Consider the following 57,671-nt stretch of genomic DNA (forward strand, 5'->3'; position numbering starts at 1 on the left):
TTCTTACCAGATTTTCCAAATTAGTTGCAGATACGTCATCAACCATTTTACTGATCGTAGCATCTTTTACAATCACTTGCTGTGCATTTACCGCAGCCGAATTAAGAAAAAAGAGTAAGGTAAACCAGAGCAATCTGTTTATTATCATAACAAAGGGTGTAAATATTCTGAGGAAGATACGATTCAAAAATAAATCTTCAATAAATATTTTGAAAACTAAATAATTAGTTTTAACTTTATACTAAGTTTTTAGTTATACAAATATTGCGCAGTATACATATAGCTAAAATCACACTAAACACTAAACTAATAATTCATGGAAATTAAAGATTTAACAAAAGCAGAAGAACAGATTATGCAAATTTTATGGCAGATAGAGAAAGGGTTCGTTAAAGACGTAATGGATTTCCTGCCAGAGCCTAAACCGGCTTACAATACTGTTTCTACAATCATCCGCATTCTGGAGGTAAAAGGATTCATTGATCACGAAGCCTTTGGCAAAGCCCATAAGTATTTCCCTTTAATTAGCAAGGAGGAATACAAACGTCATGCTACAGAGAAACTACTGGGCAACTACTTTGAAAACTCAGTGGAAAGCATGTTCTCTTTCTTTGTTAAAGAAGAGAAACTTGACCTGAGTGATGTTGATGAAATTCTTAAAATGATTAACAAAATTAAAAACAGACCAAGATGACCTGGGCACATTACATCCTTCAAGTCAATATTTACCTAGTTGTATTTTATGGCTTTTATAAGTTATTGTTAGACAAGGAAACTTATTTTTTATTGAATAGATTTTATCTGGTCGCTGCCGGAATATTATCTCTTGCAATACCCTTTTTAAGATTTGAATGGTTTACAACACAACCTGCTACTCAACCGGTATATACTGGGGTTGTTCAAATCAATGACTTTATTACCCAAATGGCAATCGTAAAAGACGATGCTAACAGCTTTAATCTAGGCGATACGCTGGTGTTTATTTATCTTACTGGTATTTTATTCTTTATTGTCAGATTTATCTTTCAGCTTATTTCTGTGCAGATCTTACTAAAAAGAAAAAAAAGCGGATCAGCATTCTCCTTTTTTAAGAAAAAAGTTGTCGACCAAAACCTACCTCAAGTTCAAACCATTCAAAGACATGAGGAAATTCACATCCGACAATGGCACACACTTGACGTACTCTTTTTCGAAGTAGTGGGAATAATTACATGGTTTAATCCTGTAATCTATTTTTATAAAACAACGGTTAAACACATCCATGAATATCTGGCCGATGAAGAAGCCGCAAGCTATCAAGGAGATAAAGAACAATATGCATTATTGCTATTGAGCAGTGCATTTGGAATTCCTGCAAATACACTAACAAACAGCTTTTTTAATAAATCATTAATTAAAAAAAGAATCTATATGCTACATAAACAAAGATCCAGAAAAACTGCAATGCTAAAATACGGGATGTTTGTTCCTCTATTTGCAGTAACCCTGATTATGTCTTCGGCAACAATCAGAAATAATGAAAAAATAAAAAAGATTGCTGAAGAAATTCCTTTGGAGGAACCTTTAAACGTAGTTAAAGAAGCCATAACAGATGTGATAAAAGATCCGGCTAAAGCAGGTTCAAATAAAAGTACAGATGAAGTTCTCCAAAAAGCTGTTATAACAAACAAACCTTCAAACACAAAGGCTGATATTGACTGGACAGATTTTTACACCCATCTTAAAAGAACCATCAGATATCCTGCAGCTGCATACGAATCAAAAGTACAAGGTAATAGCCAGATCAAATTCATCGTTAAAAATGGGGAAGCAGAAGAAGTAAGCGCAGCAACAAGTCTAGGCTCAGGTTGTGACACAGAAGTAATGAGAGCCATTCTCTCCTATCCAAAATTTAAAAGTATTCCTGACGGTAAATATACTTTTAATACCCAATTTAAACTGATTGATGATGCTACCCAACAAACTCATACAGAAGTTAAAAATCAAGATCTTGCTGTTTTAAAAGATTACATTGCATTACCTCAAATAGTAATCGGAGGGTATTCAAAGAAATCGTCATCAAATAACGACAATCCAAAAGTATACGATTTTGTATCATTAGATAAACAACCATCTTTTCCTGGAGGAATGGAGAAATTTTACGAATACCTAAAGAAAACTGTTAAATATCCACAAGAAGCACAAAAAAACAATATACAAGGTAAAGTATTTCTAAGCTTTATAGTTGAGACAGATGGTGAATTGACTGATATTAAGGTAGACCGATCAGTTGGATCTGGACTTGACGAAGAGGCTGTTAGAGTTATCGAAGAATCTCCAAAGTGGATACCTGGAATGAAGGGCGGGCAAAACGTTAGAGTAAAATACAACATCCCTATAAGCTTTTCATTAAGTGAGCCTAAATCTGTTGTTACCCAAGGAAAAGTACAAGGGATACAAATTAAAGATAATAAGTTAACCATTGGTGGCAGCGATACAAAACCACTATATGTTATCGATGGAGAAAAACAAGATGCATCTAAATTATTAAATCTAAACCCTAATGACATCGAGTCCGTTGAAGTATTAAAAGATAAATCAGCAACAGCACTGTACGGTGACGCTGGTAAAGATGGAGTAATAAAAGTTACTACTAAAACCAAACAGGCCGCCGATCTAAAGAAGAAAGAAGCCAAAGAAAAGAAGAATTAATCCGCTCTCAGCGCTCTATTACACACAAAACCCCAGCTAAAATAGCCGGGGTTTTGTGTGTAATACCCTTGTCTCGTTAGATAAATCTATTAAATAGATTCCTCAGATACAAATTTTGCTGAATAAAAATCTCTATTCATACGTGCGATATTCTCTAATGATATTCCTTTAGGGCACTCTGCTTCGCATGCACCGGTATTGGTACAGTTACCAAAACCTTCAGCATCCATCTGAGCAACCATACTTTGAACCCTGCGATAACGTTCTGGCTGTCCCTGAGGCAATTGCGCCAACTGTGATATTTTTGCAGATACAAATAGCATTGCGGAAGCATTTTTACAAGTAGCAACACAAGCACCACAACCGATACAAGCTGCAGCCTCAAAAGCTGAATCTGCCTGAACTTTAGGAATAGGAAGATTGTTCGCATCCTGAGCATTGCCCGTATTTACTGATATAAAGCCTCCAGAAGCAATGATTCTGTCGAATGCAGTACGATCTACCATCAAATCTTTTATCACTGGAAAAGCCTTTGCACGCCATGGCTCAACAACAATGGTATCACCATCTTTAAATGAACGCATGTGCAGCTGGCAGGTAGTGATACCTTCTTTTGGTCCGTGCGGTCTTCCGTTGATGAACATAGAACATGCCCCACAAATTCCTTCCCTGCAGTCATGATCAAAAACAACCGGTTCTTCACCTTTAGCAACCAGGTCTTCGTTCAGTACGTCGAACATTTCTAAGAAAGACATATCAGGAGATACTTCTGATATCTTGTAATCTACCAAACTGCCTTTGGCTTTGTTATTCTTTTGACGCCAGATCTTAAGCGTTAAATTCATATTTCCTGTACTCATAATATTGAGATTTTAGTACTTAGCTATTTATAACTTCTTTGTGCAACTTTGATATTTTCAAACTTCAATTCTTCTTTATGAAGTTCAAAAGTTACATCACCTTTATATTCCCATGCAGCAACATAAGCATAGTTTTCATCATCACGTAATGCCTCTCCCTCTTCAGTTTGATACTCTTCTCTGAAGTGACCACCACATGATTCATTTCTATTCAATGCATCCATACACATCAACTCACCTAGTTCAATAAAGTCGGCCACACGACCAGCTTTTTCAAGCTCTGGGTTCATTTCATCTGCACTGCCAGGTACACGTAAATCGCTCCAAAACTCTTTACGAAGTTGCTGAATTTCAGCGATACCTTCTTTCAGACCTTTTTCATTACGCGCCATACCACATTTCTCCCACATGATCTTTCCTAATTTTTTATGGAAATAATCTACAGATTTGGTTCCTTTAATAGACAAGAACTTGTCAAGAATCGCCTTGGCACTTGCCTCAGCTTCTACAAATGCCGGGTGATCTTGTGGAATTGGTTTAGTAGCCAGTTCTTTTGAAAGATAAGCACCAATAGTATATGGGATAACAAAATATCCATCAGCCAAACCTTGCATTAAAGCCGAAGCTCCTAAACGGTTCGCTCCGTGATCTGAGAAATTCGCCTCACCTAAAGCATATAAGCCCGGTACAGTAGTCATTAAGTTATAATCTACCCATAAGCCACCCATCGTATAGTGAACAGCAGGATAAATACGCATTGGCAATTCATAAGGATCTTCTCCGGTGATTTGCGCGTACATATCAAACAGGTTACCATATTTTTCTTTGATTACCTCACGACCTAATTTCATACAGGTTTCTTTATCCGGATTGTGGATATTGTGCTTACTAGCCTCAATTCGGCCGTAACGCTCTGTATTTGCTTTAAAGTCAAGATAAACGGCAAGCTTAGAATTACCCACTCCGTAACCGGCATCACAACGCTCTTTAGCTGCACGAGATGCAACATCACGAGGAACAAGGTTACCGAAAGCAGGGTATCTGCGCTCTAAATAATAATCTCTTTCATCTTCAGGAATTTCTGAAGCCTTACGAGGATCGTCTTTTTTCTTAGGAACCCAAATACGTCCATCGTTACGTAACGACTCAGACATCAGGGTTAGTTTAGACTGATGATCTCCCGAAACCGGGATACAAGTAGGGTGAATTTGAGTGTAACATGGGTTACCAAAGAAAGCTCCCTTTTTGTGCGCTTTCCAGGCTGCAGTTACGTTACTGCCCATTGCATTTGTAGACAAGTAGAATACGTTTCCGTAACCACCACTACACAATAATACAGCATGGCCTGAATGACGCTCAAGCTCACCGGTAAGTAAGTTACGCGCTATAATCCCTCTTGCTTTGCCTTCCACTACAACAACTTCGAGCATTTCATGACGGGTAAACATTTCAACTTTACCCATACCTACCTGACGCTCTAAAGCGCTATATGCTCCTAAAAGCAATTGCTGACCGGTTTGTCCGGCAGCATAAAATGTTCTTTGAACTTGTGTACCACCAAAAGAACGGTTGTCTAATAAACCACCATATTCTCTTGCCAACGGCACACCTTGTGCCACACACTGATCTATAATATTAGCACTTACCTCAGCCAAACGGTGTACGTTAGCCTCTCTGGCACGGTAATCACCACCTTTTATCGTATCATAAAACAAGCGATAAGTACTATCACCATCATTCTGATAATTTTTTGCCGCATTGATACCACCTTGAGCTGCAATAGAGTGCGCTCTTCTTGGTGAATCCTGAAAACAAAAACACTTAACCTTATAACCCATTTCTGCAAGGGTTGCTGCCGCAGAGGCGCCAGCAAGTCCGGAACCTACTACAATTATTTCGATGCTTCTTTTATTGGCCGGATTAACCAATGGCATAGAAGAACGTAATTTAGTCCATTTATCGGTTAATTCTCCTTCGGGTATATGAGCATTTAATTCTGCCATGTTATTTAAACTTAAGATCAAAAATTAATTAATATAGCCCAGATACATCACAATGGGCATCAATGCAAAAATCAAAGGGATAATGATTGAAAACCAAAAACCGAATCCTTTGATGAGCGGAGTATATTTCTTGTGGTTCCAGCCCAATGTCTGAAATGCAGAAGAAAAACCATGTAATAGGTGATAAGCTAATGAAACCATTGCCAGTACATAAAGTAACACCAACCACGGATTTTTAAACGTTTCTACCATTACAGCAAATAGGTCGTGGTTTCCGTTCGCATCTACTGTAGGAATTCCTGTAAAACGAGACATTACCCAGAATTTAGAAATATGAACAATCAGGAATATCAACAATAATGTTCCCAATAAACCCATAGAGCGGGAGTACCATTTACTATTAGCGGCACCATTGTTCACTGCATACCTTTCAGGTCTTGCAGCACGGTTTTGAAAAACAAGCCTAAATCCTTGAACAATGTGAGCAAGCAAGCCTGCAAACAACACAACTTCCATTGCGCGGATTATCCAGTTGGTGCCCATAAAATGTGCGCCCATATTAAAGGTTAAGCCACCGTCATTAACAATAATCAGTGAATTGATGAAACAATGCACGACAAGGAATGAGATAAGGAACAGGCCGGTGATACCCATTATTAATTTTTTTCCTATAGATGAGGAAAAAGCGTTTCCGAAACTAGCCATTAGAATTATATTTTAGTTCTGTTGTGCAAAAGTATTTAATAAAAGAATTAATATGTTAATTTCAGATACAAATCGACTATTTAGAAACATTCTAATATTACAATATTATGATAAATAAAAAACGGAGAACAACTTTCGTTATCCCCCGTTCCAATTATAGAAAAATGAGCTTAGAAACTGAATGTGTAATTCCCATTCGGTCCAACACCTGAAATGGTAGTCATTCCATTTTTTGATGATGGCAATGCGTCTTCTACATCTTTAATACTGTTCACGGGTTTACCGTTTACTGTTGTAATTAACATTCCTTTAGGAATATCTATAGAATCAAACACCTTACCTTCTTGTATGTCAGTAACAACCACTCCGTTTTTAACGCCATACTTAGCTTTTAGCGCCGCTGGGGCTGGGGCAAAAGAAGCACCAAGTTTCCCAATGCTGGCTCCGGTAGCTTTTCCTGTCGAAGCAGTTTTAGTTGAAACGCCACCTGTATTATCTCCTTTCAAAGTAATGGTAGCATTTTTCTCTGAACCATCTCTTAGATAGGTAAGCTGAACTTTATCACCAGGACTTAAACGTCCAATTTTTTCTTGCAAATCTGGTGAATCATAAATTACAGCACCTTCAACCTTTTTAATGATGTCTCCTTTTTGCAAACCTGCAGCTGCTGCTCCGCTACTAGGCACTACATCAGTAACATAAAGTCCGGTATTTTCCTTAATCTGGAATTTCTCAGCCTGATCCGCATCTAATGGAGCAAACATTACACCAATATAGCCACGCTTAACTGTACCAAATTTTCTGAAATCATCAAGAATCTTTTTAGCCAAATTGATTGGAATAGCAAAGCCGTAACCCACGTTTGTACCAGTTTGAGATGCTATAGCTGCATTAATACCAATTAACTCACCATTTGCATTTACCAACGCACCCCCGCTGTTTCCAGGGTTAATAGCCGCATCTGTCTGAATGAAAGATTCAATACTGCTGTTTGTACGTGTAGGCAATTTACCTGTTCTTTGGTATTCATCATACTCTTGCTGAGTTGGCTGATCCTGAGTTCTGGCCAAAATACCTATGCTACGTGCTTTTGCACTTACAATACCGGCTGTAACAGTTGTTTGTAAATCAAGCGGGAAACCTACAGCCAATACCCACTCACCAATCTGAACATTATCAGAATTTCCCATTTTTACAACTGGCAAATCAGTTGCATCTACTTTTATAAGAGCCAAATCTGTATTTGGATCTTTACCGATCACTTTAGCACTCACCTTGCGTCTGTCAGACAACACCACCTCAATTTTATCAGCATTTTCTACCACGTGATTATTGGTAACGATATAACCGTCTGGAGTCAATATTACTCCAGAGCCGGAGGCTGCTCTTGGTGCACGTTGCATTCTTCTGCCCCCTCCACCAAAAAACTCATCGAACATATCCATTGGAGATGACTCGCCACTAGCGCCTGAATATGACGTTCTGATATGCACTACCGCAGGCGAAACTGCAGCCGCCGCTTCAACAAAATCAACCGCCCCAGCCGAAGAGATCTTAGAATTACTTGCAAAAAGTACTTTTTGCTGATCCTGAAACGATAATTGAGCAGTTTTTGGTTCTAACAATTTGTAGCCACCAATTGCAGCTGCACCACCTATAAATGCAGCCAACACTATTAATCCTATTCTTTTCATTTATATATTATTTATTTATTTCCTTTTGTAAACTCATACAAGTCTCATATTTGCTTACAATTGCTTTTCTTTTCATTGATTTAGTCAAATTTAATACCATATCAACGATATTTGCATCTGAAATAAGTCACGAATACTGTTAAAAAATGTTAAATGAACACCACGCATTAAAGATGAACATTCACTTCTTCAAATACCAGGGAGCTGGCAACGATTTTATTCTGATTGATAATCGCGATCTTTCCTTTAAATATACGGATAATAATGCTGTTTTACAACTCTGTAACAGGCGTTTTGGCATTGGTGCAGACGGTTTAATGCTTTTACAAAACCATGCAGATTACGATTTTGAAATGCTTTATTTTAATTCAGATGGTAACCTGGGCAGTATGTGTGGAAACGGGGGAAGATGTATAGTAGCGTTTGCCAAACACCTGGGTGTAATTGATCAAGAGACTGATTTTTTGGCAGTTGACGGGCCGCATTATGCCAAGATTTCAGAAGAAGGCAATTGGGTAGACCTCCAGATGATCGACATCGACACCATTAATAAAGATGGCGACGCGTATATTCTAAATACAGGATCCCCTCATTATGTAGCAGAAATGCAAAACTTAAAGGATTACGATGTTTATCAAAACGGCAAGGCGATAAGAAACAACGAAACTTATAAAAAAGAAGGAATCAATGTAAACTTCGTAGAAGATAAAGGCGATTACCTGTTTGTCCGCACTTTTGAAAGAGGTGTAGAAGATGAAACCTATGCCTGTGGAACCGGTGTAACTGCTGTTGCGCTATCAATGGCTCAGCACAATCATCAAATTGGACATATAGAAACTCCAATTAAAGTTCTTGGCGGAGATCTGAAAATCCAATTTGATTACGATGGAAAACAGTTTACCAATGTATTCTTGTGTGGTCCGGCCGAACAAGTTTTTGAAGGGGAGATTAGTATTTAACAATACTATCTCTCTGCAAGATGAGCTGCTACACCTATCTTAATTTCCCCGAAAGAATAATCCCGTCCAAGGTAGTCTCTAATGGGATTCATCTGCAGAGTTTTCAACTCTGTTATTGCATCCAGTATTTTATCCAGTTTTTTCGATCCAATAATATCTTTAGCCGAGACCTCTTGCCTGGCAACATAATGTGCAAGGTGCCCTTCAATAGTCCCTATTACCATTTTGCGTTCGGCTGCAATTTCAGCAATCGTTTTTCCCTCCTTTAATAATACAAGCGACAGCTCTTTGGTATCAACTTTAGGTGCCTTTTCTATCTTGGCTTTACCAACACCCGATTTCGGCTTAGAGGTCTTAGATTTCTTTTCTGTAAAATCAAGCTTACCCGGCATAGCAAATACTTTTTCCATCTGAGACGCTCTCTTTGCCTGATCAATGAGCTCACTAACATCCTTCTTGGTAAATTCAACACCATTTATGGTTGCCTTTAATAATGCCGTTGCTTTACTGATTTTCTTTACCTGCTCATAAAACAACCCTTCCATCTCTAATAACTCTGTTAAAAAAGCCACTACTTGCTTATCCTGCTTTACCAATTCCATTCGTTCAAAGATCCTCTTTGAAAATCCGGACAGTAAAGGATTAAAATAATTCTCAGCTGCAACAGTTCTATCGAATAATGCAGACAACCCTTCTTCTGTTTTAACTTGCGACAGTCGTTGTATTTGTCCTAGAAATTTATTTGCATGTGCCTTCAGCTCACTTAGATCCTTTAACAGCTGTGCAGCCCATTTATGGTGTTTTTGCTTTGCAGATTTATTGATATCCTTGGTATAAGAATGCACGTGGTCGTAAACGTAATTATCAAGCGGATTCAGATCAAAACACTGCAATAGATAAGAACGCAAAAACGCGTCACTTTCTTCCTTTATCTGCGCTTCCAGCCGGGCTGGTTCCTGCTTATTTCTCGAAAAGAAAGACACATTCTGATCTTGTCGTATACCCGATCCTGAGATAAGAGAGGTAAGAATCAGACCATCTAATGAACGGAGACGAGAAAGCGCCACATATATCTGTCCGGGCGCAAATGCATTCCCAATATCAATAATCGCCTTTTCAAAAGTTAAACCCTGACTTTTGTGTACTGTAATTGCCCAGGCCAGTTTAAGGGGATATTGTGTAAAAGTACCTGCCAAGTCCTCATGAATTTCGCCTGTAACCTTATCAGTAGTATACTTTATATTCTTCCAGGTATATTTTTCCAGAATGATCTTTTCGTTACTGCCTTCTGCCTGCACTTCAATCAGGTCGGTTTTTAACGCAGTAACGACGGCTATCTTACCATTAAAGAAGCGTTGCTCACCAGTTGGGTCATTTTTAATAAACATTACCTGCGCCCCAACCTTTAACTCTAAAATATGTTCTGCAGGATATGAATACTCACTAAAATCATCTTCAATTTTTGCCACATATAAATACGAAGCAGCCTTTAGCTCTTCAAGACTTTGCTTATTCAGCGTATCGGCCTTATTATTATGTGTAGTTAAGGTAATGTATTTGTCGTTTATCGAGGGCTTAAAATCTGCCTTGTAATACTTTTCAAGCAAAGCTACATCCTGCGCAGTTACCGTATTATTACGTAAATTATTAAGCAGGTTTATAAAAACTTCATCGGCCTGCCTATAAATTTTTTCAAGCTCGATATATATCGGCGGATTGTTTTGCAGAGCAAGTGCATCAAAGAAATAAGCGCTTTTATAAAATTGCCCAAGTAAATTCCACTCAGTCGATTTTACAACCGGGGGTAACTGATGCAGGTCGCCAATAAACAATACCTGAACTCCACCAAAACTTACCGAATTGTTTCTTCTGATATAACGTAAAATCATGTCTATTGCATCCAGCAAATCTGCACGCAACATACTCACCTCATCAATAATCAGCAATTCCATATCAATAATAACCTTACGTTTTGCTGCGGTCATGTTTAAATGCCTTACAATAGATTTCGGTGTATTATATTGCTGATTGTAGTGATCTCCATCCGCATCCGGCTGTTTTGGCAAATAGGTTCCAAAAGGCAGCTGAAACAAAGAATGTATGGTAACGCCTGCTGCATTTATAGCAGCAATACCTGTAGGAGCAGCAATAACAGCTTTCTTGTGCGTAAGCTCAATTAACCTTCTTAGAAATGTTGTTTTACCCGTTCCTGCTTTTCCCGTAAGGAATATATGCTTAGAAGTATAATTCACAAACCTTGCAGCAAGTTCCGCAGGATTAGCACTTTCAGAATTCGACATGCTACAAAGTTAATAAGAACTTACTACTTAAACCTAATCGGTAAAAAATGCGTTACAATCTGCGTTTTAACATTCTTTAACAAACTTTAACAATTCCCTAATTTCATTACTAAACTTTTAGTTATATCTTGTACCCAACAAAACTCCTAATATGAAATTAACCTCTCTAACACTCCTGCTGGTGTTCAGTTCGATGTTATTGTTTGCTCAGAACCAATATTCGATCAAGGGGGCTGTAGTAGATACTGCTGCCACCTATAAGATGGTAAACACAACAATAACGGTATTAAATCAAAAAGATTCCACACTTGTAAAGTACACACGGGCCACCCCCGAAGGCACATTTGCTTTAAACAACCTAAAAGCTGGAAAATTCATCCTCATGGTAACCTACCCTGGTTATGCCGATTATATTGAAGATTTCGCTCTGGACTCTGCCAAATCAACTAAAGACTTTGGCAACATTAGCGTAATCCTTAAAGCTACCCTACTTGAAGGGGTAATTATACAAGGAAAAGCCGCAGCAATTAAAATTAAGGGAGACACAACCGAGTTTAATGCCGCCAGCTTTACCATACAACCCAACGATAAAGTAGAGGACCTGCTTAAACAACTTCCCGGCATACAGGTCGATAAGGACGGAAAAATTACTGCGCAGGGTCAAACCGTACCAAAGGTATTGGTAGATGGCGAGGAATTTTTTGGTGATGACCCAACTCTGGTAACCAAAAACCTTCGTGCCGATATGGTTGATAAAGTACAGCTCTATGACAAGAAAAGCGACCAGGCAACATTTACAGGAATTGACGATGGAGAAAAGACAAAAACCATTAATATAAAATTGAAGGAGGACAAGAAAAACGGTTACTTCGGAAAAGTTGAAGGCGGCTTAGGCACAGATAAATTCTATAAAAGCCAGGCCATGTTTAACGCGTTTAAGGGGAAACAAAAGTTCTCTGCTTATGGCATATCAGGAAATACCGGCCAAACCGGATTAGGCTGGGGAGATAGAGATAAATACGGAGGCTCATCCAATAATATGGAGTTTAGCGATGATGGTGGAATATATTTCTATGGGAACAACGACGATTTTGACTCTTTCGACGGACAATACAATGGGCAAGGTATTCCATCAGCTCATAGCGGTGGGCTGCATTATGAAAACAAATGGGATAGTGATAAACATGCCATCAACTCAAACTACAAAATAGGCTCAATTGGTGTTGAGGGAACAAGGGATAACCTCACTCAAAACAACCTGTCTAACGGCGTTACAAACAGCAGTTCGCATCAAAAGTTTGACAACCTGATGTTCAGGCAAAAAGCAGACTTTACGTATACCATAAAGCTAGACACAACATCAACATTAAAAATAATGGTTGATGGAACATTAAAAAACAGTAAAACAAGAGATAATTTTATCTCATCAACCTTAAGGGGAGACAATTCGTTACAAAACTCGACCGACAGAGAGCTAAGTAATGATGGCGACCAGAAACTATTCAACGCAAGCGCCTTATGGACTAAAAAGTTAAAAAAGAAAGGAAGAACCCTCTCAATAAATGTTAAACAAGCAGTAAATGAAAACCAAACTGAAGGATACCTTAATTCAACAAGCGAATTCTTTAATGAACTTGGCGATAAAACCCAAACAGAATCAGTAAACCAATTCAAAACCAACAACACACACAACCAAACATTTAACTCTAACATTACTTACACCGAGCCATTATCCAAAACAATAACACTTGCATTAAGCTATGGCCTGGGTGTTAACAACAGCAATTCCGATCGTAAATCATTTAACCAAACCGCATCAGGAGCGTATGACGAATTGGATAGAGAGTTCAGTAATAACTTTGACCTGGATCAGCTTTCGAACCAGGGAGGAATAACATTCAATTACAAGAAAAATAAATCGACAATAAATATTGGCACCAAGGTAAGTGATGTAAAGTTTCAACAATTCGATGCATATACCGATAAAACCTTTAAAAGAAACTTTACAAACTGGAACCCTCAATTTACTTATCAATACAGGTTCTCTCAACAAAAATCTCTGTATTTCGGGTACTATGGCAATACCAACCAGCCTAGCATTGATCAGATTCAGCCAATTAGGGTAAATACAGATCCATTAAATGAAACCATTGGTAATCCCGATCTAAAACCGTCTTTCAGAAGCGGCCTTAACTTGTATTACAACTCTTACAAAATACTGAGCGACCAATATGTATACTTTAGCAGTAGCTACTCTTTTACCACTAATCCGATAGTAAACCACACTACAACAGATCGTCTTGGGAAAAACTTTTATCAGTCTATTAATCTAAGCGACAAAAGTCCGTACAACTATTATTTCAATTTCGGAACAAGCAGAAAGATCAAATCTATAGATATGAGTGTGGGCCTAAACCTTAGTTCAAACGGAAATGTAAATTACACAAGAGTAACAGACACGGTAAGAACAGAGCTAAACACTACCAAATCGTATGGTTATTCAGGAAGCTTGAACATATCCAAATACAAAGAGAAAAAGTTTGATTTCCGGATTTCCGGAGGACCAAGCTACAACGTTATCAGCTCTTCTTCAAGAAACAGCACCAACAACAAGGGCTGGGGATTTCAGGGAAATGCAAACTTTAACATATACCTACCCGGCAAAATACAAATTGGCTCTGATGGTAATTACCAATTCACCGGAAAGACACAAACCTTTAACGAGGATCTGGAACGCTTTATATGGAATGCAAGCATCACCAAAAAGTTCTTTAAACAAGAAAACCTAAGGGTTTCACTATCCGGAAACGATTTACTTAACCAAAACGTAGGCTTCAGCAGATATGCCAGCGGCAACATGGTTAATCAAAACAGCTATACAACTATACAAAGATATTTTATGTGCACAATTAGCTGGGATTTCAGCAAAATGGGCGGATCAGCACCTACTAAAAAATAAGAATATGAAACACAAACTAATTATACTCAGCTTCTGCTTCTTATTAAATGTAAGCAGCCTGTTTGCACAAAATGTAAGGTTTGCTACAGATGGCGTAATAGAATTCGAAAAGAGCTCTAACATGTTCGCTATAATGAAAAGACAAATGGAAAAAAGCTCCAGCGGATTTATGCAACAAGCGTACGAAGCATACAAAAGAAACCAGCCACAATTCAAGGTATTAAAAAGCACATTAGCCTTTTCTAAAGATAAAACCCTTTATACACCCATAGCCGATGAAAATAATTCAAGAAATTATTTCTTTAGCGATCCATCAACGGGGCAAAGCAATACCATATATACAGATCTTGCCTCAGGGTTGTTTACCACGCAGAAAGTAGTATACGAAGAAACGTTTTTAGTAAAAGATACCACAAGAAAAATAAATTGGAAAATTACCAGCGAACTAAGAACTATAGCAGGCTACGAATGTCGCAGAGCAAATGCCGTTATTTTAGATTCTATTTATGTAGTAGCCTTTTATACCGATAAGATTCCTGTATCCGGGGGGCCAGAATCATTTACCGGCCTGCCGGGAATGATCCTTGGTGTTGCACTTCCTCATGAAAACATAACATGGTTTGCAAAAACAGTAACAGACAAGCCTGTTACCCCAAATGAACTAAAGGTACCTACCAAGGGTAAACCAGTAAACAATAAAACCTTAAGAGAAACTATAAATTCGGCTTTAAAGGATTGGGGAGACTATGCCCAATCAGCCTTAAAGGCTTTCCTGCTTTAATTTACAAGCAGCTTATACCCCTTGCCATGAACATTAAGAATCTCTACCTTAGGGTCTTCCCTAAGGTATTTTCTTAGTTTACTTAAAAACACATCCATACTACGACCGTTAAAGTAGTTGTCGTCATGCCAGATACTCAACAGCGCTTCCTCTCTGGTAAGAACAGCATTCTTCTTTAAGCATAACAGCTGAAGCAATTCGGCCTCCTTTGTCGACAGCTTTTGCTGTTGTCCTTTATAATCTATAAGTTGGGTTGTATAGTCAAAGCTATAGTCGCCAATTTGAAACAGTGTCTGAGCTGCTCCTGATTCTGGTGTTTCCTTTACCGCTACCCGCTTTAACAGCGCATTTATTCTTAAAAGCAACTCTTCAATTCTAAATGGCTTTGTGATGTAATCATCTCCACCCAGGTCATATGCCGATGCTTTATCTTCCATCATGGCCTTGGCTGTTGCAAAAATAATAGGCACATCCTGATTGATCTTTCTAATCTCTTTACCTAACGTAAATCCATCCTTTTTAGGCATCATTACATCAAGTATGCACAGATCAAAATCCTGCTTTGTAAAAGCCCTTAACCCTTCGTCACCATCAACACACAGTACAACATCAAATTTGCCTTTAAGCTGTAGGTAATCCTGTAAGAGAAGCCCTAAATTCGGATCATCTTCTACCAATAAAATTCTTTTCATGTGTGTGTCGTTAATTATGGTTTAATGGTAAGCTTATTTCAAACACAGTTCCTTTATCCTTTTCACTATGCACCTTTATTGTTCCACCCATCTGATTAATGATGTCCTGCACATAGTTCAGTCCTAAACCAAAGCCTTTTACGTCATGTAAGTTACCTGTTGGCACCCTATAAAACTGGTCAAAAATACGCTTGGTCTGATCTTTAGTCATCCCTATTCCTTCGTCCGCAACTTCAATAATCAGGTGCTTACCTGTATTTCTTGTACTTATATTTATTTTAGGGATCTCTCCGCTATACTTATTTGCATTATCGACCAGGTTGTAAATTACATTAGAGAGATGTAGTTCATCACCATAAATGATAGATTTTCCAGCATTCAGGTTTAGGTTAATTGCAGCATTTCTTTTTTGTAACTGAAGCTCCATACTATCTACAACTGCAGCAACAACATCATTAACATCAACTTCACTCTGCTCCAGCTTTAACTCCTTTTTCTCTAATCTTGCAATACTTAAAACCCGCTCTATATGATTCCCCAGACGAACATTCTCGTCATATATAATACCGGCTAATCTACTGATGCGGTTTTTATCTTCAACAATCTCCGGATCTTTGAGTGCCTCGCTGGCAATCATAATTGTAGCCACCGGAGTCTTAAATTCATGAGTCATGTTATTAATGAAATCCGTTTTCATTTCCGAGATCTTTTTTTGTTTCATTATTGCATAAATGGTATAGGCAAAAATAAAGATCAGCACAAATAACAAGGCCGCAGACGAGGCCATAGTAGCCCACATATTGCTAAGGATTAAAGAATTTTTGTCGGGAAAACTGATGTAAAGCATTCCCGGATCTCTAATGATATAACTATAAAGAGTAGCCTTGAATGTATTTTTAGGCAACACATTATCAATATTGGTCGAAGCTTTTACATATACTAGCGAGTCCTTTTCTGCAAGGCTAACCCAGAAATCATAGTTCAGTGTTATATTTCTATTTAAAAGTTCCTTTTGAATTAATGTATCCAGGCTTTCCTTTGATATCATCTTGCTGAGCGGGACATTCGCTTCTCTCATCTCCTGCGCTACATCTTTAACCTGAGTTAGAATATCAGAATCACTTTTTAAGGGAATTGTATCAGACATCAGCCTATTCAATCCATCATCATACCTTCTTTTGGCAAGGTTATTTTCAAATTGAAATTTACGTGATAGCTCATTGCTTACTGTGGGTACACTAATGAGCACGCTTTTTCCTGTTGCCGGGTTAACGGCATGGTATCTGATTGTATCGGGCAACTGATTAGAAGCAATGATGAATGATTTTGTTTCCTGCGGCACAAAGGTTGATCTGAATTGCCCGTTGATCAGGTTCCCGTAGGCATCTAAACCTACATTCACATCAACGTGCACTGGCGACTGCAGTGGGTTATTCAAATCAGATGCCGCAAGGTATTCGGCTTCGGTAATCAGTATTGGGTTGGCATAAGACTTTTTAATCTCTAAATCATTCTGATTTAAATCGGCAACAATTAATTTACGCTGCTCAAGTAATCGTTTTTGTTCCTGATCTTTAAAGCGTTCCTTATATTCTACCAGCTGTTGTGCCTGATTGCGAACTTCTGCTTCGCGATCACGTTCCAACTGCTGGTCTCTTTTAGTAATGTAAAGTGCTGCATTACGTTTTTGCACTTTATTAACTACGCTATTAAGTGCCTGATTTACATCCTGTTCAAAAAGCTGTGATTTAAGACTATATGCCTCCCTTATATAATACAATTGCATTACAAACACCCCAAGCAAAGCTATGGTCATAAGGCCGGTGATTAACCAAAGGCTTCTTTTTTTCATATCGGATATTCAAAATTAACGAAGCATTAACACAAAAGCTTTAATTTAACAAATTTTAACAGTCAAATCAGGCAATATCTGCCTTCATGTCTATGAACCTTTCAAAGTTTACTCACCATGATTCGCTATTTGATATGTTTAAACAGGCACTTCGGCTTGGACAGAATCAAGGCAGAATAAGGACTGGAAGCACATTTCTTCGGAAAACAGGTACCTTTTCCCGAAGAAGTCTCGAACCAGCCTTAACGCAGGCCTAAGTTTGATCCTACCAATGTGGCTAGGAGCCGCGGTCTGTGCAAAAAAAAAGTGCCGCCCTGAATCAGGACGGCACGGTGGTCAATTTGTTTATTTAAAAAAGATCTTTTAAAAAGGAAGATCATCTTCCTCGCCCGGTGCGCTGTTTAAATCAGCTGGCGGAGCATATTCTGGAGTAGATGCCGCTGCACTGTTTGTTAATGCATTAATACGCCATACTACTAAACTGTTAAAATAAGATGTTTTTCCGGTTTTATCAGTCCACGGACGACCACGTAAATTAAATGCTACTTCTACATCATCGCCTGGTTTTAAGCTATCAAACAAAGCTGTTTTATCTTGTAAAGCCTCAAACCTGATGTATTCAGGATAAGTAGGGTTTTCTGCATATTCTATGATAAGGTCGCGTTTCTTAAAAGTCTCACTCACCTGCTGTAATGCACCAATTTCATGCACTTTTCCTTTTAATTCCATAACAAATACTATTTTATTCTACTACGAAGTTCAAATCTCTATATTTTTATTGATAACTTCGTACAATTAATTATGCAAGTTTTCCACACAAAAAGTAAGGTTATCATAACCTGCAACAAGCGTCTGTCGCCGTATTTACTAGAAGAAGTTAAAGCCCTTGGCTATGACATAGTAAGAGATTTCTCTACAGGCTTAGAATTAGACATCACTTTGTCTGAATGTATTCGATTAAATTTGAATTTAAGGTGCGCCAGCCAGATTTTATACTGCTTAAAGAGTTTTAAAGCAGCAAATCCGGAAGAGCTTTACCGCGAAATGGTGGAGATGCCATGGGAAGAGTTAATTGATTTTTCAGGTTATTTTTCTGTTACCTCAAATGTTGATAACCCAACTATTACCACTCCTCTTTTTGCCAACTTAAAGGTAAAAGATGCAATAGTTGACCGCATTAAAGACAAGAAAGGTATCCGTCCGAATTCAGGTTCTGATGCCAATAAAGCTGTAATTCATCTATACTGGAAAGATAATGATGCCGACGTATTTATTGATACTTCGGGCGAAACACTTGCTAAACACGGATACCGTAAAATTCCGGGAAAAGCCCCAATGCTGGAAGCACTTGCTGCAGCAACAGTATTAAGCACTAAATGGGATCAGAAGTCTCCTTTTGTAAACCCAATGTGTGGTTCCGGAACATTGGCTATAGAAGCCGCTCTTATTGCAACCAATCGCAGACCAGGTTTATTTAGAATGAACTATGGCTTTATGCACATTATTGGCTACGATGAACAAGTATTTTTTGCTGAAAGAAGAATCCTGAAAGATCAGGTGGTAAAAAATGCTGATCTTCAGATCATCGCTACCGATATTTCTGAAGACGCTGTAGATGTAAGTCGTAGAAATGCTAAAACAGCAGGTGTGGATACATTGATCACCTTCGAGGTATGTGATTTTGCTGAAACACAAGTTCCCGAAGGAGGCAAGGGTGTAGTAGTATTTAATCCGGAATATGGCGAGCGCCTAGGTGTACATTCTAAACTGGAATCAACCTACAAACGTATGGGTGATTTTATGAAGCAGGAATGCAAAGGATATTTTGGATATATCTTTACAGGAAATCCTGATCTTGCCAAAAAAATCGGATTAAAAGCCACACGTAAAATAGAATTCTACAATGGAAAACTAGACTGTCGTATGCTCGAATACGAGTTGTACGATGGCACAAGAAGACCTGAAGGCGAAAGGCTCATTAAGGAATAGGCCAATGGATCCAATAATCAAAAAAACTATTCAATTTGTTAAGGAAACGCTTGCAGATGCAGAAGCAGGCCACGATTGGTTCCATATAGAACGTGTCTACAAAACAGCTTTAACCATTAATGCGCAAGAAAAAGGCGACGAATTAATTGTTGCACTGGCAGCCTTGTTGCACGATATTGCAGATCCTAAATTTAATGACGGCGATGAGGAAATCGGCCCACGTATAGCAGGTGAATTCCTTGAAAGTATTAACGTTGATCCATCAATCATTGAACATGTAAAACAGATCATCATCAACCTAAGCTACAAAGCCAGCTTAGGCATTGTGACATTTCATTCAAAGGAACTTGACATTGTGCAGGATGCAGACAGATTGGATGCTATTGGCGCCATCGGAATTGCCCGTGCATTTACTTACGGAGGTTATAAAAACCGGGTGCTTTACGATCCGGAGATTAAGCCCAACCTGAGTATGAGTAAGGAAGAATATAAAAATAGTACCGGCCCTACCATTAACCATTTCTACGAAAAACTCTTTTTACTTAAAGATTTAATGAAAACTCCGGCAGGAAAAAACATAGCTCAAAAACGTCATAATTTTATGCAAGAATATCTTGATCAGTTTTATGACGAGTGGGCAGGAATGAAATAAAATAATTGTAAATTGCCTGCACCCTGTAAGCGCTCTATCTTACAGTTAATTTGAGTAAAAGAATGAAATTAAGTGTATTAGTTTTAATTGCAGCATTAGCAGTTGGTATTTCGATAGGTCTTGTAAATTTCTACTTTCAGCATAGCTGGTATTTTATGCTGATGTCATTTGGCGTGTCGTTTTTAACATGCTTTATTGTTTTCTACTACCTGCTCGAAAAATACATTTACTCTAAAATAGTTCTTATATATAAGCTTATCCACAATTTAAAATTGGGAAAGGACCTTAAAGATGCGCTTGGCGAATATGTGAGCTCTGATCCAATTAATGACGTTGAACAAGAAGTAAAAGAATGGGCAGGGGCAAAAAAACGTGAAATTGATGTTTTAAAGAAACAGGAACAATTCAGAAGGGAATTCCTGTCTAACGTTTCGCATGAGTTTAAAACGCCTCTTTTTGCCATACAGGGCTACATAGACACCTTACAGGATTGCCTTGTGGATGATCCGGAAATGGCTGCTAAATTTTTAACAAAGGCAGGTAAGAATGTTGAAAGGTTAAGCTATTTAATAAATGACCTTGACTCTATCTCCAAATTAGAAACAGGTGAGATTCCAATTAACTATGAGAAATTTGACTTTGTGCTGCTTGCAAAAGAGGTAATGGAAGGTCTGGAAGACAAGGCAAAACTCAGAGAGATTACACTGTCATTTAAAGAAAAATATACACACCCTGCTTTTGTAAACGCAGATAGAGAAAAGATCAGACAGGTAATGATTAACCTGATCCAGAATTCACTAAAATACGGCAGAGAACATGGTGGTTCAACTGCCATAAAGATCTTTGAACTTCACGATCAGTATCTGATCGAGGTAACTGATGATGGCATAGGCATCGACGAAAAACACCTGCCTCGCCTATTTGAGCGCTTTTATAGAATTGACTCGCACAGATCAAGAGAAGAAGGTGGTACCGGACTTGGGTTGGCTATTGTAAAACACATACTTGAAGCCCATCAGCAAATCATATCTGTAAGGAGTACTTTACAGATCGGAACAACATTTGCCTTTACACTTGAAAAGGTTGGCTAATCATAATCCGCTTAGTTAAAAAAACTTAACACTTAACATTAACTTAACATTGTACTCATACTTTTGTATCATATTTTATAAAAGATGAATAGTATTTTTAAGTTCTTCACCCCTAAAGACAAAAAGTTCCAACCGCTATTTGAACAGGCTGGAAGTAACGTATTGAAAATTTCTGAAGCTCTATTGCTTGCATTAAGTGCAACTGATACAGAAAAAAGAAAAGAATACATTAAGGAAGTTGAACGTTTAGAGCACGTAGGTGATGACATTACCCATTCGATTTTCCTTGAACTTAGCAAGAACTTCATCACTCCTTTTGACAGGGAGGATATCCATGCGCTCGCCAGTGCAGTTGATGATATTGCAGATTACATCCATGCTTCGGCTAGTAACATTGAATTATACAATGTTAAAAATGTAGGTGATGCAATGATCAAACTTGCTGAATTATTGGTAGAGATGTGTACCGATTTGGATAAAGCAATTAAAGAATTAAGAAGTTTTAAAAATATTCGTGTTATCGCTGATGCCTGTGTAAGGATTAACAGCGGCGAAAATCAGGCTGACTACGTTTGTAATTTGGCAATAGCCCGTTTGTTTGAATTTGAAACCAACGCAATTGAATTGATCAAACAAAAAGAGGTTCTTCAAACTCTTGAAATGGCTACTGATAAATGTGAAGATGCGGCTAATGTGCTGGAATCTATTTTGGTAAAGAACGCTTAAACCTTCAAAAAATGGTAACTACCTTATTGGTTGTTGTAATCGTCCTCGCAATAGGATTCGATTATATAAATGGCTTTCACGATGCGGCAAATTCAATTGCTACTATCGTTTCTACAAAAGTGCTTTCTCCTTTTCAGGCAGTGCTATGGGCAGCAGTATTTAACTTTGCTGCTTATTTTTACTTTACAGACCATAAAGTGGCTAATACTATAGCCAAAACTGTAGTAGAGAATTTTATAACGCTTGAAGTTATCCTGGCTGGTCTTATCGCCGCCATTACCTGGAATCTTTTTACATGGTGGTTTGGTATCCCTTCAAGCTCCTCGCACACCCTGATTGGTGGTTTTGCTGGTGCTGGTATGGCTAAAGCGGCTACGGTAGGCGCAAGCGTAATGTCGGCAATTAACCTTGCCCCCATTTTAAAAGTGGTTGCGTTTATTGTTCTGGCACCCGTAATTGGTATGGTGATCTCGGTTATTATATCCATTATCATTTTACATATATCTAAAAATGCCCGGCCTTCTGTAGCTGAGAAATGGTTTAAAAGATTACAGCTGATCTCTTCTGCTGCATTAAGCTTTACACATGGTGGTAACGATGCTCAAAAAGTAATGGGCATCATCTATGTTTCTATGGTTGCGGCAAATGTACTACACACCGGAGATGCAATGCCTGAATGGATTCCTATTTCATGTTATGCTGCAATTGCATTAGGTACCATGAGCGGTGGCTGGAAAATTGTAAAAACTATGGGCTCTAAAATTACTAAAGTAAATGCTTTTGAGGGTGTAGCTGCAGAATCTGCAGGTGCAGTAACCTTAGGTATTACGGAACACTTTGGTATCCCGGTTTCTACAACCCACACTATTACAGGTTCAATTGTAGGTGTTGGTTTGTTAAAAAGAGTATCGGCAGTACGCTGGGGAGTTACCGTTAGCTTACTTTGGGCATGGGTATTAACCATTCCGGTTTCTGCAACGCTAGCAGCAATTGTTTACGGAATTATACATTTGTTTTTTTAGAACTCAATTGTAAGAAATACGATTGGATGTGCAGTGTCCTGCACATCCCAATCTGGCCCTGTCTGTATAAGGCGAATCACTTCCTCATCGAATCTTTCTGAAAAGCCGCGTATCACGGCAACATTTATAGGTCTGAGATCTTTGATTTCAAATCTGAATTCAACAGACTGCCCTTTCTTCGCATCTGTTATATAGCTATTTTTTTCAGTAAGGTAACCGTTGAACTTTGGCCACCCAATTACAGGATGGGTAGTTTCAGACTTTGAATCTTTAGCTACACTCTGCAGTAACTGGTTTTGACGGGCAACTGGAATATCATTAATATCTTTGCTATTGATTGTGAACCTCACGGCATAGGTATCATCAAATTCTTTTTGAGGGGTTGCAAGCCCTCTAATTCTTACGGTACCTTTTACTCCAGGTGCACCTAAGGCTTGCTTAGCAGTTTTTTTCCCATAAGCAGCAACAACAACTTCATTTAATGCAGCACTTGAATCATCTGATACCCTTGCTGCTGATGCTGGAGCTGCTGCTAAAGTTGCCTCAGCAATCGGCGTTGGTTCAGTACTGTTTGCAATGGATTTTGATTTAGGCTTTGAATTGGCAGCATAACTGTTAGTTTTGGCTGCTTTTATTGCTTTATCAATTTCAGAAGAAGCTTTATCTGTACTTTCTGTTTTAAGTGTGGCTACGGCATCTGCATTTTCGATCACACTATCGCTGCTCGGCTTTGGAGCTATGTTTACATCAATCTTTTTAGGTCTTTTGGATGCCATCTCCTGATAATTCACCTGTTTCATCCAGAAAATAATTCCAACAGATATAAATATCACAGCAGCAGCCGCGGCAATACTTAGGCGTTGCCAAGTTATTACTGTTGCTTTTTTAGCAGAATGATGCTCTGCAACACGTTCATGCAATTGCTTTTGAAGCAAAGAAAGGGATTCAAGAGATCGCTTAGGCGACATGCTTAAGCCAGCCAGCGCTTCGGCTACGAAAGGATCCTCGAGCGCTTCACGCTCTACCCTGTTCATAGTCTTTGCATCAAGCTTACCATCAAGATAATCTTCTAAAACTGCTATATCTAACCAATCGTTATTCACCACTATTCTTTTCTATACAAATTTTTAAGTTCCTTTTACCGTTCTGGATATAGCTCTTAACTTTTAGCATATCGTAGCCGGTAATATCCGCTACTTCTTTATAACATTTCTCTTGCAGATAGAACAAGTCTACACTTACGCGCTGTTCTTCGGGAAGTGTTTCCATACACTTTTCCATAACGGTAAGTTTAGTCTCTTTTGTATCATCAATATCAAGATGCACAAAATCTGTGTTTTCCACAAAAGTATCTTCTAATGAAACGGTTGTATTTTTTGAATTCTTACGAAGGGCCATTAAGCAATGGTTACGAGATAATACATGCAACCAGCTTTTAAAGTTCTGTACTTCGTGAATTTTGAGCTTAACCACAAGTTCTTCGAAAATCTGCATTACTGCATCTTTACTTTGCTCCTCGTCTTTTAAATAGTTTAAACACACACCAAATACAAGGTGCATATACTTGTTATAAAGTATACCCAATGGTTCCAGATCACCGCTTTGCCTATAGCGCGTAATTAAAGCAGTGTCGTCCTGCTCCTGGATTTTGGCGTTATTCTTTATGAACTTCAAAGGGTCTTTCAGGTATAATTTTCTCAAGTATAAAAATATTTTTCGACACTGGTGTGGAATTTCTGCAAAGCTTACATCATTTAGAAAAACAGACGATTATGAAAAAGCTATTGTTACCAATATTTATTGTTTTACTGTTTACCGCATTCAAAGCTCCCAGAAATTCGGTTAGGACCATTAGGGGTATAGTAACTGACAGAAATGACAAAACACCTCTCGCGGGCGTTGATGTGTTTTCACATGACAAAAGGATTAGTGCATCAACTAATAAAAATGGGTTTTATACCATTTCAGTTCCGGAAAACGAACAAACTTTAACATTTGAATACATTGGCTATAAACCTTTGACGTTAAAAATTAACGGTACTGTTTTAAATGTTAAATTGGAAAAAGAGAGCATTTCTCTGAAAGAAGAAGTTATAGTTGGTTATGGCCAAAAGGCAATGGCAGCTCCGGGATTAAGAGGAGCGGTTCATATAAGAGGCATCAGCCAATCGACCGTTGTAATGAACTCGCTTCCAGTTACTGAATCATCAGAATCTTATGCTTCTATTAACGAAAATCGATTCAGGGATGCCATAAAAAACCCGCTTTCAACATTTTCTATTGATGTAGACGCCGCATCTTACACTAATATACGCAGGTTCATTAACAACGGAGCCCTGCCTCCTGCTGATGCTGTGAGAATAGAAGAAATGGTGAATTACTTTGATTATGACTATCCGCAGCCTAAAGGTAAAGATCCGATTAATATTGTAACCGAGATAGCTGATGCTCCCTGGAACACAATGCATAAACTGGTAAAGATAGGCTTACAGGGTCGTAAAATTTCTACTGAGAAGTTACCTGCCTCAAATTTGGTATTCCTCATCGACGTGTCTGGATCAATGGCTCAGGTAAATAAACTTCCCTTACTCGTGTCGTCATTTAAGTTATTAGCTGAGCAGCTCAGGTCTTCAGATAAGGTTGCTATTGTAGTTTATGCTGGTAACGCGGGTTTGGTGTTGCCATCTACCCCGGGTAATCAAAAGATCAAAATCAAGGATGCATTGGATAAATTAAGTGCAGGGGGATCTACAGCAGGCGGACAAGGTATTGAGCTGGCTTACAAAGTGGCTTCAGAAAATTTCATAAAAGGCGGAAATAACAGGGTGATTTTAGCTACCGATGGCGATTTTAATGTTGGCGCCTCAAGCGATGATGATATGGAAAAGCTCATTGAGAAAAAACGCAAAAGCGGAATCTTTTTAACTACACTGGGTTACGGAATGGGAAATTATAAGGATAGTAAAATGGAGGTCCTTGCAAACAAAGGAAATGGAAACTATGCCTACATAGACAATATCACCGAAGCAAGGAAAGTTTTAGTAAATGAATTTGGTGGAACATTGTTTACTATTGCTAAAGATGTAAAACTGCAAATAGAATTTAATCCGTCCAAAGTACAATCCTATAGATTAATTGGCTACGAAAACCGCATGCTGAAAGCCAAAGACTTTAATGATGATCAGAAGGATGCTGGAGAATTGGGCTCGGGCCATACGGTAACAGCATTATATGAAGTTATACCCGTTGGGATAAAAAGTACTTTTTCGGGCAGTATCGATGACTTGAAATACCAAAGTAATAACAAGCCTGTTGTTTTGGGAAATAGTAAAGAACTGTTAACAGTTAAGCTTCGCTATAAACAACCGGACGGGAATGTAAGCAAGTTGATTGAGCAACCGGTAATTGACAATAGAATTGCTTTCGACAAAACCACTAACAACTTTAGATTTAGCGCTGCGGTTGCTGAATTTGGGATGTTGTTAAGGCAATCCGATTTCCGCCAGAACTCAAGCTTTGACCAGGTAATTCGTAATGCACAAAAAGCGATGGGAAATGATAATGAAGGCTATCGGTCTGAATTCATCAAATTAGCTAAATCAGCCAAATTATTGGCTAAAGATTTGCTAAGTTTGGAGGATAAGACAGCATTAAATGAAAAAAACTAAAATTTATCTGCTCGCATTAGTAGCCGCAACATTAAGCAGTTGTGACGTACAGAGCCAGGCTCAAATTGGAAAGATATTAAATCAGGTTCAAACAGGTGGCACCCCAACAACAAGTGAAATGGGCTTAGGGATTAAACAAGCTTTGGAGTTGGGCACATCGCATGGAGCAGATCTGCTCTCGGCAAAGGATGGTTTTTTAGGCAATATGGCCGTTAAGATCCTCTTTCCTCCTGAGGCACAAAAGGTAGAGAAAACGCTTCGCAGTGTTGGGTTAGGTTCTCTTGCAGATAATGTAATTACCAGTTTAAACCGTGCAGCAGAGGACGCAGCCAAAGAAGCTAAACCAATATTTGTATCTGCAATAAAACAAATGACTATTGCTGATGCCACCAACATACTTTTTGGAAGCAAAGATGCTGCAACTAATTATTTTAAAAGAGTAACAACAGCTCAACTGATGGAAAAATTTAAGCCTGTTATTACAACAAGTTTGAATAAGGTTGGCGCTACAAAATATTGGGGCGATGCCGCCAATCAGTATAATAAGATTCCGTTGGTAAAACCAGTATCTACAGACCTTTCAGACTATGTAGCACAAAAAGCTATCGACGGAATGTTTATACAGGTAGCCCAGGAAGAACTGAAAATCAGAGACAATATAGGTGCCAGATCTACACCTTTGTTACAGAAAGTATTTGGCTACGCTGATAAGAAAAAGTAGCACTAATATCTTTGCCAAATTGTACGGATGCTTTTATATAAACCTGAAAATGATATATTTGCATCCGTACAAATTTTAAATTCTTAAACTATGGCAAGGAAGAAGGATAGAACAACCATCATCTTTGTAAACAACAATCAGAACTCAAATAAGCCAATACAGGTTCCAAGCAGTTATATATTACATTGGAAAAAATATGTATTTGGATTACTAGGTACTTTTGTTTTTTTACTTGGAATGATAATCTATCTGTCATACAATATGACATTAGTTGAATCATCAAAAGAACTCTTGAGCAAGCAATTGCGGGAGAATAAAAAAGAAGCTACAGTTCTCGATACTTCTGCCCTAAAAAAACACTACGAGTCCATCGACAAGAAGTTGCTTACAATAAATAAATTTCTAAAAGCAAGAGGTATAAAAACCATTGTTAAAAATGAAGGAGGCGAGGGGAATTCTGATATCCTTTCGGTTGAAGAAATAGGTGAGTTCTACGAAGGATACCTTAATAAGATGATTGACTATGTGGCTTTTACACCAATGGGCTATCCCCATTTCGGAGCCATCACTTCTGGCTATGGCCATCGTGAAAATCCTTTTATCGGAGAAAATGTAGAGACGCATAAAGGGCTAGATTTCGGGGGGAAACGTGGTGAAATAGTTAAAAGCACTGCAAGCGGACGGGTAACCTATGCTGGTAGAAGAGGTGGATATGGCAATTGCATTGTGATTAATCACGGCAATGGATTTGAAACCTACTATGGTCATTTGTCAAGGATATTAATCACTGAAGGAACACAAGTAAAAGCAGGCGATAACATAGGAAAAATCGGTTCTACAGGCAGATCTACGGGTCCGCATTTACATTACGAAATCCATAAAAATGGTAAAATAATCAATCCCAGATCTTTTTTAACAATAGAATAATGTTTAAGAAAACCAAACAGTCTCAGATACCAGACATCAATCAACAGGAAATTTCGACATTAATAGGCGACGGTTTTGTTGTTACCGGAGAGCTTACAGGAGCATCGGTTATAAGAATTGACGGTAAAGTAACAGGAAACGTAAAGACTGGAAATGGCATTATTTTGGGCGAAAAGGGCATTATTGTAGGTGATATTGAAACTACGTCAGCCATTATTTACGGAACGGTAAACGGAAAAGTAAAGGTTAGCCAACTTGAAATAAAAAAAACGGGGAGAGTAAACGGTGATATTAAAACTGAAACGCTGGAGATAGAATTCGGTGCGCAATACAATGGAAATCTGGAGATGAAAAAGCTAATTCAGGTTGAAGAGAAAACCGTTTGATGTGTGGCAGAAAAAGGTTACTTTTATACGGATAATGCAAACAACATAAAGTATATTGGATTTTAAAGATTTTAATTTTAACCCTGATTTGTTTGAAGGGTTATCGGCAATGGGTTTTCGTGATGCCACACCTATTCAGCAACAGGCAATTCCTTTAATTTTAAGCAAAAAAGATTTAATTGCCTGTGCACAAACAGGAACCGGAAAAACCGGAGCCTACCTTCTGCCAATCATGAATATGATTGCCGGAACAGAAGAACGTCATAACAACACTTTGATCCTTGCTCCTACACGTGAGCTTGCTCAACAAATAGATTTACAGGTTGAAGCGCTTTCTTACTTCACAAACATCAGCTCTTTAACTGTATATGGTGGTGGTGATGGGATTGCCTATGAACAGCAAAAGAGATCGATGCGTGAAGGGGTGGATATTATTATTGCAACTCCTGGTCGTCTGATTTCTCATCTTTCATCTGGCGTTTTAAAGCTGGATCAATTGCAGCATTTGGTATTGGATGAAGCGGACAGGATGCTTGATATGGGCTTTTATGATGACATTATGCGCATTGTAAGCTATCTTCCTGAAAATAGACAAACTGTAATGTTTTCTGCAACTATGCCTCCAAAGATCAGGAAGCTGGCAGGAACACTGCTAAAACACCCTGAACAAATTAACATAGCCCTATCTAAGCCGGCGGAAGGGATATCGCAACAGGTTTATCTGATACATGATGAACAAAAAGTGCCATTGCTTTCTTCTATTCTAAAAACAGATGAGTATAAGAGCATTATTGTTTTTGCATCGACAAAAGAAAAGGTAAAAAACCTGGGTAAAGTTTTTAGAAACCTGGGACTTAAAGCTGAAGCTTTTCATTCGGATCTTGGCCAGAAGGAAAGAGAAAGCATATTATTAAAATTCAAAAACAGACAATTGCCTATAATAATTGGTACAGATGTTCTAAGTCGTGGTATTGATGTAGAAGGAATTGATCTGGTAATTAATTTTGATGTACCTCATGATGCAGAGGACTATGTACACCGTATTGGAAGAACTGCCAGGGCTGCAACTAAAGGTACTGCAATTACTCTGGTTAATAACAGGGACAAGCGTAAACTGGCAAGCATTGAAAAATTGATTGAAAAACAAATAGAAAGAATGTCTTTACCGGAACATCTTGGTGAAGCCCCTCTGGAAAGTGCAGCTGATTCTTCGGAAAGACCTGTTCGCCACGACAAACCAAAACGTAAATTCTGGAAGAAAAAGCCCGCTAAAAACACGGGATCATAGTATAAAACTATGATATTTTAAACTGGGGTTTTGTATCTTTACTTTTATGCAAAACCTCCCTCCTTTAGCTGAACGCATGCGTCCGCAAAATCTGGACGAATATGTCGGCCAGAAACATTTAGTGGGGCCTGATGCTGTACTAAGAAAGGCCATACAAAGCGGACAATTACCCTCAATGATTTTTTGGGGCCCTCCCGGTGTTGGTAAAACTACCCTTGCATATATCATTTCTCAAACACTTGATCGTCCATTCTTTAATCTAAGTGCTATAAACTCAGGAGTAAAAGATATAAGAGATGTGATAGACAGAGCCGCTCAACTTAAAAACAGTTTAATGGGATTGCCCATTTTGTTTATTGATGAGATCCATCGCTTTAGCAAATCACAGCAAGACAGTTTATTGGGTGCTGTTGAACGGGGCCTGGTAACGCTAATAGGAGCCACAACAGAAAACCCTTCTTTTGAGGTAATCTCAGCTTTGCTTTCCAGATGCCAGGTCTATATTTTAAAAGCACTGGATGAGGACGAGCTCTCTGGTTTATTACAGACCGCCATTAAAAAGGATGTTGTTTTAAAAGAAAAGAAGATCACCATTAAAGAGCATGAAGCATTGATCAGGTTATCTGGCGGAGATGCCAGAAAGTTATTAAATGTTTTGGAGATTGCAGTTAATGGAATTGGTGGCAATAAATTAACGTTGAATAATGAAAACGTTCTGGCTCATGCTCAGCAGAATCTTGCCTTGTATGATAAGGCTGGTGAACAACACTACGACATTATATCGGCTTTCATTAAATCTATAAGAGGAAGCGATCCAAATGCGGCTGTTTACTGGTTGGCTAGAATGATTGAAGGTGGCGAAGATCCTTTGTTTATTGCCAGAAGGCTACTAATCCTTTCATCGGAAGACATAGGCAATGCCAATCCAAACGCATTGCTACTTGCAAACAATTGCTTTCAGGCAGTAAATGTGATAGGGTATCCAGAAGCCAGGATTATCCTCTCTCAAGCAGTTACCTATCTGGCATCTTCGGTAAAAAGCAATGCTTCTTACGAAGCGATAAATAAAGCTCAGGCTTTGGTGAAACAAACAGGTAACTTACCAGTCCCACTACATATCAGGAATGCACCAACCAAGCTCATGAAAAATATTGGATACGGTAAAGATTATGAATATTCGCACGCTTATGAGGGAAATTTCTCCGCTCAGGAATACCTTCCGGAAGAAATTAGCGGAACCAAATTATACGACCCCGGTAAAAATCCGGCTGAGGAAAAATTAAGAGAAAAACTAAAACAGAACTGGAAAAACAAATACAATTATTAATATGCTCATCACTTTTCTACATCATCAATGGAAAGCCTTTTGGCGCTCTAAGAATAAAGGGGGATCCATTGCTGCACAAATTTTTATTGGCTTTATCCTTCTGTATTTGCTTGCAGTAGCAGTTATTGCCGGACTTAGCCTCGAGATTCTGATTGAAAAATCCTTCCCTGGAAAAGATATATTCGGTGTATTTAATGGCTTTATTTTATATTATTTTGCCATCGAAATGATGATGAGGCTTCAGTTACAGGATTTACCCACCCTGAGTATTATACCTTATTTACATCTAAAAATCTCAAAACAAACTATAGTTAACTTCTTAAATGCAAGAGCATTATTTTCTGCTTTTAATATTTTGCCGTTATTCTTATTCGTTCCCTTTTGTGTAACCGCAATAGCCGATGTGCATGGTTCACTTGTAGCAATAATGTATATTGTTTCTATTATTTCCCTTACACTTTTTAATAATTACGCAGCGCTTTACATAAAGAGAATGAGTATATCCAATTTAAAGGTTATACCTATAATGCTTGCTTCAATTTTGACACTGGGGCTATTAGAGTATTTTAAAGTTTTTTCTATTTCGGCAATATCGAACCGCATATTTAATGTGATTTCTTTACATCCTTTAGTTGCGCTAGGGTTTAGTGGGATTGCCCTGGTGATATTTCTTGTGAACTCCAGATATCTTCGTAATAACTTATATACAGAGGAGTTAAGTAAAAATGAAGAGAAAAAAACGAGTACGGATTACCCTATCCTTGGTCGTTTTGGAGAAATAGGCACTTTAGTTGCCCTAGAGCTAAAATTAATTCTTAGACATAAAAGGACACGATCTAGCCTCATTATGTGTGTGATCTTTGTTTTTTATGGCTTCCTTTTTTACAAGAAAGATTTTTTACAGAAGGACAATTTTGCCGCCATGCTATTTGCTGCTGTTTTTATGACTGGCAGTGTAATTAGTATTTACGGTCAATTTATGTTTGGCTGGCAGGCCGCTCATTTTGACGGGCTATTGGTTAACAAAATTGACTTTAGAAAATTCATTAAAGCTAAGTTTTTACTATTCACTGTAATGTCCAGTTTTACCACATTGATCATAAGTCTTTACGGGTTTATCAGCTGGAAGATTTTGGCTGTTCAGTTTGCTGCTTATCTATACAATATTGGCATAGGAACTATAATAGTCCTCTATTTTGCAACTCGCAACTATAGGGCAATAGACCTGACCAAAGCTGCAACATTTAACTTTCAGGGGGTGGGCGCAAGTCAGTGGGTTTTAGGATTACCTTATTTCTTGCTACCTTATGTAATATTCTTGCCTTTCTTCTTTGTTGATCACCCTTATTGGGGCCTTGCTGCATTGGGAACATTGGGTGTCCTTGCTCTTTTAACCCGGGAATTCTGGGTAACCTTTTTAGTGAATCAATTTAATAAAAGAAAATATAACATTGCCGAAGGCTTTAGAGAATAACCATGATGCTAGAAATTTCAAATCTAAAAAAGATATACGGGAATAAAACCGTCGTAAATATTGAAGAATTACAGATCAATGCCGGAGAAACCATCGGCCTGGTAGGAAATAACGGAGCAGGAAAAACAACGCTATTTCGAATGCTGCTTGATCTGATTCGCCCAAATGCAGGTCAGATCCTGTCCAAAGGAGAGAATGTTGCAAAACACGATAAATGGAAAGACTACACAGCATCTTATCTTGATGAGGGTTTTCTGATAGATTATTTAACTGCCGAAGAGTATTTTACTTTTATTGGAGGTCTGCATAACTTTAGCCCTGCCCATGTAATGGATTATCTAAATCAATACATTGAGTTCTTTAATGATGAAATCCTTAATAAAGGCAAATACATTCGCGATTTTTCAAAAGGCAATCAAAATAAGATCGGCATTGCCGCTGCGCTTATGCAAAACCCTGAACTGTTAATATTGGATGAGCCTTTTGCTAATCTTGACCCCACTACTCAAATTCGGCTAAAATCATTAATTAAGAATTTGAAGCAGGAGCATAAAATGACAACGCTAATATCCAGTCACGACTTAAATCACGTTACAGATGTTTGTGACAGGATTATTCTTTTAGAAAAAGGCCTGGTAATTAAAGATTTTCTTACAGATGAAAACACCTTGAAAGAATTAGAAGAATATTTTTCAGAATAATAGGTGGTTGTACTGAATTTTGGTCGCTTTCATACAATTTAAAATACGCCATTGTCCTTTTGTAACATTTATGTTTGCAAAAATTGACGGTGCAGGACAATAAAAATAAGAAACAATAAAACTGGCATTAGGTTTGAGTTAGGCTCAAAGTAAAACAAACAATTATATTATGATTACTTCAAAATTTAAAATAGCAACATTTAGTATCGCTCTTTCTCTTGGTGCAATGGCATTTCAAGGTTGCGATAGTTTAACAAAAACACAAAAAGGAGCTGGTATTGGAGCTGCAGCGGGTGGTGTGATTGGTGCTATTATCGGTAAAAAAGCGGGTAATACAGCTGTAGGTGCTATTATTGGTGCTGCAGTTGGTGGTACTGCCGGTGGATTTATTGGTAAAAGGATGGATAAACAAGCTGCTGAAATACAGAATGCTATCCCAAATGCTGAAGTTATCCGTGAGGGTGAAGGTATTATCGTTAAGTTTGATAGTGGTATTCTTTTTGGTTTTGACAAATCAGATTTAACTGCTCAGGCTAAAACAAATATTAAATCATTAGCTGGGTCAATAAATCAATATCCTGGAACTGACATTAAAGTTATTGGTCATACTGACAACAAGGGTACTGAAACCTATAACATGGCATTATCTGAAAGAAGAGCAGCAGCTGTTAAAGCGTATGCAGTTTCTCAAGGTGTTCCATCATCACGCTTAATCACTTTAGGTAAAGGTTTTTCTGAACCAATTGCTGACAATGCGACTGAAGAAGGAAGAGCGGCTAACCGTAGAGTTGAGGTTGTTATCGTTGCTAACGATCAATTGAAAAAAGAAGCTCAACAACAAGGCAAATAAGAACATTTACATCTACCTATAAAATAAAAACCCGTCGTACTCTGTACTTCGGGTTTTTTACTTTTTATGATATTCTTCCTATTGGTAGATATCTTCAAAATAATGTATAGCAAGGGATTTAAGAAGTAATTCCTGCTCCATCATTGCAAACGAAGGAACCGGCTTTACAAGTTTCCAATGAGGCCATCCGTCCTGGTCCAATCCTTCTAACTCGTAGAATCCCATTTCACTTAATAAACGACAGGTCGCAATATGCATTAGCTCCTCTTTTTGACGTTTACTATATTTTCCTGGACCTTTTCCTAGCTCTTGAACACCAATCAAAAACAGTATAACTTTTAGATCAGGTACATCAGAATCAAATTCCTGTGCTATCTTTTGTTGCAAAATTTTCCATTTTGCATGTATTTCTGCAGGTTTCATATTACAAAGATACAATTAGACATGAAGCTTTATTACAATAATATTAAGCGTTTAGTAAAGTGATTTCTTATTTTTAGCACAATGTTACGGAGGTTATGATAGCTTCGAAGAATTAAAAGGAAATTTATATTAAAATGGAAAAAAAAATTATAACAGGCTTGATGGCCTACGGAATGTCTGGAAAGGTATTTCATGCCCCTTTTGTTGATGCACACCCGGGTTTTAAATTACATGCTGTAACTGAACGCAACCAAAAACAAGCCGCGGATGATTATCCGGGTGTAATTAGTTATAATACAATAGACGATTTAATAGCTGATGATGCTATTGAACTTATCATTATAAACACACCGAACTATACTCATTTTGATTATGCTACCAAATCGCTAAGTGCCGGAAAGCATATTTTAGTAGAGAAACCATTCACTGCTACATCAGCAGAAGCAAAAGAGCTTTTTGAATTGGCTGATCGTACGGGTAAAAAAATATTCTTTTACCAAAATAGAAGATGGGATAGCGATTATACAGCTGTACGTGAAGTAATAGAAAGCGGAAAATTGGGAAAACTGAACGAAGTTCACTTCCGTTACGACAGGTATAGATTAGCGATTGGGCCCAAAACATTTAAAGAGGAACCTATAGCAGCAAGTGGATTGATGTATGATCTGGGTCCTCATTTATTAGATCAGGCCATTAGTATATTCGGAAAACCTGAGACATTCCATAAAATTTTAGGTAAAAATCGTAAGGGTACTAAAGTTGATGATTACTTTTCTATCCATTTAGGCTATCCGAATAGTGTTAATGTTTTTGTTCATTCTAATTTGTTATTAGTGGATGCATTACCTGCTTTCGTTCTACATGGAGAAAAAGGTTCTTTACATAAGGAAAGAACCGATATTCAAGAAGAGCAACTGTTAAAAAGAATGAAACTTTCTGACGCCTCCTATGGAATTGAACCTGAAGGAAAAGAAGGCAAATTGACATTAATTGATGAGCAAGGAAATAAAACGGTACACGCAGTACCTTCTTTAAGGGGAAGCTACCTGCCATTATTCGAGGCAGTTTATCAGAGTGTTGTTAATGATGTTCCTTATCCGGTTACTCAAGACCAGGTAATTACTCAATTAGAAATTCTGGAAGCATAATAAATGGAAGGTTTATTTATTCTCATCCCAATATTACTTTTGGTACTTTATTTTATACTTAGAAAAGATAACCGCCATAATTATGTAAGCTTAAGTGAAGGGGATAAACAGTTGCTATTTAAAAACGTAAGTTACTATCAGCAACTGGAAGTGGATGATAAACCCAGATTTGAACAAAAACTTTCCGAGTTTTTAAGCTATGTCCGAATTGAAGGTGTTGGAACTGAGATTACAGTTTTAGATAAACTTTTAATTGCTTCAAGTGCCATTATTCCGGTCTTTGGTTTTGCTAACTGGAAGTATAATAATCTAAGCAGTGTAGTTTTATATCCCGACACCTTTAATACTGAATTTCAGTACGAAGGTGGAGAAAGAAGGGTTATGGGTATGGTAGGTAATGGATTTATGAATGGGCAGATGATCTTATCGAGATCTGCCCTTCTGCAAGGTTTTTCAAATAGTGCTGACAAAGAGAACACTGCAATTCATGAGTTTGTTCATTTGCTGGACAAGTCTGACGGAGCAACCGATGGAGTACCTGAGAACTTATTGAAACACGAGTATACCATTCCATGGGTTAAAATGATCCATGAGGAGATACAGCGCATTGAAAATGGCAAATCAGATATTAACCCTTATGCCATAACCAATGAAGCAGAATTTTTTGCCGTAGTTTCAGAATATTTCTTTGAAAAACCTGAGCAGTTTAATGCAAAACATCCGGAATTATACGACATCTTATCTAAAATATTTTTACAGAATCCGGCAAATAAAACATTATAGACTACCTAATAGCGCTACATTAAATTCAGTAGATATTTCTATATGCGGGATATGCCCGCAAGCTTCGAACTCTACAATTTTCGCACCTGGTATTTTAGCAGCAGTCTGTTTACCCAAAAGTTTATACTGCCCGTATAACGCCTGCTGATCAGGACTAAGCAATCCTTTTCCAACTATAGTTTTATCTTCCTTACCAATAAATAGTACTGTGGGCACTTTAATATTGTAGAATTCATAAACCACCGGTTGTTCATAGATCATAGTATAAGTCAGGGCTGCAACTTTTGCCCAACGTGGAAAATCACCACTATAGGTTACCCCTCCGGCAATTCGCACTAGTTCCTCATACTCGGCTTTCCAAACAGTAAAGTAAGAACCTTGATAGTATTTCCTAATGCTTTCAGCGGTTGCCATTAATTCCCTTTTATATTGTTCTTCGGTAGTCGAATAAGGTATAAAACGACGATAATCTTCTAATCCAATAGGATTTTCAAGCAATAGTTTTTCAGTTTTTTCAGGATACATTAGTGCAAATCGGGTAGCCAGCATACCTCCCATAGAATGACCCAGGACACTAACTCTTGTAATACCCAAACCATCTAACAACTCTTTATTCCATTTGGCCATTTGATGAAAGCTATAATGGATAAAGGCCTTTGACGACTTACCAAACCCGATCTGATCAGGCACAATAACCCTAAACCCTCTGCTTGTTAGTGCTTTTATAACATTTGTCCAGTAATATCCTCCAAAGTTTTTACCATGAAACAACACCACTGTTCTCCCGTTGTTAAGTTGGGTTGGGGGGATATCCATATAAGCCATGCGAAGGTCTTGCCTCTCTGTATTAATGGCAAAATATTTTACAGGATAGGCATATTTAACATTTTCTAAATTGATAGAAATCGTATCAGTTTTTTGAGCAAATACTGAGGCAGCTGCACAGAATAAAAGAAAGAAGGATAAGGATATTGTTTTTAACATAGGTTAGTTTTAAAATGAAACAATAATAAGGTAGTGAAAGTTCTAAACTTAAGCATTATTTATAATTTTGCTAAAATATAAACAAAGAATGAGCATTCATTATTTAGGTCAGGAAAGGTTATGCCTTGCCCAGATCACAAAAATCATCGCAGAAAAGCAAACTATCGAACTATCTGCCAGTGCTATTGAAAGAATTGAAAAGTGCAGAAAGTATTTGGACAATAAACTAAATCATAGTGACGCTCCGATATATGGAATAAATACAGGTTTTGGATACTTGCAAAATGTAAAGATCGAGGCCGAAATGTTATCCCAATTGCAGCATAACTTACTTTTATCTCATGCATGTGGTACAGGAGAAGAGGTTCCTGCAGAAATTGTAAGACTAATGCTTTTACTGAAAATACAATCGCTTAGTTATGGGCATTCTGCAATAGCATTAACTACGGTTCAAAGACTTATCGCCTTTTACAACAACGACATTCTACCTGTAATCTATACCCAGGGATCTTTAGGTGCATCCGGGGATTTAGCTCCTCTTGCACACCTTGCTTTACCACTAATAGGTGAAGGCACTGTAATTTACAAAGGAGAAAAGATTGCTACCGCTGATCTGTACCTTACATTGGGTTGGCAGCCTCTTGTTCTACAGTCGAAAGAAGGCCTGGCGCTAATAAATGGCACTCAATTTATGAGTGCATATGGGATTTACTGCATTTCTAAAGCGCAGCATCTTGCAAAGTGGGCGGATGCCATAGCTGCCATTTCAATTGATAGTTTTGATTGCAGAATAGATCCATTTGATGACCTTAGTCACCTTATAAGACCTCATATAGGCCAGCTTCAAACTGCTGCTAGTATAAGTAATTGGTTAAAAGGAAGTGAGTTGATTAAACAGGATGGTAAACAAACACAAGATCCTTATTCTTTTAGGTGTGTACCCCAGGTCCACGGTGCAAGTAAAGACAGCATCAATTATATACAATCTGTTTTTGAAACGGAGATTAACTCCGTAACGGACAATCCGAATGTTTTTCCCGATGAGGACAGAATCATTTCTGCCGGTAATTTCCATGGACAACCACTGGCCTTAACGCTGGATTTTATGTGTCTTGCTTTATCAGAGTTTGGATCAATCTCCGAAAGAAGAACTTTTCAACTGATCTCCGGACAAAGAGGCTTACCTCCTTTTCTGGTTAAAAATGCAGGGTTAAATTCAGGGTTAATGATAACACAATACACTGCGGCATCCATTGCCAGCGAGAACAAGCAACTATGCACACCCGCATCCGTGGATAGCATCGTTTCTAGCAACGGGCAAGAGGATCATGTGAGCATGGGAGCAAATGCAGCAACTAAATGCTTGAGGGTTGTAAATAATTTAGAAAGGATTCTGGCAATTGAACTGCTAACCGCTGCACAGGCTTTAGAATTTAGAAGACCTCTTAGAACATCTCCTGAACTGGAGAAATTGATTTTTGCTTTCAGACGAGAAATTCCGGCCCATGAAAATGACAGGTTACTTTCCGTAGAAATACGAAAATCGGTACAATTTATAATAAATGTATATAAGGAAGTATGATAACTTAAAAATAAAAGAGGGGGCAAATATCAATTTGCCCCCTCTTTTATTTTGTCCATCAATGGTTTACTTTTTTAAAGTAAACGGGATGTTAACTCCAAATGTAACATTTCGTCCCTGATTATAGATACCAAGAGTTGGGTCTTCATCACTTAATCTTCCAGGTTTAAATCGGCTTAAATGATCATAATAAGTTTTGTCCAGCAAGTTTTTACCTGCAATGTAAATCGTAATATCTTGAGTTTTACTAAACCTAACAGTTGTTCCAATGGCCGCATTTAAAAGCGTATAGCCAGATGAGGTCTGTTCAAAACTGTCAATTTTACTCTGCTTAAAGAAATTATCAATACCAACAGAAAGATAAGAGTGCTCGGTTCCATTTATTTTTGGCTCAAAACGCAATTCATTGCGTAAAGTCGCCGCAGGAATAAAGGGCAGAGATTCCTTCGTAGTACGATTGGTTGCTCTGGTAAAGGAGAATCCATTCTCTAAGTGAATAAAACTCACAGGATGTAACGTTAAGGAGGCCTCTATACCGCGTAAAAAGGCATTATCCTGGACAAAGTTGTAGACAGGGAAATTTCTGCCATCCACTTCTTTCGTTTCTCCGCTGGTATTATAATAGATATAATCATTAATATAATTTGCAAATCCACCTAAACTGGCACTTAGATACTTGTTCTCGTAATCAAAAGATGCATCAAACTGATAACTCTGCTCTGGCTTAAGGTTTGGATTACCTACCTCATAACGAAATACTCCTTCATGTACTCCGTTAGATGATAACTCTGCTATATTGGGTGCTCTAAAAGCACTTCCGGCATTAGCCTTAAAACTTAATGCATCATTAAATTCATGGGTATAGCCAAGGGCTCCGGTAATGTGTGAAAACTTGTTGCTAAACGCACTAAAATCTACATCATCAGTATGAAAATCTTTACCGGTCATTTTTCTATAATCGAACCGGGCACCAATGTTAAAAGTATTTTTGTCCCAAGTTTTCTTAACAAAAGCAAAGCCACCAAATGCCTGACTGTCAAAATCAGGGATTAGCTGCTCCTGCCCCCCTGTATTTAAACTATGGATGAATTCGCCCGAAACACCCACTACAGGAGCCCAGCCATTCACCTCATTAAAAGAGTACTTCAAATCATAGCTATAAGTATAACTGTTTAAAAACAACGCAGGATCTTCATCTGCCGCCTCAAGTTCTCTCCTTAAATTATGCTGATAGCCCAAAGTTGCTTTTAGACTGCCTTCACCTAATAAGATATTACTGTTTAAGGCAACTTTATAATGACGAACATCTTGTTTTGGAAATGCTAGTGTTCTGTCTTTATTCTGCTCATCTGTAAATGGAGCTCCATCTTCGTTTACAAGTTGCCCATCTTCATTTCTCGCCGGTTCATAGAACCCAATATTAGTGCGGAAACTCGATGCATCTAAATGCGCATAACCCCATCTTTTATTTAACCCGATCTGCCCTTCAAAGTTAGATTCATTAAATCCAGAATTAGGAACATATTCTGTTGGTGTTTGATAAGAGTAGGCATTTTTATACGAACCTCTTGCTCTATAAACAAATCCGTTTTCGTTACCTTGAAGCATTAATGAGCTACCCGTCAAACCATTGTTGGTGGCATAATTGGTTAAAAACTCTCCTTTTATGGTTCCTTCTGGAGCCGGTAGTGCATCGAGGATGTTAATAACTCCGCCTAAAGCGTCAGATCCATACATTAAACTTGCCGGACCCTTTAATACTTCAACCCTGTCTGCACTGTATTGATCTATTTCGATTCCGTGTTCATCGCCCCATTGTTGTCCTTGTTGTTTAACGCCATTATTTAGCGTAACTACTCTATTGTAGCTTAAGCCACGGATAACAGGCTTTGATATTCCGGCTCCAGTTGTGATTTGAGATACACCTGGTGTACGGGATATAGCATCTATTAGATTAGTTGAAGGACGATACAGCAAGTCGGCCTTGCTTACAGTTGCTATTGAAGTGCTATTTTTTTTGTTATCGGAACTATTTGCAGATCCTGTTATAACTACTTCCCTTCCCTCTATCACGCTTGATTTTAGGGAGAACTCCATTGCCCCCACACTTTTAAAGTCGACAGTTTTGGTTATTGTTTGATATCCGATGTATCTAACCTGTACAAGAAAGCTTCCGCGGGCGGGTACATTTTTCAAGGTAAATTCACCAGATTCATTCGTCATAACAGAAACCCGAAGGTCTGGGATTAAAATCGATGCTCCAGGCAACGGTTGCTGGGTTTCAGCATCCACTACTTTACCTTTTAATTCTATTAGTTCAGTAGCAAAACCAGTTGCAGAGAAAAACATATATAGTAGTACAACTATTAAAAATTGTATCTTTTTCATGAATATAATTATATGATTACAAACCTCCTGAATGCTCAGGCAGGCTTCAATTGAGTGTATAAAATCATGATGCACCGCATAAATCCATGCGAGGTCATGACAAGCAATAAATTAAAAGAGTATTAAGCTATTGGGGGGCCCCTTAACCCTAAGCGGATTAAGTCAGCATAAGAGTTGCTAATTGCCTCTACAGGTTTTAAACCAGATTTACTAACCTGGTATAAAGTGTAATGAGAATGGGTAGTGATGTAATCTTTTTCGAAATGAGCAGCACATATTAAACAAGTGTCGGCATGCTTACGCACGTGAAATTGATGTTTACAGGTCTCTCCATTTTTTGCACATTGCGTCTCTTCCTCATGATGACTATGAAGAATGCTAAATGGCGTAAGTGCAATGGAAAAGACCATTAACAAAACGATCGAGATAGCTTTATTGATATGTAAAACCTTTTCTTTCAATTTCAAAAACCAAACTTAACCAATTCTATATAATTATATACATTTGTCTGGTAACATTGCCTTTATATGACTGCTATTATGAATTTAAATCTTGATCTCAGTAAAAAAAATACACCAACCGGCACTACATTAACCTGCAAAGGTTGGGTACAGGAAGCCGCTTTGCGAATGTTATTGAATAACCTTGACCCAGACGTTGCAGAACGTCCGGAAGAGCTTATTGTTTACGGTGGTCGTGGCAAGGCTGCAAGAAATAAAGAAGCCTTGGCATTAATCATTAAGGCGTTACAAAACCTGGAAGACACAGAGACCTTGTTAATACAATCGGGCAAACCTGTAGGAATATTACCAACACATAAAGACGCGCCAAGAATACTGATATCCAACTCCCAATTAGTGCCAAAATGGGCTACCCAACAGCACTTTGATGAACTAGAGGATAAGGGCTTGATGATGTATGGGCAAATGACAGCGGGTTCATGGATTTATATAGGCTCGCAGGGCATCGTACAAGGCACCTATGAAACGTATTCGGCATTGGCAAAAAAGCACTTTGACAGTAATTTAAAAAACACTTTAAATGTTACGGCTGGACTTGGGGGTATGGGAGGTGCACAACCACTTGCAATAACAATGAACAAGGGTGTATGCCTGGCAGCTGAAGTCGAAGAATGGCGCATTCAGAAAAGATTAGAAACACGTTACATAGACGAAATTGAACATGACATAGACGCTGCAATTGATAGGGCATTGCAATACAAACAAGAAGGTAAAGCATTATCCATCGGTGTGGTTTGTAATGCAGTTGAATTATTACAGCGATTGATAGATAGAAGTATTACACCTGATACTTTAACTGATCAAACTTCGGCACACGACCCTTTAATTGGATATTTCCCTGAAGGATTGAGTGTTTCGGAAGCCAATGCTTTGCGTACTGCAAATCCTGATAAGTATGTAGAACGCTCTTATGCTACAATGGCTAAGCATGTGCGACAAATGCTGGAATTACAGAAAAGAGGAGCCATCACATTTGATTATGGCAACAATCTTCGTGGGCGCGCACTGGAAGTTGGTGTTAAAAATGCATTTGACTTCCCTGGTTTCGTTCCAGCTTATATTCGTCCACTTTTTTGTGAGGGCAAAGGCCCTTTTAGATGGGCTGCTTTAAGCGGGGATCCACAAGACATTTACGAAACAGACAAATTGATCCTCGAATTATTTCCTGAAAACGAAAGTTTAAAACAATGGATTACCATGGCCCAGGAACGAATTGCATTCCAGGGTTTACCTGCCAGAATTTGCTGGCTTGGACAAGGAGAACGCGAAAAAGCTGGCGTTGCATTTAATAAATTAGTGGCCGAAGGAAAGGTAAAAGCTCCGATTGTAATCGGTAGAGATCATTTAGATACAGGTTCTGTTGCTTCGCCAAACCGGGAAACAGAAGCAATGCTGGATGGTTCAGATGCTGTGGCAGACTGGCCCATTCTTAACGCATTAATTAATACCGCTGGTGGAGCAAGCTGGGTTTCACTTCATCACGGTGGAGGAGTTGGAATTGGGTATTCCATACATGCTGGAATGGTAATCGTTGCTGATGGTACTGGCGATGCTGAAGCGCGCATTAAACGTGTGCTACATAATGATCCGGCACTGGGGGTTATAAGGCATGCTGATGCGGGATATGATATTGCAAAGGACACCTTAAGAAAACATCGTTTAGGCCTGTAAAATCTGGCTCCGTTCAACTTTTTATTACAAAACGATGATAGAATAATTCAATAACTTTAAATGGTTTTTGAAACATGCTAACTACTTATACGTTATATAAATAAAAAGGAAATGGCAACTGCTCAGCAAATTCGAAATGGTTACATCGATTACGTTTTAATGAACGATGAGAAACCTAAATCAGTTTATAGTTTTGTTAAAAAATTAAAAATATCTGAGTCCGATTTTTATGAGTTTTACGCCTCTTTTGAAAGTATAGAAAAGATTATATGGGTAGAATTAATAGTAGAAACCATTGATACTTTACAGCAACAGGAGGTTTGGAACGAGTACTCATCCAGAGATAAAATCCTAGCTTTTTTCTATAGCTATGTTGAAGTACTCAAAAAGCAAAGAAGCTTTGTAATTTATAGCCTTAAAACAACTAAAGATAGATTCTCGACCCCTGATGCACTTTCGGGAGTAAAACCAATATTTGAACATTTTGCTGAAGAGATCTTGAACGAAGGCCTGGAAACAGGAGAATTGGCAGAAAGAAAATTTTTCAGCAAAAGGTATAAAGACGCCCTTTGGATTCAATTTGCTTTTATAGTAAAATTCTGGGTTAGTGATGATAGTACGGGGTTTGAAAAAACTGATGAGGCAATAGAAAAAGGCATAAATGTAACCTTTGACCTATTTCAAAGATCACCTATCGACAATCTGTTGGAATATGGAAAGTTCCTCTCAAGGAACGGGCATTTTAAAGAGAAGATGAGATTTTAAGATCAAATGAAAGAGCAAAGCAGTATCCCGGTAACTAAAACGCAGAGGTCAGCAAAATTTGTAAAAACAGGGTTTCAGATCGGTGGCAACTATATCAAACACTATTCTAAGAAACTATTTAATCCACAACTGACTAATGATGAGTTAAATGAAGACAATGCTACAGACATTTATAAATCACTTAGTGAACTAAAAGGAAGTGCATTAAAGATTGCCCAAATGTTAAGCATGGATAAAAATATCCTCCCTAAATCTTATATTGATAAGTTTACACAATCACAATATAATGCTCCCCCACTGTCAGGGCCACTTATTGTAAGAACTTTTACCAAAAGCTTTGGGAAAACTCCAGAAAAAATCTACGACAAATTTAATCTCAGATCAACCAATGCCGCATCAATCGGCCAGGTTCATACTGCTGAATTAAACGGGAAAAAACTTGCAGTGAAAATTCAATACCCAGGTGTTGGCGATAGCATCTCTTCTGATCTTAAAATGGTAAAGCCCTTTGCTTTTCGTTTATTAGGTATGAGCGAGAAAGAATTGAATATTTATATAAAAGAGGTTGAAGAGCGTTTATTAGAGGAAACCGACTATGAACTGGAAGTAAAACGTTCTATCGAGTTTTCTGAAGCCTGTAAAAATTTAAATAATGTTGTTTTCCCAACTTACTACCCGGAACTGTCGGGAAAGAAAATAATCTCGATGGATTGGATAGATGGTCATCATCTAAAAGAATTTTTAAAGACAAAACCTTCACAGGAATTACGAAATAAAATTGGTCAGGCCCTTTGGGACTTCTATAACTTCCAGCAACATGAATTAAGAGCAGTTCATGCTGACCCTCATCCCGGAAATTTTTTGATCACTCCGGAAGAAAAACTAGGGGTTATCGATTTTGGTTGTATAAAGGAAATGCCAGATGATTTCTATTATCCTTTTTTCTCACTCATATCTACTGATGTGATTAAAGATAAAGCTAAGACAATTGAAGCATTTCGAAAACTAGAAATGATTCATAAGGAAGATAATCCCGAACAGATCGAATTCTATTATCATGCTTATCGTGAAATGATTGAACTATTCGCGAGGCCATATACAAGCGAAGTATTTAATTTTGACAATCCGGATTTTTTTGCACAGCTATATTCCTATGGCGAAAAGATTTCTAAGATGGCCGAGTTTAAACAAGCAAGGGGCGTTAAGCATTTTATTTATGTAAACCGGACAAATTTTGGCCTATATGCCATTTTACAAGAGCTTAAAGCGATTGTAAATACAACTACATACAAACCTCATTTGAAATAAGAAAGGGCATAGTCGCCACAACCACACCCATTCTAACCTAAAACTCTATTCTTGGACTTTAATAATGTAAAAAGGTTCAATGAAACTCCCAGATTATTTTAACGTTGCACCAGTAACCATTAGGCATACTATTGCAATAATTTGTTCAAATTTCTCAAATAAACAATAAACAAATCATTCTACTTGAATATATTTGTACTATTAAATATCTCTATTTTGGCAAAAGGCTCTACAATTTACAAAAACATACTTGTTATTGAGGATAATCACGCTATCCTTGATGTGATCACCTTGATTTTACAAAGTGAAGCATATAATGTAACAGGCCTTAACAAGAGCGCAGATATGATGTTTCATATTGAGCAGCTTAAACCGGATTTACTTATTCTTGATATCATGTTGCCTGATGGAGATGGCCGCGAATTGCTAAAAACACTTAGGTCTGATGCAACTACGGATCAAATCCCTGTATTGATGATATCTGCGAGATATACAGCTCAAAATGTTGAACATGGTGAATACAAGCCAAATGGTTTTCTTGCTAAACCATTTGACATTGATGATCTTTTGGACAAAATAGAAGGCATTTTGGCCGGTAAAACTTACATCTAAACCAGATAAACGTTGCTGTTATGACTCAAAATGAAGAATTGATCCGCCACTTTTACGCTAGCTTTCAAAATAAAGACGTAAAGGCTATGCAAGATTGCTACGCCGATAGTGCTAGCTTTAGCGATCCTGTATTTACTAATTTAAATGCAAAACAGGTACGTTCTATGTGGGCTATGCTTATCAAAAGCGGCAAGGATATGCGAATTGAGTTTAAAAATATTTCTGGAAATGAGATGGGGGGAAGCGCCGAATGGGACGCATATTATACTTTTTCCGCTACAGGAAACATAGTAGTTAATAGAATTAACGCCTCCTTTCTAATAGAGAACGGAAAAATAACAAAACATACTGATCAGTTCAATTTTTACACATGGGCTAAACAAGCTCTTGGATTTACAGGGCTTTTATTAGGATGGACAACCTTTTTAAGAAATAAGATCAGCACTAAAGCAAAAAGAAATTTGGAGAACTTTATGGCTTCCTCAAAGACTAATTAACTTTTAACAGTTCAACAACAGCAGCAATAGTTAGCTTTTCTTGTTGCCCGCTTTTCATGTTTTTCAATGTTAAGACATCATTGCTCATTTCTTCACTTCCGATGAGTATTACGTAAGGAATATGTTTATCGTCGGCATAGCTCATCTGCTTTTTAAGCTTCGCAGAAGACGGATATAGTTCCGCAGCAATATTTGCCCCACGCAGTTGCTGTAAGATTGGCAGAGCATATCTTTCGGCTTCCTTATCAAAGTTACTGATCAGAACCTTTGTGCCTGCAGCTGCAGATTCAGGGAAAAGATTCAGTTCCTGTAATACATCATAAATTCTATCCGCACCAAAAGATACCCCAACCCCCGTTAAGCCCTTTAAACCAAACATACCGGTTAAATCGTCATATCTTCCTCCTCCTCCAATGCTCCCCATAGAAACCTCATTGGTTTTCACTTCAAATATGCAACCTGTATAATAATTCAATCCTCTTGCCAGCGTAATATCTAATTCAACATTCGGATTCATAGACGAGTCTGCTTTAAGCATTGAATTTACATAGTCAAACACCGCCTCTATCTCTTCAACGCCTTTAAGTCCTGTTGCTGAAACAGACAATACTGTTTTTAAACTATCCAGCTTTTGTTCGTTAGTACCTTCAAGCAAAATAACCGGCTTTAACCTATCTATATCTGCTTCAGTAAACCCACGCTCCAATAGCTCTTTAATTACGCCATCTAAACCTATTTTATCAAGTTTATCAATAGCAACAGTCATATCTATAATTAATTCAGGCTTACCTACAACTTCAGCAATTCCTGATAATATCTTGCGGTTATTGATCTTTATTGTAAAGTCCTTTAACCCAAGGTTGCTTAAAGCTTCCTGATAGATCAATATAAACTCAGCCTCGTTTAATAAACTATCAGATCCAACAACATCCACATCACACTGATAAAACTCTCTGTAACGTCCCTTCTGTGGTCTGTCAGCACGCCAAACAGGTTGTACCTGGAACCGTTTAAAGGGGAGAGAAATATCATTCTGATGCATCACAACATAGCGTGCAAAAGGCACCGTTAAATCGTAACGTAAGGCTTTTTCGCTAATGGATGATGTAACAGCATTTGAATTTGCTTGCGAAAGCAGTTCCGGCTTTACCTTAGAAAGGAAATCACCACTGTTTAATATCTTAAATATAAGTTTATCGCCCTCATCACCATATTTACCAGTTAAGGTTGATAGATTTTCCATTGAGGGCGTTTGTATCTCTGCATAGCCATATTTTTTAAACACCGTTTTAATGGTATCAAAAATATAGTTACGTTTTACCATTTCCTGTGGAGAAAAATCTCTGGTTCCTTTAGCTAAAGAGGGTTTGATATTCGACATGAGCGCAAAAGTACAAAAAGTAACAAGCATAAAAAAGCTTGCCTGTATTATACACAGGCAAGCTCAATATTTAAATCCCCTTGAAGAGAATTCTGATTAAACTAATAACCTAACAGGTTCTTCCATTAATGCTTTAAATGTTTGCAGAAATGCAGCACCTGTAGCGCCATCAACCGTACGGTGATCACAACTTAAGGTAACCTTCATTATATTTCCTGGAACAACAGCACCATTTTTAACAACCGGTACTTGTGAGATTCCGCCTATAGCAAGAATACAAGAATCAGGAGTATTGATGATAGCAGTAAATTCATCTATACCAAACATACCTAAGTTTGAAACAGTGAAAGTTGAACCTTCCCAATCAGCAGGCTGTAATTTTTTAGCTTTTGCACGTTGTGCGAAATCCTTAACCTCAGCAGAAATACGGGATAATGATTTTCCATCAGCAAAACGTACTACAGGAACCAATAATCCATCTTCAACAGCTATAGCTACACCTATGTTTACATGCTCGTTGTAACGAATTGCATCTCCTCTCCAAGAAGAGTTTACATTTGGATGTTGTTTTAAAGCCACAGCTACTGCTTTTAGAACTAAATCATTGAATGATAGTTTAACAGGCGAGAATTCATTCATCTTAGTGCGTGCGGCAATGGCAGCGTCCATATCGATAACCATGGTAAGGTAGAAATGCGGCGCAGTGAATAAGCTTTCGCTTAAACGCTTAGCAATTACCTTACGCATTTGAGAAACAGGTTTCTCAGTGAATTTCTCTTCGCCTAAATACTGTGCAAGTACCGGTGCAGATTTTTCCGCAGGGGCACCTGATTCAGTTGCTTTGGCAGCAGGCTTAAAGTTTTCAATATCTTTTTTAATAATACGTCCACCATCTGCACTACCAGCAACCTGACTAAGGTCAATTCCTTTTTCCTGGGCAATCTTTTTAGCTAACGGAGATGCTTTTACGCGATCAGTGCTTCCTGAAGCAAGAGGAGCTTCTTCTTTCTGAGACACTGGTGAAGATTTCTCTTCAACTGGAGCATCAGATTTTTTATCAGCAGCAGGTTTTGCCGGAGCGTCGCCCTGGCTAAGTATTCCACTAATGTCAGTTCCTTCCGGACCTACAATGGCAATAATCCCATTAACTTTAGCTGCCTGCCCTTTTTCAACACCAATGTGTAATAAAGTTCCTTCAGCATAACCCATTACCTCCATAGTAGCCTTATCGGTTTCTACGTCAGCAAGGATGTCATCATTTTTAACTTTATCACCTACTTTTTTATGCCATTCAGCAATTACGCCTTCAGTCATAGTATCACTTAATAAAGGCATACGAACAACCGTAACACCTTGTTTCTCTAAATCTGCATCAGTTATTGCCGGAGCTGAGGCAGATTCCTTTTTCTCTTCAACAGGTTTCTCCGATGATGATTTATCTGCAGCAGGTTCTTCTTTAGCAGCAGGTGTTGCACCGCCTTCCGCGTCAAGGGCAGCTTTGTAATCTTCACCCTCTTTACCAACTACAGCAATAATAGCATCAACAGGAACAGCTTTACCTTCTTCTACACCAATGTACAATACGGTACCATCCCAATATGATTCTAAATCCATGGTTGCCTTATCGGTTTCCACTTCGGCCATAACATCGCCGCTTTTAACTTTATCGCCAACTTTTTTATGCCACTTAGCCATAACACCTTCTGTCATGGTATCGCTCATTTTGGGCATTCTAACTATTTCAGCCATTCTATATATCTATTGAAATGCGTTCTAAATTAATCTTGTACGTATGGGTAGTCTTGTTGCACATAAACATCAGTATATAATTCCGATGCTTCAGGCCAAGGAGACTCTTCAGCAAATTTCACAGATTCATCAACAATCTGTTTTACTTTATTTTCAATTTCTTCGATCCATGCCTGATCAGCATATTTCTCTTTAAGAATCACTTCTCTTACTGTTTCAATAGGATCTTTAGCTTTGTACTCTTCTAATTCGTCTTTTGTACGATATTTAGCAGGGTCAGACATAGAATGTCCGCGGTAACGGTAAGTTCTCATCTCTAAGAAAGTTGGGCCTTCACCATTTCTTGCACGTTGAGCAGCTTCATCCATTGCGTTGTGAACTGCAACAGGGTCCATTCCATCAACCGGGGCACATGGCATATCGAAACCTAGTCCTATTTTATAAATATCAACCATGTTTGTAGTACGCTCCACAGAGGTTCCCATTGCATAACCATTGTTTTCGCAAACAAATATTACAGGTAATTTCCAAAGCATCGCCATATTGAAAGCCTCATTTAAAGCTCCCTGACGAACGGCTCCATCACCCATGTAGCAAACATTTACATTTTTAGTGCCTTTATATTTTTCAGCAAACGCAATACCTGCTCCAAGAGGGATTTGCCCACCTACAATACCATGGCCACCATAAAAATTAAATTCCTTACTAAACATGTGCATAGAACCACCTTTGCCTTTTGAGCAACCTGTAGCTTTACCATACATCTCGGCCATAATGCTATTTGCACTTACGCCTTTTGCCAAAGCATGAGCATGATCACGGTAAGCAGTTATCATGGAATCTTCCGGCTGTAATGCAGAAATAGCTCCTGCAACAACGGCCTCCTGGCCAATATATAAATGACAAAATCCACGGATTTTCTGTTGTCCGTATAGTTGTCCAGTTTTTTCTTCGAACTTGCGCATCAGCAACATCGACTCAAACCACTTCAGATAGGTATCTTTATTAATTTCTACTGCACTCATTGTTGGGTGTTGATTTTTATTTACGAGAGCAAATCTACTTCTTTATTGCAACATATCGAAGAAAATGATGTAAAATGCACACTAAGGTTACAAAAAATGTTAATAACTTTTAATATTAGGTCTATGACATTTGGATAACATTTGTAAAATACATATGTTTGCCATCCAAACAATAAGCCCTAGTGGTGTACGTTTAAGTGTAAGTGCCTTTTACCCAAACTTAACAGTATAACATGATAAAAAAGTTTTTGTTGTCTTCCCTGATTGTATTGTGCAGCCTCTCGGCCCTCAACGCACAAACAAAAACAAAAGAAACTAATAAATTAGAGGATCCCGATAATTTAGCTTCGCAGTATTTTTCGCAGGTGATGGGTGTTGCTGTTGATGCAACTTCTAATATTAAACTCTACAAATTCATTTACGAATGGATTGGCACTCCTTACAGATTTGGGGGAAACACGAGTAAAGGGATTGATTGTTCCGCTTTTACAAAAGCTATTTACGATAAAGTTTTCAACACTACTATATTAAGAAATTCAAGAGACATTTTCAGCATGGTTGACCCATTGCCAAAAGATGAACTAAAAGAAGGTGATCTTGTATTTTTTAAAATAAAAAGCAGAACCATTACGCATATCGGTATCTATTTGGGAGATAATCGTTTTGCCCATGCTTCATCAACGCGTGGTGTTGTAATCAGTAATTTAAATGAACCTTATTACTCTAGATATTTTTATAAAGGCGGAAGAATAATTGATGCCGTAAAGAATGATCTGATTGAAGAATAAATCCTATTTGAATAGAAACGCATTTAAGTCTTCCTAATATTTTAGGAAGACTTTTTTTATAAAATAATAATGAGACTTCTAAGCATAAGCCTTTTAAATATCGTAATCAGTTTAATCCTGTCAAGTTGCACTACCACGGCTTCAACTACTGACCTTTCACAGATTCAGGATATCATACAAAAGGATACTACAGCTTTAAAAAAAGATACCATTTCTATAATTGGCGTTGGCGATATTATGCTTGGATCAGCCTATCCTGATAAATCAAATTTACCAAAGGGCGATGCTATAAAGAGCTTTAAAAATGTAGATACCTTTTTAAAAGGAGATATCGTTTTCGGGAATCTTGAAGGATGTTTCCTGAACAGTGGGAAATCTACAAAATGCAAGGATACGACCGGAAATAGTTGTTTTGCTTTTAGAATGCCCGAAAGATATGCGGTAATTATAAAAAATGCTGGTTTCAATTTACTAAGTGTTGCAAATAATCATGTCGGTGATTTTGGTTTTAAGGGCAGGAAAAGAACAACCACAATTCTTGATTCACTAAATATAAATTACGCAGGCCTGCAGTCGCACCCTTCAGTAATTTTTGAAAAAGATAGTATCAAATATGCTTTCTGCGCATTTGCCCCTAATGAAAACACCGTTTCTATTAATAATCTTGACAGTGCAAAATCACTCGTTTCAAGATTAAAAGCACAAGTTGACATTGTTATTGTCTCCTTTCATGGTGGTGGCGAAGGAGCTAAATTTGAACACGTTCTCAGAGCCGATGAAATATTTTATGAAGAGAACAGAGGTAACGTATATGCGTTTGCACATGGTGTAATAGATGCGGGAGCAGATGTAGTTCTTGGTCATGGTCCGCATGTTACCAGGGCAGTAGAAGTGTATAAAAACAAGTTCATTGCATATAGCCTTGGTAACTTCTGTACTTATGGAATGTTTAGTCTTAAAGGGCCTAACGGATTTGCTCCATTATTACAGCTTAAGATCAAGTCGAACGGCGATTTTATTCTCGCAGACATCATTTCAGTAAAACAAGATAAAATCCACAATTTAACTATAGACAACAATGACACTGCCTTTAAAAAGATCCAGTGGTTAACCAATACTGACTTCCCCGAGCATCAGTTAACTTTCTCTGCAAATGGACGCATTGAATTAAAAAAGAACTAAGCTTCGTCCTTTGTATTCTTTATTAAGCCTATACCAGACACAAAGAAAATAATACCAATAATGGCAACTACAATCAATTCTCTTGTCTGAATGCTATGTTGAACATATCCGTACCCAGCATAAATAAGCGCTATTATTCCCAAAACAGTTAAGATAGTTCCAAAAGTTCGTTTAACATTCATAAGGTAAATTTTAGTTACATTAGTTACTAATACAATATCTGTGCCCGATTGTTCGTACCTTGACTTATTCATTATTCTAATTAATTATAACGCTATGGAATACACTTTTTACATTATCCTTTTTATCGCAGCTGTGATATTAATCAGTTCATTTGTAACGGTTAAACAAGGCACAATTGCAGTAGTAACTATTTTCGGAAAATACAGAAGATTATTAAGCCCGGGACTAAGCTTAAAAATACCCCTTATTGAAAATATTCACTCCAGAATTTCAATACAAAACAGATCTGTGGAGCTTTCTTTCCAGGCAGTAACACAAGATCAGGCCAATGTATACTTTAAGGCCATGTTGCTATACTCTGTAATTAATCATGACGAGGAGACGATTAAAAACGTTGCCTTCAAATTTGTAGATTCTACAAACTTAATGCAAGCCCTAATTCGTACTATAGAGGGCTCCATAAGGGCATATGTTGCCACCCAAAAACAAGCAAATGTGCTTGCACAGAGAAACGAAATTGTTGACCATGTTAAGCATCAGATAGATCAGGTACTAGAAAGCTGGGGCTATCACTTACAGGATCTGCAACTTAACGACATTACATTCGATGAAGAAATTATGCGCTCTATGAGTCGCGTTGTGGCCTCAAACAATCTAAAAGCTGCTGCCGAAAACGAAGGCCAGGCTTTATTAATTACAAAAACCAAGGGTGCTGAGGCAGACGGTAATGCTATTAAAATTGCTGCTGCTGCAGAACGTGAGGCTGCCCAGCTTAGAGGTCAGGGTATTGCGCTGTTTCGCGCAGAAGTTGCACATGGTATGACCAAAGCCGCACAAGAAATGGAAGAGGCTAATCTTGATATATCAGTTATTCTTTTTACTATGTGGACAGAATCTATTAAACAATTTGCCGAGAACAGTGAAGGCAATGTTATTTTCCTTGATGGATCTACTGAAGGTATGAATCGAACAATGAAAGAAATGATGGCCATGCAGATGCAAAAGACCTCTGACAATAAGAAATAAATATAGGAAGATGGTCTAAAAAAAGAGCCTTGAAAAAATCAAGGCTCTTTTCGTAAAACTACAAATAATCCTTTATTGGAATTCTTTTACAGTTTTAACAACACTCTTATCTTTAGAATTTGCTGACTTCATAAAATCAAGCATTACTTTTAAACTCTCTTCTTCAACAAAATCAAAGCTTTCTTCCTTAGCAATTTTGGCGCCTTTCTTTATTGGAGCAAGTCCTCTTTCTGCCCTCAACAGATTTGTTTTCTCTAACGATTTAGCTTCAAGACTGTCGCGCTCTGCTTTAAGTTTGCTTTCATTTAAAGTTATCGAAACCTCTTTTTCTCTTTTCTTCATGTCAGCTATATCCTGGTTAAGTATCTTGTAATCTAAAGACTTAGCCATTCGTTCCTGATGAAGTTTGATCAATTCTGGTTTAATAGGATTAAGATCTGCAACTGCTATAAAATTAGATTTCTTCACTTCATCCCAAGGTAATGCTGATTTCTCAGTGTCTTCTCCAATTTTATCCATTGGATATACAGAAGGGAACACTATATCAGGCATTACACCCTTATGCTGTGTACTGCTACCCGTTACACGATAGAATTTAGCCATTGTTAAATTGATCTGACCGAGTTGAGGTGGAGCAACTCCATCTTTACCCGCAGCTCCGCCTGCTACATTTTTACCTACTAAAGCAGCAAGTCTTTGCAGGATCGACGGATTTACAAGCTGATTCATGTCAATCGAAGATTGTACGGTTCCCTTACCGTAAGTCTGAGTTCCCATGATAATTCCACGTCCATAATCTTGAATTGCACCCGCAAAAATCTCCGAAGCAGAGGCACTCAATCTATCAACCATTACACCAAAAGGTCCTTCCCAAATTGCACCTGCATTTGTATCCTCATTAACTTCAATCCCCCCTTTAAGATCTTTAACCTGCACAACAGGCCCTTTATCAATAAATAAGCCCGTAAGATCAATAGCTTCTACCAGAGAGCCTCCACCGTTGGCTCTTAGATCCATAACTATTGCATCAACCTTATCACGATTTTTAAGGGTATCAATTAATAATCTTACATCACGGGTTGTACTTTTATAGTTAGGATCTCCGGCTCTTGCAGCTTTGAAATCTGCATAAAATGCCGGAACCGTAATGATACCAATCTTATATGGCTGCCCGTTAGATTGTATCGTTTTAACTTTTTTCTTAGCAGATTGTTCTTCCATAACAATCTTTTCCCTCAGCAACTCAACAATCACCGGTTTCGAAGAAAGATCCATTCCTACAGGAATTATTTTCAATCTAACTTTAGTTCCTTTAGGACCCTTAATTTTTGCTACAGAGTTTTCTATTCTCCATCCAATGATATCTTCAAATTCAGCATTTCCTTGTGCTACACCAACGATTCTATCTCCTGCACTTAGCAGTTTGCTTTTAAAAGCCGGGCCTCCAGGAATGATCTCTGAAATTTTAAGCACCTCATTCTCCAATTGCAATCGTGCTCCTATACCTTCAAATGAGCGAGCCATGTCTTCATTAAAGGCCTGTGCATTGGCCGGATTAAAGTAATTAGTATGCGGATCTATTGTCTCTGTAAAGGCATCCATAATGGTCTGGAATATATCCTGATTATTAACTTTAGATGCCTGCGACTTTAAATTCTGATACCTCTTGGTTAAGGTTTCAACATTTTTAGCTTCGGTTGTGCCTGCAATTCTTAGGTTAACAAGCTCATATTTTACTTTCTTTTTCCAGATATCGTTCAAAGCTGTTGAAGACGTTGCCCACGGCATTTTTTCACGATCAAAAGTATAGGTATCATTTTGATTGAAATCATACTTAGCTTTTATCTGATTTAAAGAATATGCCAGCCATTCGTTATATCTTTTCAGATAAACATTAAATATATAAAAAGGGGCATTTAGATTTCCACTCCTAAAATCATCATCTAAAGAAAACCTAAATTTTTCAAACTCTTTTATGTCTGATGATAAGAAGTAATACTTATAAGGATCAAGATCCTTTATATATTTATCCAAAATCAAAGAAGATATTGAATCATTAACTTTTATTTTTTTGTAATTCCAGTTTTCAATAAGCGTAACTATTTCTTTGCATACCAGGGCTTGTTTTTCATCGGGCACAATATTACTTACACCCTGAACCATTTGCTGAGGTTGCGGTGATGCATGACATGCGAGTACAGCTGCGGTAAAGGTTACCAATAATATTCTTTTCAACATCTCTTTTACTAATTTAAAATCCATTTTATAATTACACACTAATATGATACCAATTTCATAAATAAACAGAAAAGAGACAGTAATAATACTGTCTCTTTTCTGTAAACTTACGAAAGTTATGGAAATACTATTAAAAAAACTAAACTAAAAACACCTTCAAATACAGAAGATTACAATTATGTATTTTTATTTCTTTTTTGATGATTTCTTTACCGTTTTAGTGGCTGCTAGTGCAGGGAGCATAGATCGTGCCTCTTTAATCTGATTTTTGAATTCATTGGTATTTGCAGCTTTTGCTAAAAGCTCAGCTCTATTAATATCTTTAGTTGCTAAAGTGTATTCTTTTTTTCTGATTTTTACATTCGCGGCGCCCAACACAGACTCTATATAAGCGGAACTATTACCTATTTGCTTTGCCAATATCCCTTGCTGGGTATAAAACCATAAAGACTGAGTAGGCTTATTCAATGCCAGATAAATTCTACCCAACTGGCTATAAGACTCCATTTGACCATTTCGGCTCCCGATTTTTGAGTAATTTTTTAAGGCAACATTTAAAACCACTTGTTCTGCTTCACTAAAATGAGCCAACTGATAATGAACGTTACTTAATCTCATCAAAGCCTCACCATAACGGGCAAATTGTTTAGCACTATTATATTCAAAAGCCGCTTTCCCAAATAAGGTTACTGCTTCGTTAAGTTCTCCATTTCGTTCATTTTTCTCAGCTTCAGCAAAATATGTATCTCCTTCGTTCTCATCCAGATTGGATACCACAATATTTATAGCTCCACTTCCCTGAGGGGGCTGCTGAGGCAGAAAATGACTGGTTTGGGTCATCGCTTGATTTGATATAATCAGAAAAATGATTGCTAACCAACTCTTGTTCATATGGTAAAGATATAACAAAAGTAATAAACAACACTATATCATCTTTATCAACCCTAGACAATCCCACCCATTAGGGGGTCTGTTTTAGCTTCAATACCGCTTTCTACTCTTCCCGCAAACCGCTCTTCAAAAACATCGTTTCCTTGTAGTTTTACACTGATATCGTACCAATGGTAAGATTTTGAAAGGTCCAGAACAATGCTCGTCT

At 37.9% G+C, this 57,671-nt stretch carries 52 protein-coding genes (2 of these 52 cut by a window edge); 30 read left to right on the top strand and 22 right to left on the bottom strand.

Annotated elements, in window-relative coordinates:
• Positions 1-148, bottom strand: partial view of a M20/M25/M40 family metallo-hydrolase gene (locus tag HQN86_RS15420; protein WP_172661805.1) — the 5' portion only. Its footprint begins 1,211 nt before the window's first position; the window shows 148 of its 1,359 coding nt (coding positions 1-148); the start codon lies at positions 146-148; its stop codon lies off the left edge, out of view.
• A gap of 168 nt (positions 149-316) precedes the next feature.
• Between HQN86_RS15420 and HQN86_RS15425 the strand changes: the two genes are divergently transcribed.
• Entirely contained in the window at positions 317-694 is a 378-nt protein-coding gene (locus HQN86_RS15425; protein WP_048907820.1) for a BlaI/MecI/CopY family transcriptional regulator, read from the top strand.
• Positions 691-2,691, top strand: a complete 2,001-nt coding sequence (locus HQN86_RS15430; protein ID WP_172661806.1) for a M56 family metallopeptidase — start codon at positions 691-693, stop codon at positions 2,689-2,691. Before HQN86_RS15425 ends, HQN86_RS15430 begins: the two co-directional genes overlap by 4 nt.
• An 89-nt stretch (positions 2,692-2,780) precedes the next feature.
• On the opposite strand, the gene HQN86_RS15435 is transcribed toward HQN86_RS15430, so the two are convergent.
• From HQN86_RS15435 to HQN86_RS15450, 4 genes are all read right to left on the bottom strand, one after another.
• Complete coding sequence (locus HQN86_RS15435; protein WP_172661807.1) at positions 2,781-3,551, bottom strand: succinate dehydrogenase/fumarate reductase iron-sulfur subunit; 771 nt, start codon at positions 3,549-3,551, stop codon at positions 2,781-2,783.
• Positions 3,552-3,574: 23 nt separating this feature from the next.
• Positions 3,575-5,554, bottom strand: a complete 1,980-nt coding sequence (locus tag HQN86_RS15440) for a fumarate reductase/succinate dehydrogenase flavoprotein subunit (RefSeq protein WP_172661808.1) — start codon at positions 5,552-5,554, stop codon at positions 3,575-3,577.
• A 24-nt stretch (positions 5,555-5,578) separates the two neighbouring features.
• A complete protein-coding gene (locus HQN86_RS15445) occupies positions 5,579-6,259 on the bottom strand; it encodes a succinate dehydrogenase cytochrome b subunit (RefSeq protein ID WP_172661809.1) in 681 nt (226 codons plus the stop codon).
• Between the two features lie 170 nt (positions 6,260-6,429).
• The gene (locus tag HQN86_RS15450; protein ID WP_172661810.1) at positions 6,430-7,953 is read right to left on the bottom strand and encodes a Do family serine endopeptidase; all 1,524 of its coding nucleotides are present in this window, start codon (positions 7,951-7,953) and stop codon (positions 6,430-6,432) included.
• Positions 7,954-8,126: 173 nt separating this feature from the next.
• Here HQN86_RS15450 and dapF point away from each other — a divergent pair, with 173 nt between their 5' ends.
• Complete coding sequence (gene dapF, locus HQN86_RS15455; RefSeq protein ID WP_172661886.1) at positions 8,127-8,912, top strand: diaminopimelate epimerase; 786 nt, start codon at positions 8,127-8,129, stop codon at positions 8,910-8,912.
• A gap of 5 nt (positions 8,913-8,917) precedes the next feature.
• Here dapF and HQN86_RS15460 read toward each other — a convergent pair whose 3' ends face one another.
• A complete protein-coding gene (locus HQN86_RS15460; protein WP_172661811.1) occupies positions 8,918-11,212 on the bottom strand; it encodes a helix-turn-helix domain-containing protein in 2,295 nt (764 codons plus the stop codon).
• A gap of 151 nt (positions 11,213-11,363) precedes the next feature.
• Between HQN86_RS15460 and HQN86_RS15465 the strand changes: the two genes are divergently transcribed.
• A complete protein-coding gene (locus HQN86_RS15465; RefSeq protein ID WP_172661812.1) occupies positions 11,364-14,171 on the top strand; it encodes an outer membrane beta-barrel family protein in 2,808 nt (935 codons plus the stop codon).
• A gap of 4 nt (positions 14,172-14,175) precedes the next feature.
• Positions 14,176-14,952 carry a GLPGLI family protein gene (locus HQN86_RS15470; RefSeq protein ID WP_172661813.1) on the top strand — a complete coding sequence of 259 codons (777 nt, stop codon included), beginning with the start codon at positions 14,176-14,178 and terminating at the stop codon, positions 14,950-14,952.
• On the opposite strand, the gene HQN86_RS15475 is transcribed toward HQN86_RS15470, so the two are convergent.
• From HQN86_RS15475 to HQN86_RS15485, 3 genes are all read right to left on the bottom strand, one after another.
• Positions 14,949-15,644: a response regulator transcription factor gene (locus tag HQN86_RS15475; protein WP_172661814.1), complete on the bottom strand. Its 696-nt coding sequence runs from the start codon at positions 15,642-15,644 to the stop codon at positions 14,949-14,951. The genes HQN86_RS15470 and HQN86_RS15475 overlap by 4 nt on opposite strands.
• A 10-nt stretch (positions 15,645-15,654) precedes the next feature.
• A complete protein-coding gene (locus HQN86_RS15480) occupies positions 15,655-17,496 on the bottom strand; it encodes a sensor histidine kinase (RefSeq protein WP_172661815.1) in 1,842 nt (613 codons plus the stop codon).
• A 363-nt stretch (positions 17,497-17,859) separates the two neighbouring features.
• On the bottom strand, positions 17,860-18,225 hold the full coding sequence (locus tag HQN86_RS15485; RefSeq protein ID WP_068887713.1) for a DUF3127 domain-containing protein: 366 nt from the start codon (positions 18,223-18,225) through the stop codon (positions 17,860-17,862).
• A 72-nt stretch (positions 18,226-18,297) separates the two neighbouring features.
• Here HQN86_RS15485 and HQN86_RS15490 point away from each other — a divergent pair, with 72 nt between their 5' ends.
• The 5 genes from HQN86_RS15490 to HQN86_RS15510 all read left to right on the top strand — a co-directional run bounded on the left by HQN86_RS15490 (position 18,298) and on the right by HQN86_RS15510 (position 22,976).
• Positions 18,298-19,485, top strand: a complete 1,188-nt coding sequence (locus tag HQN86_RS15490) for a THUMP domain-containing class I SAM-dependent RNA methyltransferase (RefSeq protein ID WP_172661816.1) — start codon at positions 18,298-18,300, stop codon at positions 19,483-19,485.
• Between the two features lie 4 nt (positions 19,486-19,489).
• Positions 19,490-20,137, top strand: coding sequence for an HD domain-containing protein (locus HQN86_RS15495; protein ID WP_172661817.1), 648 nt, complete (start codon positions 19,490-19,492; stop codon positions 20,135-20,137).
• 62 nt (positions 20,138-20,199) lie between these two features.
• Positions 20,200-21,228 carry a sensor histidine kinase gene (locus HQN86_RS15500; RefSeq protein WP_172661818.1) on the top strand — a complete coding sequence of 343 codons (1,029 nt, stop codon included), beginning with the start codon at positions 20,200-20,202 and terminating at the stop codon, positions 21,226-21,228.
• 84 nt (positions 21,229-21,312) lie between these two features.
• Positions 21,313-21,954 (top strand): DUF47 domain-containing protein, encoded by a 642-nt coding sequence (locus tag HQN86_RS15505; protein ID WP_048907832.1) that lies wholly within the window; start codon positions 21,313-21,315, stop codon positions 21,952-21,954.
• A gap of 11 nt (positions 21,955-21,965) precedes the next feature.
• Complete coding sequence (locus tag HQN86_RS15510) at positions 21,966-22,976, top strand: inorganic phosphate transporter (RefSeq protein ID WP_172661819.1); 1,011 nt, start codon at positions 21,966-21,968, stop codon at positions 22,974-22,976.
• Here the strand turns inward: HQN86_RS15510 and HQN86_RS15515 are convergent.
• Complete coding sequence (locus tag HQN86_RS15515; RefSeq protein WP_216854419.1) at positions 22,973-24,079, bottom strand: hypothetical protein; 1,107 nt, start codon at positions 24,077-24,079, stop codon at positions 22,973-22,975. The two genes, HQN86_RS15510 and HQN86_RS15515, sit on opposite strands and share 4 nt — an antisense overlap.
• Entirely contained in the window at positions 24,072-24,650 is a 579-nt protein-coding gene (locus tag HQN86_RS15520) for an RNA polymerase sigma factor (RefSeq protein WP_172661887.1), read from the bottom strand. Before HQN86_RS15520 ends, HQN86_RS15515 begins: the two co-directional genes overlap by 8 nt.
• 98 nt (positions 24,651-24,748) lie before the next feature.
• Between HQN86_RS15520 and HQN86_RS15525 the strand changes: the two genes are divergently transcribed.
• From HQN86_RS15525 to HQN86_RS15565, 9 genes are all read left to right on the top strand, one after another.
• Complete coding sequence (locus tag HQN86_RS15525; protein ID WP_172661821.1) at positions 24,749-26,644, top strand: YfbK domain-containing protein; 1,896 nt, start codon at positions 24,749-24,751, stop codon at positions 26,642-26,644.
• Positions 26,631-27,365 (top strand): DUF4197 domain-containing protein, encoded by a 735-nt coding sequence (locus tag HQN86_RS15530; RefSeq protein ID WP_172661822.1) that lies wholly within the window; start codon positions 26,631-26,633, stop codon positions 27,363-27,365. The genes HQN86_RS15525 and HQN86_RS15530 overlap by 14 nt, the downstream gene beginning before the upstream one ends.
• 90 nt (positions 27,366-27,455) lie before the next feature.
• Entirely contained in the window at positions 27,456-28,292 is an 837-nt protein-coding gene (locus HQN86_RS15535; RefSeq protein ID WP_172661823.1) for a M23 family metallopeptidase, read from the top strand.
• Complete coding sequence (locus HQN86_RS15540; protein ID WP_172661824.1) at positions 28,292-28,678, top strand: bactofilin family protein; 387 nt, start codon at positions 28,292-28,294, stop codon at positions 28,676-28,678. Before HQN86_RS15535 ends, HQN86_RS15540 begins: the two co-directional genes overlap by 1 nt.
• 55 nt (positions 28,679-28,733) lie before the next feature.
• Positions 28,734-29,966, top strand: coding sequence for a DEAD/DEAH box helicase (locus HQN86_RS15545; protein ID WP_172661825.1), 1,233 nt, complete (start codon positions 28,734-28,736; stop codon positions 29,964-29,966).
• 46 nt (positions 29,967-30,012) lie between these two features.
• Complete coding sequence (locus tag HQN86_RS15550) at positions 30,013-31,293, top strand: replication-associated recombination protein A (RefSeq protein ID WP_172661826.1); 1,281 nt, start codon at positions 30,013-30,015, stop codon at positions 31,291-31,293.
• Between the two features lies 1 nt (position 31,294).
• Complete coding sequence (locus HQN86_RS15555) at positions 31,295-32,767, top strand: DUF5687 family protein (protein ID WP_172661827.1); 1,473 nt, start codon at positions 31,295-31,297, stop codon at positions 32,765-32,767.
• A 2-nt stretch (positions 32,768-32,769) separates the two neighbouring features.
• Positions 32,770-33,468, top strand: a complete 699-nt coding sequence (locus HQN86_RS15560) for an ABC transporter ATP-binding protein (protein WP_172661828.1) — start codon at positions 32,770-32,772, stop codon at positions 33,466-33,468.
• Between the two features lie 169 nt (positions 33,469-33,637).
• Entirely contained in the window at positions 33,638-34,318 is a 681-nt protein-coding gene (locus tag HQN86_RS15565; RefSeq protein WP_099440429.1) for an OmpA family protein, read from the top strand.
• A 78-nt stretch (positions 34,319-34,396) separates the two neighbouring features.
• On the opposite strand, the gene HQN86_RS15570 is transcribed toward HQN86_RS15565, so the two are convergent.
• Positions 34,397-34,741 (bottom strand): hypothetical protein, encoded by a 345-nt coding sequence (locus HQN86_RS15570; protein ID WP_048907844.1) that lies wholly within the window; start codon positions 34,739-34,741, stop codon positions 34,397-34,399.
• 134 nt (positions 34,742-34,875) lie between these two features.
• Here HQN86_RS15570 and HQN86_RS15575 point away from each other — a divergent pair, with 134 nt between their 5' ends.
• Together HQN86_RS15575 and HQN86_RS15580 are read left to right on the top strand one after the other, a co-directional pair.
• Positions 34,876-35,889, top strand: coding sequence for a Gfo/Idh/MocA family oxidoreductase (locus HQN86_RS15575; protein ID WP_172661829.1), 1,014 nt, complete (start codon positions 34,876-34,878; stop codon positions 35,887-35,889).
• Between the two features lie 3 nt (positions 35,890-35,892).
• Entirely contained in the window at positions 35,893-36,672 is a 780-nt protein-coding gene (locus HQN86_RS15580) for a M90 family metallopeptidase (RefSeq protein WP_172661830.1), read from the top strand.
• Here the strand turns inward: HQN86_RS15580 and HQN86_RS15585 are convergent.
• Positions 36,667-37,656 carry an alpha/beta fold hydrolase gene (locus HQN86_RS15585; protein ID WP_172661831.1) on the bottom strand — a complete coding sequence of 330 codons (990 nt, stop codon included), beginning with the start codon at positions 37,654-37,656 and terminating at the stop codon, positions 36,667-36,669. The two genes, HQN86_RS15580 and HQN86_RS15585, sit on opposite strands and share 6 nt — an antisense overlap.
• Positions 37,657-37,744: 88 nt before the next feature.
• Between HQN86_RS15585 and hutH the strand changes: the two genes are divergently transcribed.
• Positions 37,745-39,238 (top strand): histidine ammonia-lyase, encoded by a 1,494-nt coding sequence (gene hutH / locus HQN86_RS15590; protein WP_172661832.1) that lies wholly within the window; start codon positions 37,745-37,747, stop codon positions 39,236-39,238.
• A gap of 66 nt (positions 39,239-39,304) precedes the next feature.
• Here the strand turns inward: hutH and HQN86_RS15595 are convergent, their stop codons facing one another.
• Positions 39,305-41,626 carry a TonB-dependent receptor gene (locus HQN86_RS15595; protein ID WP_172661833.1) on the bottom strand — a complete coding sequence of 774 codons (2,322 nt, stop codon included), beginning with the start codon at positions 41,624-41,626 and terminating at the stop codon, positions 39,305-39,307.
• A 122-nt stretch (positions 41,627-41,748) separates the two neighbouring features.
• The gene (locus tag HQN86_RS15600; RefSeq protein WP_172661834.1) at positions 41,749-42,093 is read right to left on the bottom strand and encodes a hypothetical protein; all 345 of its coding nucleotides are present in this window, start codon (positions 42,091-42,093) and stop codon (positions 41,749-41,751) included.
• Positions 42,094-42,165: 72 nt separating this feature from the next.
• Between HQN86_RS15600 and hutU the strand changes: the two genes are divergently transcribed.
• From hutU to HQN86_RS15625, 5 genes are all read left to right on the top strand, one after another.
• Positions 42,166-43,818 (top strand): urocanate hydratase, encoded by a 1,653-nt coding sequence (hutU, locus tag HQN86_RS15605; protein WP_172661835.1) that lies wholly within the window; start codon positions 42,166-42,168, stop codon positions 43,816-43,818.
• A gap of 111 nt (positions 43,819-43,929) precedes the next feature.
• A complete protein-coding gene (locus tag HQN86_RS15610) occupies positions 43,930-44,583 on the top strand; it encodes a TetR family transcriptional regulator C-terminal domain-containing protein (RefSeq protein WP_172661836.1) in 654 nt (217 codons plus the stop codon).
• A gap of 6 nt (positions 44,584-44,589) precedes the next feature.
• Entirely contained in the window at positions 44,590-45,891 is a 1,302-nt protein-coding gene (locus HQN86_RS15615) for an ABC1 kinase family protein (protein ID WP_172661837.1), read from the top strand.
• Between the two features lie 183 nt (positions 45,892-46,074).
• Positions 46,075-46,503: a response regulator transcription factor gene (locus HQN86_RS15620; protein ID WP_235207291.1), complete on the top strand. Its 429-nt coding sequence runs from the start codon at positions 46,075-46,077 to the stop codon at positions 46,501-46,503.
• A gap of 20 nt (positions 46,504-46,523) precedes the next feature.
• Positions 46,524-47,000, top strand: a complete 477-nt coding sequence (locus tag HQN86_RS15625) for a nuclear transport factor 2 family protein (RefSeq protein ID WP_172661838.1) — start codon at positions 46,524-46,526, stop codon at positions 46,998-47,000.
• Here HQN86_RS15625 and hisS read toward each other — a convergent pair.
• The 3 genes from hisS to pdhA form a co-directional block, all read right to left on the bottom strand.
• Complete coding sequence (hisS, locus tag HQN86_RS15630; protein ID WP_172661839.1) at positions 46,993-48,381, bottom strand: histidine--tRNA ligase; 1,389 nt, start codon at positions 48,379-48,381, stop codon at positions 46,993-46,995. The genes HQN86_RS15625 and hisS overlap by 8 nt on opposite strands.
• A gap of 96 nt (positions 48,382-48,477) precedes the next feature.
• Positions 48,478-50,130 carry a pyruvate dehydrogenase complex dihydrolipoamide acetyltransferase gene (locus HQN86_RS15635; RefSeq protein ID WP_172661840.1) on the bottom strand — a complete coding sequence of 551 codons (1,653 nt, stop codon included), beginning with the start codon at positions 50,128-50,130 and terminating at the stop codon, positions 48,478-48,480.
• 29 nt (positions 50,131-50,159) lie between these two features.
• The gene (pdhA, locus tag HQN86_RS15640) at positions 50,160-51,155 is read right to left on the bottom strand and encodes a pyruvate dehydrogenase (acetyl-transferring) E1 component subunit alpha (protein WP_172661841.1); all 996 of its coding nucleotides are present in this window, start codon (positions 51,153-51,155) and stop codon (positions 50,160-50,162) included.
• 233 nt (positions 51,156-51,388) lie between these two features.
• Between pdhA and HQN86_RS15645 the strand changes: the two genes are divergently transcribed.
• Both HQN86_RS15645 and HQN86_RS15650 read left to right on the top strand, forming a co-directional pair.
• Positions 51,389-51,943: a C40 family peptidase gene (locus tag HQN86_RS15645; protein ID WP_172661842.1), complete on the top strand. Its 555-nt coding sequence runs from the start codon at positions 51,389-51,391 to the stop codon at positions 51,941-51,943.
• Positions 51,944-52,012: 69 nt separating this feature from the next.
• Entirely contained in the window at positions 52,013-53,125 is a 1,113-nt protein-coding gene (locus HQN86_RS15650; protein WP_172661843.1) for a CapA family protein, read from the top strand.
• On the opposite strand, the gene HQN86_RS15655 is transcribed toward HQN86_RS15650, so the two are convergent.
• Complete coding sequence (locus HQN86_RS15655; protein ID WP_246269628.1) at positions 53,122-53,379, bottom strand: hypothetical protein; 258 nt, start codon at positions 53,377-53,379, stop codon at positions 53,122-53,124. The genes HQN86_RS15650 and HQN86_RS15655 overlap by 4 nt on opposite strands.
• A 22-nt stretch (positions 53,380-53,401) precedes the next feature.
• Between HQN86_RS15655 and HQN86_RS15660 the strand changes: the two genes are divergently transcribed.
• Complete coding sequence (locus tag HQN86_RS15660) at positions 53,402-54,334, top strand: SPFH domain-containing protein (protein ID WP_172661844.1); 933 nt, start codon at positions 53,402-53,404, stop codon at positions 54,332-54,334.
• A 72-nt stretch (positions 54,335-54,406) separates the two neighbouring features.
• Here HQN86_RS15660 and HQN86_RS15665 read toward each other — a convergent pair whose 3' ends face one another.
• From HQN86_RS15665 to HQN86_RS15675, 3 genes are all read right to left on the bottom strand, one after another.
• Positions 54,407-56,596 (bottom strand): carboxy terminal-processing peptidase, encoded by a 2,190-nt coding sequence (locus tag HQN86_RS15665; RefSeq protein WP_172661845.1) that lies wholly within the window; start codon positions 56,594-56,596, stop codon positions 54,407-54,409.
• Between the two features lie 162 nt (positions 56,597-56,758).
• The gene (locus HQN86_RS15670; protein WP_172661846.1) at positions 56,759-57,463 is read right to left on the bottom strand and encodes a tetratricopeptide repeat protein; all 705 of its coding nucleotides are present in this window, start codon (positions 57,461-57,463) and stop codon (positions 56,759-56,761) included.
• A gap of 53 nt (positions 57,464-57,516) precedes the next feature.
• Positions 57,517-57,671: the final stretch of a phosphocholine-specific phospholipase C gene (locus tag HQN86_RS15675; RefSeq protein WP_172661889.1), read on the bottom strand. Its footprint extends 2,377 nt past the window's final position; only the last 155 of its 2,532 coding nucleotides appear in the window; the start codon falls outside the window, past its right edge — the gene reads right to left on this strand; its stop codon occupies positions 57,517-57,519.

The organism is Pedobacter panaciterrae, assembly GCF_013204795.1.
GTDB lineage: Bacteria > Bacteroidota > Bacteroidia > Sphingobacteriales > Sphingobacteriaceae > Pedobacter > Pedobacter panaciterrae.

What these genes read in the sequence shown, in the direction of transcription:
- HQN86_RS15425 (WP_048907820.1), top strand. Translation starts at nt 317, where the DNA reads ATGGAAATTAAAGATTTAACAAAAGCAGAAGAACAGATTATGCAAATT.
- HQN86_RS15555 (WP_172661827.1), top strand. Translation starts at nt 31,295, where the DNA reads ATGCTCATCACTTTTCTACATCATCAATGGAAAGCCTTTTGGCGCTCT.
- HQN86_RS15650 (WP_172661843.1), top strand. Translation starts at nt 52,013, where the DNA reads ATGAGACTTCTAAGCATAAGCCTTTTAAATATCGTAATCAGTTTAATC.
- HQN86_RS15510 (WP_172661819.1), top strand. Translation starts at nt 21,966, where the DNA reads ATGGTAACTACCTTATTGGTTGTTGTAATCGTCCTCGCAATAGGATTC.
- hisS (WP_172661839.1), bottom strand. Translation starts at nt 48,381, where the DNA reads ATGTCGAATATCAAACCCTCTTTAGCTAAAGGAACCAGAGATTTTTCT.
- HQN86_RS15435 (WP_172661807.1), bottom strand. Translation starts at nt 3,551, where the DNA reads ATGAGTACAGGAAATATGAATTTAACGCTTAAGATCTGGCGTCAAAAG.
- HQN86_RS15495 (WP_172661817.1), top strand. Translation starts at nt 19,490, where the DNA reads ATGGATCCAATAATCAAAAAAACTATTCAATTTGTTAAGGAAACGCTT.
- HQN86_RS15665 (WP_172661845.1), bottom strand. Translation starts at nt 56,596, where the DNA reads ATGGATTTTAAATTAGTAAAAGAGATGTTGAAAAGAATATTATTGGTA.
- hutU (WP_172661835.1), top strand. Translation starts at nt 42,166, where the DNA reads ATGAATTTAAATCTTGATCTCAGTAAAAAAAATACACCAACCGGCACT.
- HQN86_RS15500 (WP_172661818.1), top strand. Translation starts at nt 20,200, where the DNA reads ATGAAATTAAGTGTATTAGTTTTAATTGCAGCATTAGCAGTTGGTATT.
- HQN86_RS15525 (WP_172661821.1), top strand. Translation starts at nt 24,749, where the DNA reads ATGAAAAAGCTATTGTTACCAATATTTATTGTTTTACTGTTTACCGCA.
- HQN86_RS15580 (WP_172661830.1), top strand. Translation starts at nt 35,893, where the DNA reads ATGGAAGGTTTATTTATTCTCATCCCAATATTACTTTTGGTACTTTAT.
- HQN86_RS15460 (WP_172661811.1), bottom strand. Translation starts at nt 11,212, where the DNA reads ATGTCGAATTCTGAAAGTGCTAATCCTGCGGAACTTGCTGCAAGGTTT.
- HQN86_RS15485 (WP_068887713.1), bottom strand. Translation starts at nt 18,225, where the DNA reads ATGGAATTAAAAGGAAAAGTGCATGAAATTGGTGCATTACAGCAGGTG.
- HQN86_RS15475 (WP_172661814.1), bottom strand. Translation starts at nt 15,644, where the DNA reads ATGAAAAGAATTTTATTGGTAGAAGATGATCCGAATTTAGGGCTTCTC.
- HQN86_RS15470 (WP_172661813.1), top strand. Translation starts at nt 14,176, where the DNA reads ATGAAACACAAACTAATTATACTCAGCTTCTGCTTCTTATTAAATGTA.
- HQN86_RS15490 (WP_172661816.1), top strand. Translation starts at nt 18,298, where the DNA reads ATGCAAGTTTTCCACACAAAAAGTAAGGTTATCATAACCTGCAACAAG.
- dapF (WP_172661886.1), top strand. Translation starts at nt 8,127, where the DNA reads ATGAACATTCACTTCTTCAAATACCAGGGAGCTGGCAACGATTTTATT.
- HQN86_RS15530 (WP_172661822.1), top strand. Translation starts at nt 26,631, where the DNA reads ATGAAAAAAACTAAAATTTATCTGCTCGCATTAGTAGCCGCAACATTA.
- HQN86_RS15440 (WP_172661808.1), bottom strand. Translation starts at nt 5,554, where the DNA reads ATGGCAGAATTAAATGCTCATATACCCGAAGGAGAATTAACCGATAAA.
- HQN86_RS15655 (WP_246269628.1), bottom strand. Translation starts at nt 53,379, where the DNA reads ATGAATAAGTCAAGGTACGAACAATCGGGCACAGATATTGTATTAGTA.
- HQN86_RS15625 (WP_172661838.1), top strand. Translation starts at nt 46,524, where the DNA reads ATGACTCAAAATGAAGAATTGATCCGCCACTTTTACGCTAGCTTTCAA.
- HQN86_RS15575 (WP_172661829.1), top strand. Translation starts at nt 34,876, where the DNA reads ATGGAAAAAAAAATTATAACAGGCTTGATGGCCTACGGAATGTCTGGA.
- pdhA (WP_172661841.1), bottom strand. Translation starts at nt 51,155, where the DNA reads ATGAGTGCAGTAGAAATTAATAAAGATACCTATCTGAAGTGGTTTGAG.
- HQN86_RS15450 (WP_172661810.1), bottom strand. Translation starts at nt 7,953, where the DNA reads ATGAAAAGAATAGGATTAATAGTGTTGGCTGCATTTATAGGTGGTGCA.
- HQN86_RS15615 (WP_172661837.1), top strand. Translation starts at nt 44,590, where the DNA reads ATGAAAGAGCAAAGCAGTATCCCGGTAACTAAAACGCAGAGGTCAGCA.
- HQN86_RS15610 (WP_172661836.1), top strand. Translation starts at nt 43,930, where the DNA reads ATGGCAACTGCTCAGCAAATTCGAAATGGTTACATCGATTACGTTTTA.
- HQN86_RS15560 (WP_172661828.1), top strand. Translation starts at nt 32,770, where the DNA reads ATGATGCTAGAAATTTCAAATCTAAAAAAGATATACGGGAATAAAACC.
- HQN86_RS15660 (WP_172661844.1), top strand. Translation starts at nt 53,402, where the DNA reads ATGGAATACACTTTTTACATTATCCTTTTTATCGCAGCTGTGATATTA.
- HQN86_RS15565 (WP_099440429.1), top strand. Translation starts at nt 33,638, where the DNA reads ATGATTACTTCAAAATTTAAAATAGCAACATTTAGTATCGCTCTTTCT.
- HQN86_RS15535 (WP_172661823.1), top strand. Translation starts at nt 27,456, where the DNA reads ATGGCAAGGAAGAAGGATAGAACAACCATCATCTTTGTAAACAACAAT.
- HQN86_RS15465 (WP_172661812.1), top strand. Translation starts at nt 11,364, where the DNA reads ATGAAATTAACCTCTCTAACACTCCTGCTGGTGTTCAGTTCGATGTTA.
- HQN86_RS15540 (WP_172661824.1), top strand. Translation starts at nt 28,292, where the DNA reads ATGTTTAAGAAAACCAAACAGTCTCAGATACCAGACATCAATCAACAG.
- HQN86_RS15570 (WP_048907844.1), bottom strand. Translation starts at nt 34,741, where the DNA reads ATGAAACCTGCAGAAATACATGCAAAATGGAAAATTTTGCAACAAAAG.
- HQN86_RS15645 (WP_172661842.1), top strand. Translation starts at nt 51,389, where the DNA reads ATGATAAAAAAGTTTTTGTTGTCTTCCCTGATTGTATTGTGCAGCCTC.
- HQN86_RS15670 (WP_172661846.1), bottom strand. Translation starts at nt 57,463, where the DNA reads ATGAACAAGAGTTGGTTAGCAATCATTTTTCTGATTATATCAAATCAA.
- HQN86_RS15585 (WP_172661831.1), bottom strand. Translation starts at nt 37,656, where the DNA reads ATGTTAAAAACAATATCCTTATCCTTCTTTCTTTTATTCTGTGCAGCT.
- HQN86_RS15480 (WP_172661815.1), bottom strand. Translation starts at nt 17,496, where the DNA reads ATGAAAAAAAGAAGCCTTTGGTTAATCACCGGCCTTATGACCATAGCT.
- HQN86_RS15445 (WP_172661809.1), bottom strand. Translation starts at nt 6,259, where the DNA reads ATGGCTAGTTTCGGAAACGCTTTTTCCTCATCTATAGGAAAAAAATTA.
- hutH (WP_172661832.1), top strand. Translation starts at nt 37,745, where the DNA reads ATGAGCATTCATTATTTAGGTCAGGAAAGGTTATGCCTTGCCCAGATC.
- HQN86_RS15550 (WP_172661826.1), top strand. Translation starts at nt 30,013, where the DNA reads ATGCAAAACCTCCCTCCTTTAGCTGAACGCATGCGTCCGCAAAATCTG.
- HQN86_RS15505 (WP_048907832.1), top strand. Translation starts at nt 21,313, where the DNA reads ATGAATAGTATTTTTAAGTTCTTCACCCCTAAAGACAAAAAGTTCCAA.
- HQN86_RS15430 (WP_172661806.1), top strand. Translation starts at nt 691, where the DNA reads ATGACCTGGGCACATTACATCCTTCAAGTCAATATTTACCTAGTTGTA.
- HQN86_RS15595 (WP_172661833.1), bottom strand. Translation starts at nt 41,626, where the DNA reads ATGAAAAAGATACAATTTTTAATAGTTGTACTACTATATATGTTTTTC.
- HQN86_RS15635 (WP_172661840.1), bottom strand. Translation starts at nt 50,130, where the DNA reads ATGGCTGAAATAGTTAGAATGCCCAAAATGAGCGATACCATGACAGAA.